The organism is Mycobacterium sp. (assembly GCF_032159765.1).
In the GTDB taxonomy this organism is placed as follows: domain Bacteria; phylum Actinomycetota; class Actinomycetes; order Mycobacteriales; family Mycobacteriaceae; genus Mycobacterium.
On sequence record NZ_JAVHWM010000130.1, the window covers coordinates 1 to 57,347 of the forward strand.

The window sequence follows — 57,347 nt, forward strand, 5'->3', positions numbered from 1 at the left end:
GCGACGCCCGTGGCCTCACCAGCCACGAGGCGTGAGAGGCCCATGCCATATCTTTGGTAGTCTGCACGTCGGCCCGCTAATCCCGGTGGCAGCGCTCTAACGGCTCTGACCAGCGGTTATGGCCGCCAATGGGGTATGGTGTAATTGGCAACACAGCTGATTCTGGTTCAGCCATTCTAGGTTCGAGTCCTGGTACCCCAGCTCAAAAGGCTTATTGCTCTTCGCGCAAGCGCTCATCGGCGCAGATTATGGTCCGCCCTTCGGGGTGGGCTATGCTGGCAAGCCGGATTGTTTCATGGCCCCGTCGTCTAGCGGCCTAGGACGCCGCCCTCTCACGGCGGTAGCGTGGGTTCGAATCCCATCGGGGCTACAAATTCCGGCTTTCGATCTCCCGAATCTCATACGGCGAGAACCAAGCGCCGCTTAGCCACTCGTGCACGTCCCCGTGGCCTCGCAAGGCTTCTTCGCACCCGTCCCCGCGTTGGTGGTGCCGCTGTTGGTGGTGCCGGCGCTGGTGGTGCCGGTGCCGGCGTTGGTGGTGCCCTGGTTGGTGGTTGCGGTGTTGGTGGTGCCGGCGCTGGTGGTGCCGGTGCCGGTGTTGGTGGTGCCCTGGTTGGTGGTTGCGGTGTTGGTGGTGCCCTGGTTGGTGGTTGCGGTGTTGGTGGTGCCTTGATTGGTGGTTGCGGTGTTCGTCGTGCCTGCGTTCGTCGTGCCGGCGGAGGTGGTGCCGCCGGTGCCGCTGCCCGTTCCGCTGCCCGTTCCGCTGCCGGTGCCGCTACCCGTTCCGCTGCCGGTGCCGCTACCCGTTCCGCTGCCAGTCCCGCTACCCGTTCCGCTGCCGGTTCCGCTACCCGAAGTGACGTCACCCGTAGTGGCATCGCCGGTGGTGGGTGCTGTCGTGTCACCCGTGGTGGTCGTGTCGCCGGTGGTCGTGTTGCCGGTCGTGCCATTGGGTGGAACCGGCGCCGCCGTTGACGCCGGCTTGGATGGCGCGGGACCAGTCTTCTGGCTGGTGCCGGTCAGCGAATAGGCGAGTCCGCCGCCGGCCAGTGCCACCGCAACGACCCCAGCAGCTACGAGATATATAGGTGTTCCTCGATACCAGGGTTTGGGCGCTGGTGCGTTGCCCCAGTTGTCGGCACCACCTAAGTACTGGGTAGGCTGCTCGCCCCCGAGATACTGGGTCGGCTGCTCTCCCGTATAGGGGGCATACTCCCCGCCTGTGTACGGGACCGGTTCTCCACCGGACGCCGAGTCTTCCTGGGACCACGCCAACGACTCGCCCTGCCCGGTGGCAAAGTCAGATGCGTCCACCCGTGACGTCATGTCCGCAGCAGCTGCTTGCATTGTCTGGTCCGCAGAATCCTGCACATAGCCAAGTTGGGTCGGATCCTCGGGATTGCCGTCTTGCCTATCGCCAGGCTGATCTTGTGGCCTCGGTCGATCTGTCATTGGCTCTTTCCTTCGATAAGATCCTCGCTGCCTATCGGGTGAAGCCTCGGCGCGAGTGTGAGTAGACCGATCGCGGCTGCCATCATCGCCGTGCGTGCCGATAGCATCTCATGGCTCGCAAGGTGCATGGTCGCGTCCTCCCAACGTGACGGCTGCCCCGACGCTATGAGTCCATCAAACAACGGATTGTCAAGATATGAGGCGTTTCCCCTAACCTAGGGTTGCGTTTGCTCTCACACGACGGCCGCAGGTAGATAAAATGCCGGAAACACGCCCGACGGGGGCAATGACCGCCACCTGGCGGGCCGTCAAGCACAGAGTTCAGGCTCGCGATCTCTCACGGCTCCGTGAGATCGCGATCAGCGCGATGGTCATAGTCATTCTGGCCATCGGCGTGGTGTGCAACTTGCCGGAATCTGCGATCAAACGAACCATGTCGCCCGTGATTTACCCGATCGCGCTGCCCGTGGGGCTTGATCAGAATTGGTCGATGTATGCGCCCGACCCGCCACGCCGGCAGGAAGACGTCGAAGTGCACATCGCGATGGCCGACGGCACCGAGCGGGTGTGGACGCTTCCTCGTCTCAATCCGGTGTTCGGTATTGCGTTCACGCACCGGTGGCGCAAATACAAGGAGAGCCTGCTGCTCGAGGAATCGATCCGGCCGGATTTCGTCCATTGGGTCGTCCGTGAACTGACCGGCCCCGGTGATCGCCCTGTCCATGTCGACATGCTTCTGCGCACAGAGGGCATTCCGCCGCCCGGCGTGAGCGCACCCGGGCAGACAGGCGTGCAAACGCTCTACAGCGAAAATCTGACGCAGAACCGATGAGGAAATTCGCGCGTCCGGTTCGTCGAAGGCTGTCGGCGGTCGGGCGCGCGTGGCGGTTGTTTTGGTTTGAGCCGCAAGCGATGTACCCGCTCGGTCTGGTGCGAATCGCCTTCGGTGCAGTCGCGCTGCTGTGGGCACTGTGGCTCCTGCCGATGCGCAACGGGTTGCTGGACGCCCACGGCGTGACCCCCACGCAGCCGTCGGACGCGCACACGTGGGGAATCTTCCAGATCTGGAATACCAACGCGGCCATGCTGATCGGGATAATCGTTTTGCTCTTGGCGGCTTTCGCACTGATGGTCGGCTGGCACAGCAGGCTTGCCGCCGTCGTCGTCTGCGTCCTGATCTTGTCATTCGAGCGACGGGCTTCGTGGACATTCAACGGCGGGGACGTTCTGATGAGGATCGAGGCGCTCTTCCTCGCCATATCGCCTTGCGGGGCAGCGTTGTCGCTCGACCAGAGGCGCAGAACGGGAAGGTTCTGGTCGGCGCAGACGAGACCGAACTGGCCGATTCGCCTCTTTCAAATTCAACTCTCGCTGACCTACCTCTCTGCGGCGCGCACGAAGTTCGCAGGCGAAACGTGGACGAACGGCACCGCCGTGTCTTACGCGTTGCGGATCGAAGACATGCAACGAGTGCCGCTACCGCACTGGTTCGTCACGAACGCGTTGGCGATGAACGCGATGACGTGGGGCGCGATGGCGATTGAGTTGGCGGTCGGGATCTTGGTGTGGTGGCCGCGGTGTCGGCCGTGGGTGCTATCGGCCGGCGTCCTGATGCACGTGATGATCGACGTGCATATCCAGATCGGCATATTCAGCTATGCAATATTTGTGATGTACCTTGCCTGGATCTCGCCCGAGACGGTGAAGCACCTGCCGGACAAGCTAATCCGTGCGCGACGGCGGCGCCGCAAAGTCGATCGCAACGACGTCCAGGTCGTCAACTCCGAAAACTGCTGACAAACACCGTCTTTCACCAATACACCTTCCTGTGAGCTTGCATAAATTGGCCTGTGAGCACCCATGAGACGGCGCCGCCGGCGCCTCGTTCACAAGCAGTGCCATGGTGACGAGATCGATGATGCTGGCCAGCGTGATCGCGTTTGCGGGCGGAGCGGTTCTCTTCGCTTCGCCGGCCAACGCGGCGAACGGCAATACCGGAGGAATCGCGTATTCGCCTGCCGACAAGGTGTACGGATGGGCAAACCACGCGACCGACAGAGAAGACGCGATCGACAACGCGATCGCCCCGTGTGAAAACAAGGGTGGCAAGAAGTGGTTGCTTTCTGCACGTTACACCGGCCCCGACCAAGGGTGAAGGGCGCTGGGCGAGAAGAAAATCAGAATTGCTGTGGTCCGGCGTCGGCAACTATATAGTCGCGCCAGATACGTCGCCGGACTACCCGTCTAGGGGGACTGATGATCAAGCGAGCAATCACTGTGATGGCCGCGCTGGCGGCATGCATGTCCTTGGCGATGCCACAGCCGCGTGTGGCTGCCGACCCACCGAAAGTCTTCGCGCAGGTCAACGATTCCCTCGTCTACATGCAAATGACCTTCGCAGGCACGGTGCGTATTCCGGCCAAATACATGAAGAGCGGGGAGGAAACGTGGTCGCCGCTGGCGGAAATCCACGGCTCCTGCACGGGATTCATCGTCGACCCGCGGGGATACATCGGCACCGCGGGCCACTGCGTGCAGATTCGTCAGGAGATCAAGGATTACCTGCGTCACGTCGCGTTGAAGACGCTGTCCGACGCCAACCTGCTCGTAGCGGGGCATCCGTCCGTCAGCGACATGGCAGACGTGGCGGCTGAGGAACAATGGCCGGTCCAGGGCCCGGCACCAGAGAGCGACGTCGGTCGCAAGGTCGACATCGTGCAGCCGGAACGACCCAACCGCCAGATCGAGAAATTCGTCGCCGCGCAGGTCGTGGACTACCAAAACTTCGACGCGGGTGACAATGCGCTGCTGAAGGTTTCGGGTTTTCAGGGTCTGAAACCCCTGGAGATAGCGGAGACCACACCCGAGGTCGGTCAACCGATCACGTCGGTGGGTTTCCCCGGCATCGTTGAGCCGCTCGTGGACCCGAAGCGTTTGCAACAGGCGAGTTACAAGTCCGGCACGGTGTCCAGCCATCAGGTTCAAGACAGCGGGATACCGACTCTGGAGATCAGCGCAGACGTGTCTCCGGGGATGAGCGGTGGCCCGACCGTCGACGAGAACGGCCGAGTCGTCGGGGTGAATTCATTCGGGCTCGCCGCGGAAAGCGTGGCTGGGCTCTTCGGTGCGACCGAACCCGGGTTCAATTTCGTCACCGACGTCGAGATGTTGCGACTTCTGTTGCAGAAGAACGGTGTTTCGGTGGCGCATCCCGCGCTGCAAGAGCGATCGTTCCCGTGGTTGTGGATCATTGTCGCCGTCGCCGCCATCATCGTCGCGGTGCTGGCCGCTGGGCTCTTGCAGAAGCCCAGGTGGTTCGGGCTGACGAGGAAGAAGACGACGACGCGGCGTCGGCGGCCGCGCAAACGCGCCAGCACAAAGCCAGCGGACGAACCTGATGAAGAACCGGCAAAGGCGCCGGTACCTGAGCCCACACAGCCGAACGGCGACTCTCCGAGCAAGCGGAACTGACGACCGAGCGGTTGCGTCAGGTCGTGGGCGCCGTCGTGCCGGCCAGCGGCATCGGTGGCATCCCGAGCTTGCGGTGGTCCCAGGATCGGGTCCGGTTGACCACCAGGCGAACCGCGATGCGATTGTTCATCATCATGTCGACCGCGGGCTTGGCCTCTTCGGTGTACGGCCCGGTATAGCGCTCCCACACGCTTACTCCGACGCGGAAGACGGCGTCGGCATCGTCGACGATCTCGGCCGTCCCCTCGAACGACACTCCACGCAGTGTGTCGTACGTGTCGCCGTCCTCGAGGAGGAACGTGATGCGCGGGTCGCGGCCAAGGTTGACTGCCTTCTGCGACTTCGCTTTCGTCTCGAACCAGATCTCGCCGTCGACGACCGCGTACCACATCGCGGTGAGGTGTGGCTGTCCGTCACGACCGATGGTAGCCAGTGTGCCGCCGCGGCTGGAGGTCACGAAGTCGTCGATCTCGGCCTGCGACATGACAATCTGCGCGCGCTGCTTGCTGCCCATGAGGTCAGTGTCTCAGGCGCTCAGAGCCCGCGGGTAAGTGCCTCCGACGCGGCCAGGAGATCTGCGGCCCAGCGCGCGCCGGGACGGCGGCCCATCCGGTCGATGGGGCCGGACACCGAGATGGCCGCGATCACGGTGCCGCCGCTGTCGCGCACGGGTGCGGAGACGCTGGCGACGCCCGGTTCGCGTTCCGCTGCGCTCTGCGCCCAGCCGCGCCGTCGCACCTCGGTCAGCGTCCGTTCTGTGAATGTCGCGATCGGCAGGACGGCCTGCTGTGTCGCCGCATCGCTATAGGCCAGCAGCACCTTGGCGCCGGAGCCCGCCGACATCGGTAGCCGCGTGCCTACCGGAACCGTATCGCGAAGTCCTGCAGGCGGCTCCATCGCGGCGACGCACACGCGCGTGGTGCCCTCCCGCCGGTAGAGCTGCACGCTCTCACCTGTGATCTCGCGCAGCCGGGGCAGCACGGCCGCGCCCGCGGCCAGCAGTGGGTCGTTCACCTGCCGGGCCAGTTCGCTGAGTGCCGGCCCTAGGCGCCAGCGGCCCTGTGCGTCACGGGCAAGCAGCCGGTGCGTCTCAAGGCCCGACGCCAGCCGGTGTGCCGTCGCGCGCGGAAGGCCGGTGCGGTCACACAACTCGGCCAGCCCACACGGGGACTCGGCGACGCTGTGCAGTACGCCCACCGCTTTGTCCAGCACGCCGATGCCGCTATCCTGTCTCATATCGAGATACTAACGTCCCAGAATGTGAGAGGCTAGCGATGAGCCGCTTGCGCGAAGAGCAGAAGGAACCGATGAGCGGAAGTGATCGTCCTCGCACCATGGCGGAAAAGGTGTGGGCGTCCCACGTGGTGGCCCGCGGTGACGAGGCGTCACGCGAACCCGATCTGATCTACATCGATCTGCATTTCATTCACGAGGTCACCAGCCCGCAGGCGTTCGACGGGCTCCGACTCGCCGGGCGTGGCGTCCGGCGGCCCGATCTGACCATCGCTACCGAGGACCACAATGTGCCGACGGTCGACATCGACAAGCCGATCGCCGATCCGGTGTCTCGCATCCAAGTGGAGACGTTGCGCCGCAACTGCGCGGAGTTCGGAATCCGGTTACACCCGATGGGAGATGCCGAGCAGGGCATCGTCCATGTGATCGGGCCTCAGCTGGGCCTCACGCATCCAGGTATGACGATCGTCTGCGGCGACAGCCACACGTCCACCCACGGCGCGTTCGGCGCACTCGCGTTCGGAATCGGCACCTCGGAGGTCGAACACGTCTTGGCGACGCAGGCGTTGTCGTTACGGCCCTTCAAGACAATGGCCGTGAACGTCGACGGCGTGCCGCCGCCCGGCGTGACCTCCAAGGACATCATCCTGGCCGTGATAGCGAAGATAGGCACGGCCGGGGGACAGGGTCATGTCATCGAATACCGCGGCAGCGCCATCGAATCGCTGTCGATGGAAGGCCGCATGACGATCTGCAACATGAGCATCGAGGCGGGCGCGCGGGCAGGCATGGTCGCTCCCGACGAGACGACCTATGAATACCTCCGTGGCCGCCCGCATGCGCCCTCGGGCGCCCAGTGGGAGATCGCGGTCGCCGAATGGGACGGGTTGCGCACCGACGACGGCGCGGAATTCGACACCGAGGTGTACATCGACGCCGCCTCACTGAGTCCGTTCGTCACGTGGGGAACGAATCCGGGGCAGGGCGTGCCGTTGTCAGAGTCCGTGCCAGACCCGGAGCTGATCGTCGACGAGGGGAAGCGCCACGATGCGGAAAAGGCGTTGACCTACATGGACCTTCGCCCTGGCACCCCGATGCGTGACATCAGCGTCGACAACGTATTCGTAGGCTCGTGCACCAACGGGCGCATCGAAGACCTTCGGGTAGTTGCCGAGGTGCTGCGCGGCCGCACGGTCGCGCCCGGGGTTCGGATGATGATCGTGCCCGGATCGATGCGGGTGCGCGCACAAGCTGAATCCGAAGGGCTGGGCGAGATTTTCACGGCAGCCGGCGCGCAGTGGCGTCAGGCGGGCTGCTCGATGTGCCTGGGCATGAACCCAGATCAGCTGTCGCCCGGGCAGAGGTGCGCCTCGACCTCCAACCGCAATTTCGAGGGCCGGCAGGGCAAAGGCGCCCGGACACATCTCGTCTCGCCCGCGGTAGCGGCGGCGACCGCGGTGCGCGGCACATTGTCAGCCCCTGTGGATCTGAAATAGGAGAGTCGACAATGGAAGCATTCCGTACACACACCGGGATCGGCGTGCCGCTGCGGCGGTCGAATGTCGACACGGATCAAATCATCCCCGCCGTCTATCTGAAGCGGGTTACTCGAACGGGATTCGACGACGGCCTGTTCGCCGCGTGGCGGTCGGATCCCCATTTCATTCTGAATCTCCCGCCTTTCGACCGAGGTTCGGTGTTGGTCGCCGGGCCTGATTTCGGAACGGGGTCGTCGCGGGAGCACGCGGTCTGGGCGTTGATGGACTATGGCTTCCGGGTGGTCATCTCGTCCCGTTTCGCCGACATCTTCCGCGGCAATTCGGGCAAGTCGGGGCTTCTCGCTGCCGAAGTCGCACAAACCGATGTGGAACTGCTGTGGAAGCTGCTTGAGCAGAGTCCAGGACTGGAAATCACTGTCAATCTTCAAGATCGGACGGTGTCGGCGGGAACAGTGGTGGTGCCGTTCGCGATTGACGACTACACCGCCTGGCGACTGCTCGAAGGACTCGACGATATAGGCCTCACGCTGCGGAAACTCGATCAGATCGAGGATTTCGAAGCAGCCAGGCCGGAGTGGAAACCGAGCACCTTGCCCGCTGTCTGACGGATCAAGATCACCGAAATGCGGGGTTTGCAGACCCGTTTCGGCACCCGCCTGCCACCGCCCAAGGGCGACAATCAGATTGCCGAAATGTTTGCCGAATTTGAGTGAAATTGCGCGTGGCTCTTGGAAATCAGCACGTGGAGGGTTTACCGTGTCCTCTAGTCGGTCCAGAGAGGACCACCGGCTCGGAGGATTTGAATGAACAAGGCAGAGCTCATCGACGAACTCACGAAGAAATTGCAGACTGATCGTCGACAGGCTACGGCAGCGGTTGAGAACGTTGTCGACACCATCGTGCGCGCGGTGCACAAGGGCGAAAGCGTGACGATCACCGGCTTTGGAGTTTTCGAGCAGCGCCGCCGCGCCGCTCGCGTCGCGCGTAATCCGCGCACCGGCGAAACAGTGAAAGTGAAGCCGACATCCGTGCCCGCATTTCGGCCGGGCGCTCAGTTCAAGGCCGTTGTGTCTGGCGCACAGCGCCTTCCGTCGGAAGGACCCGCGGTGAAACGAGGATCAGGTTCAGGCACGGCCCGCAAAGCTACGGTTCGCAAAGCCGCCAAGAAGGCTGTCAAGCGCGCCGCGGTGAAGAAGGCCGTGAAGAAGGCCGTGAAGAAGGCACCGGCCAAGAAGGCGCCGGCTAAGAAGACAGCGGCCAAGAAGACCGCGAAGAAGGCACCGGCCAAGAAGACAGCGGCCAAGAAGACAGCGGCCAAGAAGGCCGTGAAGAAGTCGGCCGCCAAGAAGGCTCCCGCCAAGAAGTCGACCGCGAAGAAGGCGCCCGCCCGCAAGGCGCCCGCCAAGCGCGGCCGCAGGTAAGCACGCCGACATCTCACCGCCGTGGGTCAATTGGCCCGCGGCGGTGAGATCGTTGTGGGGGCCGGTTATTCCGGCGGCAGTGGACTGGCGATGTGGTCCGCTGCGATCAGCTTTCCGTCGTGCAGCGACAGCACCCATGTGCTGCCCTTGCCGTTACGCGACTTGGCGGGCCGCACCTTTTCGCGCTCACTCCACCACTGGATCAGGTCAGGGATCACCTTGCCCTGGGTGCTAATCACCGGAACGCCGGGGTCTTTGGCGATCGCCATCACTCGCTGACGCGCCTTCTTGCGGTTGTCCCAGTACGCCTCTTCGGTCAGCAACGGCTCGGCCGCGATGGACAGGCGAAGCTCGTCGGCAAGAGGTTCGATCGTCTGGGCGCACCTCAGCCGATCGGCGGCGTACAGCGTGGTGGGCCCGAAAGCCATCAACTGGCCGACCAGGAGTTCTGCCTGGGCTATACCGTGCTTGTCCAGAGGTCGATTTCGGTCGTCGCCTTTATAGCGCTTCTTCCTGCCCGCGGTGCCGTGGCGGACGATCAGCACCGTCTGCGTGGCGGCGGGCAGACTTGCGAACCGCCGCAGCACCTTCCGTTCGTGCGCGTAGGACAGCTTGTCGATCGCGTCGGTGACCGGCAACCACACGATTTGATCGACCTCGTGGTTGGGGGTGAAGTCGCCGCCGAGGGATCGCGCCGCCCAGTAACGCACCCGTTTGGGGCCCTCCTCCACGCGATAGTGCGCTGTGGCGAGCGCGCGGCCCAGATGCGCGCGACAGCCCGTCTCCTCGAAGATCTCGCGTACCGCGGCGGCTGGTTCCGTCTCGCTGGGATCGACTTTGCCTTTCGGTAGCGACCAGTCGTCATACCGCGGACGGTGAATGATCGCGACCGCGATCTCCGGGCCGTCGGTCTGGCGCCATAGCGCACCGCCGGCGGCGAGGATGGGTTTGGCCATCAGGGCTGCCGATGCCGCTCCATCAGCGACACCTGGTGGTCGCGGACTGTATGGCCTGCCTGCGGGGCGGCCGTCCACGCGGCGTCCTCGCCGAGTTCCCAACAGCGAGTGGACGGATCCAGCGCCGACACGAAGATGTCGTTGAGCTGGGCGGTCAATTTCGGATCTTTGACTTGGGCCATCACCTCGACGCGCCGGTCGAGGTTGCGGTGCATCATGTCAGCGCTGCCGATCCAGAACTCGTTGATCGCGTGGAAATGGATGATTCGCGAATGCTCGAGAAAGCGGCCGAGAATCGAACGCACCGTGATGTTCTCCGAATAGCCCTCGACGCCGGGCCGCAACGCGCAGATGCCCCGGACCACCACCTCCACCCGCACTCCGGCCTGCGAGGCGCGGTAGAGCGCGTCGATCACCTGTTCGTCGACGAGCGCGTTGGCCTTCAGCCGGATGCGCCCGTCGGCACCCTGGCGGGTGGCCTCGATCTCGCGATCGATGCGTTCGATGATTCCCCGCCGGACACCGTGCGGTGCCACAAGCAGGTTGCGGTAATCGTCTTTGCGCGAGTAGCCGGTCAGGGAGTTGAAGAGGTCGGTGAGGTCGGCGCCGATGTCAGGGTCGGCGGTCAGTAGGCCGACATCTTCATACAGACGAGCGGTTTTCGGGTTGTAGTTGCCGGTGCCGACGTGGCAATAGCGGCGGATCGCTGAGCCCTCGCGGCGCACCACCAGACATGTCTTGCAGTGGGTCTTCAGGCCGATCAGCCCGTACACGACGTGCACACCCGCCTGTTCCAGAGCGCGGGCCCACTTGATGTTTGCCTGCTCATCGAATCGCGCCTTCAGTTCGACCAGCGCGACCACTTGCTTGCCGGCCTCCGCGGCGTCGATCAGCGCGTTGACGATCGGCGAGTCGCCGGAGGTGCGATACAGAGTCTGCTTGATCGCCAACACATTTGGGTCGGCGGCGGCCTGCTCGATAAAGCGCTGCACGCTGGTCGAGAACGAGTCGTAGGGATGGTGCACCAGCACATCGCCGTCGCGCAGAGTGGCGAAGATGCTCTTGGGTGTCTCGCGCTCGCCGAACGCGGGATGCGTCGCCGGCACGAACGGCGGGTCTTTCAAGTCCGGCCGATCTACGCCGTAGACCTGCCACAGCGACGACAGATCCAGCAATCCCGGCACCTCGATGACGTCCCCGGGATCAACGTCGAGTTCGCGCAACAGCAATTCGAGCGTGGTCTCGCTCATGTCGTCGGAGATCTCCAGGCGCACCGGAGAACCGAATCGCCGCCGGGCAAGCTCGCGCTCAAGCGCCTGGAGCAGATCCTCGTCGCGGTCTTCGTCGACTTCCATGTCGGCGTTGCGGGTAATGCGGAAAGCGTGGTGCTCGACGATCTCCAATCCGGGGAACAACACCGGCAGGAACGCGGCGATCAGCATTTCCATCGGCAGAAATCGCACGACGCCGTCGAGATCCTCACGTGCGTCGAGTTCTACGAACCGGTCGACATTGTCCGGAACCTTGACACGCGCGAAATGAAGGCCGCCTTCCTCGGGCTGCCTCACCGTGATCGCCAGATTCAGGCTCAACCCGCTGACGAACGGGAACGGGTGGGCCGGGTCGACCGCGAGCGGCGTCAGCACCGGGAAGACTTGCTCGTGGAAATACGTCGAGAGCTTCGCGCGCTCGTCGTCGTCAAGGTCGTCCCACGTGACGATCAGGATGCGCTCGTCGGCAAGCGCTGGCCGCACCGAGTCGAGGAACACCCTGGCGTGCCTGCTGGCGATCTGCTGCGTGCGTTCGCCGATGCGACGGAGTTGTTCGCGTGGCGTCAGACCGTCGGCGGACCGGACCGACAAGCCCATCTCGTCGCGGCGTTTGAGGCCGGCGACGCGAACCATGTAGAACTCGTCGAGATTCGACGCGAAGATCGCGAGGAATTTCGCGCGTTCAAGTAGCGGCAACGAGGTATCGGCGGCCAGCGCCAGCACCCTGGCGTTGAAGTCCAGCCACGACAATTCGCGATTGAGGTAGCGGTCCTCAGGCATCGCATCGATGACCGCTTCCGCAGTGGCGGCCGGTGGCGCCTCCGGAGTGGCATCGCCGCCGGTCGATTCGGTGCCGTCCGTCGTAGACGGCCACGTGGTGTCGCCCGCGGTGATGTCGGCTTCAGTCTCGGTCACCTTGTCGATCATTCCCCATCGGCCCCGCGCCAAGCTAGCTAGTGCCCAGAAAACCCAATACGACAACCGATATTTACGCGATATATATGTCCGTTCACCCACCTCGGGCCACCACCCGCGCGGTCGCGGCGCCGACTCCGAGTGCGCGAGCTACTCGCAGATCGTCGGGAGTGTCTATGTCGCATCGCATTCCCGGCCACGGGCCCGTCAACTCAATGGCACCTGAATGCCGATGTCGCTGAGCCGAATCCGGTCCGAAGGCGGGCTGCACACGCTCGCCGAACGCGAACAGCGCGACTGTCCCGCTGCCGTGCCTGTCGGCCACGAAGCTGCGCGGGTATGCGCGTGCTGCGGCGATGGCCTCTGTCAACTCGTGGGTCTGCATCGCGGGCAAATCGCCTTGCAGGACAACGATATTCGGCGGCGCCTGCGGTGCCGAAGCGACCGCTGATTCGGCTGACGCGACCGCGTGGTTGAGCGGGTCGGGGTGGTCTTCGGGAGTGGGATCGGCGAGCACGTCGGCACCCAGCGCACGCGCGGCTTCGGCCGCGACGTCGTCGGGCGTGACGACGGTGATGCTATGCAGGGCGGGCGTTTTAGCCGCCGCAGTCATGGTGTCGATGAGCATCGCAAGGACCACACGTTCTCGGGTGGGCGCGGAGAACACGGGGGCCAGCCGTGTCTTGGCGGCGGCCAACCGCTTGACGGCGATGATCAGCCCCACGTCGCCGGTCATGATTGTCATCCTGCCAGCCGCAGCGCGGCGGCTAGGGTGAAGCCCGTGTCAGACACGGAGCGAGGCTCGTCCGAGCGACCATCCGACGTGGCGGTGATGGGAGCAGGGTCGTGGGGCACCGCGCTCGCGCAGGTGCTCGCTGACGCAGGCAACTCCGTGACTCTGTGGGCCCGCCGACCCGAGATCGCTGACGAAATCAATGCCGATCACCGCAACCGCCGCTACACCGGCAACACCGTGCTGCCGTCGCAGGTGCGTGCCACCTCCGATGCGGCCGAGGCGCTCACCGGCGTGACGACCGTTCTATTCGCGGTGCCGTCGCAGGTGATGCGCGCGAACATCACCGCGTGGACCGATCTCATCGATCGCGATGCGACGCTGATCAGCCTCGCGAAAGGGATCGAGATCGACACGCTGATGCGGATGAGCCAAGTAGTCGTCCAGGTCACCGGCGTCGACTCCGCCCGCGTCGCGGTCCTTTCAGGACCGAACCTCGCCAGCGAGATCGTCGCGCGCCAACCCGCCGCAACCGTGATCGCGTGCTCGGACTCGGGGCGCGCCGTCGCGGTGCAGCGGATGCTGAGCGCCGGCTATTTCCGGCCATACACCAACGCTGATGTGATCGGTGTCGAAGTGGGCGGCGCATGCAAGAACGTGATCGCGCTTGCCTGCGGTATGGCGGTGGGAGTTGGGCTCGGCGAGAACACGTTAGCGGCCATCATCACCCGCGGCCTCGCCGAGATCATGAGGCTGGGGATCGCGCTGGGGGCGAAGCCGGCCACGCTGGCGGGCCTAGCGGGAGTCGGAGATCTGGTGGCCACCTGCACGTCGCCGCATTCGCGCAATCGCACGTTCGGCGAACGGCTGGGCCGCGGCGGCACAATCGACTCGGCACTCGAAGCCGCCGCCGGCCACGTCGCCGAAGGCGTGACGTCGTGCCAATCAGTGCTCGCGCTGGCGTCCAGCTACGACGTCGAGATGCCGTTGACGGAGGCGGTCAACCGGGTGTGCCATCAAGGGCTGTCTGTGCAGGAAGCGATGTTGCTGCTGCTCGGGCGAAGTACCAAACCGGAGTGACCGGTAGCCTCTCTAGCTTGTGAAGCCACCTCGCGTCCGCGTCGCCGTGATCTACGGCGGCCGCAGCAGCGAACACGCGATCTCCTGCGTGTCGGCGGGCAGCATCCTGCGCAACCTCGACCCGGAGCGGTTCGATGTGGTCCCGATAGGCATCACCCCCGAGGGCTCCTGGGTGCTGACCGGCACCGATCCCGAGCGCCTGGCGATCAGGGCCGGGGAGTTGCCCCGCGTGACCGCCACCCCGGGCATGGAGCTCGCCTTACCGGCCGACCCGCAGCGCCGCGGTGAGCTGATGTTCTTCAGGAGCGGTCTGGCTCATGCGCTGGCGGCAGTCGACGTGGCTTTTCCGGTGCTGCACGGTCCCTACGGTGAGGACGGCACGATCCAGGGCTTGCTCGAGTTGGCCGGTGTGCCCTACGTCGGGGCGGGTGTGCTGGCAAGTGCCGCGGGCATGGACAAGGAGTTCACCAAGAAGCTGCTGGTCGCTGACGGATTGCCGGTGGGCGACCACGCGGTGCTGCGACCCGGTCAGGCTTCGCTGACCGACGAGGACCGCGACCGCCTCGGGCTGCCGGTGTTCGTCAAGCCCGCTCGGGCAGGGTCGTCGATCGGGGTGAGCCGGGTGGCGACATGGGACGAGCTGGCCGCCGCGATATCCGAAGCCCGGCGACACGATCCGAAAGTCTTGGTGGAAAAGGCAATCCGCGGGCGCGAGCTGGAATGCGGTGTGCTCGAACTGCCCGACGGATCGGTGTCTGCGAGCACGGTCGGGGAGATCCGGGTCGATGGGGTGGGCGGTCGCGAGGACGTCTTCTATGACTTCGCCACGAAATACCTCGACGAGGGAGCCGAACTCGACGTGCCGGCCAAGATCGACGACGAGGTCGCCGACGAGGTTCGCGCACTTGCCATCCGGGCATTTCGGGCCATCGACTGCCAGGGCTTGGCGCGCGTCGACTTCTTCCTCACCGAGGAGGGTCCGCTGGTCAACGAGATCAACACGATGCCGGGCTTCACGACGATCTCCATGTACCCCCGCATGTGGGCGGCCAGCGGCGTCGACTACCCCACGCTGGTCAGCGCAATGGTCGAGACCGCGCTGGCTCGCGGAGTGGGTCTGCGCTGAGCTCCTACCGCGGCGGTCCGGGGCGGATCGGCACCGCGGGCAGCTTGGCGGCGACGACTTCGGCGATCTGCTGCAGCGGTGTGCCGCCCATGCCTTTCGGCAGCGTCAGCGCGACATACACGGGCCGATCCACGGCGAACCAGGTGCTGCGCCCAGTGTTCTGCTCTTCCACCGAAAACCATTGCACGCCGCCGATCTCGCGCAGCGCGGCGCCGACAACGAAATCCGCGGGCTGCCCCACGCCGCAGCGCAGAAGAATGGGCTGATCGTCGGGTCCCTTCCGCCAGGCCGCGGTGCCCGGCGGCACCGGGTTTTGGATCTGTGCCCGCTCGTCATCGCCCAGCTTCTGCGGCAGCCCCGCCATCAGCGCCTCGCATTCGGCGCTGTCGGCCTGGGGAACGGGCACCGCCGGCACCACGAGTGGACGCTTCGGTGGCGACTCTGCCCGCTTGTCCAGCCACGCGATCACCAGGACCGCCAGCACAGCGGATACGGCGACACCGATCGCGGCGATCAGTAGCCCTCGCGGCGGACCGTCCTTCAGTGCTGTCTCCTAGGCCGTCTCGTCGCAATACACTGGCCGATGCATCCGGCCGGCACAGGTCAAGGTACCGCAGGCGCATAGGACAGACAGGTGGTTGAGGAACCGGCAGTGAACAAGCCAACATTGTCGGATCTGGGGGAGTTCGCCGTTATCGAGCGCATCCTCGCCGGGCGCCCGAGCGGGGCGCTGGTGGGTCCCGGCGACGACGCAGCCGTTCTGGCGGCACCCGATGGCCGGATCGTCGTGTCGACCGACATGCTCGTCGAATACCGGCATTTCCGCCTGGATTGGTCGACCCCGCGTGAGGTCGGTCGAAAAGCCATCGCGCAGAATGCCGCCGACATCGAGGCGATGGGAGCTACTGCCATAGGCTTTCTGGTCGCATTCGGCGCGCCCGCTGACACACCGGTGTCGATGGTCGACGATCTCGCCGACGGCATGTGGGAGGAGGCCGCCAGCGCGGGCGGCGCCGAGATCGTCGGCGGCGACTTGGTGAGCTGCCCCCAGTGGGTGCTCGGGATCACCGCATTCGGCGATCTGGCGGGACGCGCGCCGATCACCCTCGGTGGTGCGCGGGCCGGGTCGCAGATCGCAGCATGTGGACAACTCGGACGGTCAGCGGCCGGATATGCCTTGTGGGACAGCAACATCGACGGCTTCGACGAGCTGCGTGCTTCTCACTTGGTGCCGACGCCGCCGTACGGTCAGGGTGTGGCTGCGGCACATGCGGGCGCCATCGCGATGACCGACGTCTCCGACGGGCTCGTCGCCGACCTGCGCCACATCGCCGACGCATCCGGTGTCGGTATCGATGTGTCGACGACGGCGTTGGCCGTCGACCACGACGGCTTGGCGGCCGCGGCTGAGGCGCTGGGTGTGGACGCCTGGACCTGGGTGCTGGGCGGCGGCGAGGACCACTGTCTGGTCGCGGCGTTCGATGGTCGTGTGCCCGAGGGATGGCGGGTGATCGGCACTGTCGTCGGCGGACCGCCGCGGGTGCTCGTCGACGGCGCTGTACCGAAGGGCTCCAGGGGTTGGCAGTCGTTCGACTGACATCATCACTGCTGGCGTAGGTTGTCGGTCGTGACGGCACGCCCGCTAAAGGAACTTGTGGACGACGGCTGGGCACATGCGCTGGAGCCGGTCGCAGACAACGTCACAGCGATGGGGGAGTTCCTGCGTGCCGAGATCGCAGCGGGGCAACACTATCTCCCTGCGGGCTCGAACGTGCTGCGCGCCTTCACGTTTCCGTTCGAGAACGTACGCGTGCTGATCGTCGGCCAGGATCCGTATCCGACGCCGGGACACGCTGTGGGACTGAGCTTTTCGGTAGCGCCCGAGGTGAGACCGTTGCCACGCAGCCTGGACAACATTTTCTCCGAGTACGCCTCCGATCTCGGCCATCCCGCACCGGCGACCGGCGATCTGACGCCCTGGGCGCAGCAAGGCGTGATGCTGCTCAACAGGGTGCTGACGGTACGCCCGGGCAATCCGGCGTCACACCGCGGCAAGGGCTGGGAAGCGGTGACCGAGTGTGCGATACGGGCGCTCGCGGCACGTCAGCAGCCGCTAGTGGCCATCCTGTGGGGACGCGATGCCGCGACGCTGAAACCAATGCTCACACAAGGAAGTTCGGGTGTGGCGACCATCGAGTCCGTGCACCCGTCTCCGCTGTCAGCGCAGCGCGGGTTCTTCGGATCCCGGCCGTTCAGCCGTGCCAACGCGTTTCTGGCCGATCAAGGTGCCGACCCGGTGGACTGGCGCTTGCCCTGAGGGGTTTCTCAGCCGCGGGCGACCTTGCCCGCCTTCAGGCACGAGGTGCAGACCTTGAGGCGCTGCTTGTTACCGCCGGGCCGGGCTACGGTCCGGACGGTCTGGATGTTCGGGTCCCAGCGTCGGCTGGTCCGCCGGTGCGAGTGCGACACCGACTTGCCGAAGCCCGGGCGCTTCCCGCAGATATCGCAGACGGCGGCCATAGCGAAAACTCCATTCGGATCTATCAGTAGGGGGCCAGCAACCGAAACTCGGGTGACCCGACAACTGAACCAGGATACCGGCCCTGTGGATGAACGCCAAAATCACCCGCCGGGCGTGACCTCGGCTGTCAGGTCTACTGGCTAGGCTCGCATCGGGTGCGCCGGGCGAGGAGGGGTGCGATGTCGGGTCGGCGGTTGGATTCCTCCGGCCTGCTGGACTGGGCACACGCCGCGGTCGGCGGCCTGGTAGTGCACGCCGAGGAGATCAACCGGCTGAACGTCTTCCCCGTCGCGGACGCCGACACCGGCACAAACATGCTGTTCACGATGCGTGCCGCCCTCACCGAGGGGCAGCAGAGCTCCACGGATTCCCATGATGTGTCGGCGGTGGCGGCGGCGCTGGCCCGCGGCGCCCTGCACGGCGCCCGTGGCAACTCCGGCGTCATCCTGTCACAGATCCTTCGGGGGCTCGCCGATGCGACGGCCGCCGCCGACGGCGTGGAAACCCTCGACGCGGCGCTGTTCGCCGAGGTATTGCGCCGCGCGGTCGTCCTGGTCCTGGGCTCTGTGGGTAGGGAGGTGCCTGGCACCATCGTGTCGGTCTTGCAGGCTGCCGCCGCCGAGGCCGAGCACTGCGCCGCCGACGGCGACACCCTTTCCGGCACGATTCTGGCCGCCGCCGACGCGGCCGTCGTCGCGCTGGAGAAGACGCCGGACCAACTCGGCGTGCTGGCCGAATCGGGAGTCGTCGACGCTGGCGGACGCGGACTGCTGGTGCTGCTTGACGCGCTGGCCGCCACGATCACCGGCCACGCCCCTGTGCGCAATGAGTATGTTCCGTCGCCGCCCGCCCACGACACCGTCGAACCGGCCGATGAACGCTCGCCGCACTACGAGGTGATGTACCAGATCAGCGCCCCCGACGACCAGATCGAAACCCTGCGGACGCGCCTCGGAGAGCTCGGCAACTCGATAACGATCGCCGGCGCCGCCGACCGGTACTCGGTGCACGTGCACGCCGACGACGCTGGTGCCGCGGTTGAGGCGGGGTTGAGTGTTGGCACGCCGAGCAACATCCAGATCTCGACACTTCGAGGCGGCACCGCTCCCGGCCGCTGGACGCGCAGACGGACTGTGCTCGCCGTCATCGACGGCAACGGTGCCGAGCAGCTGTTCGCCGGAGCCGGCGCGCACGTGCTGCGGTGTGCACCGCCGACCTCGGTCAGCGCCAGGGAGCTGCTGCGCGCTGTCGTCGACACCGGTGCAGGCCAGATCACGGTGCTGCCCAATGGCTTTGTCGCCGCCGAGGAACTCGCCGCCGGGTGCACGGCGGCTTCCGGCTGGGGGCTCGACGTCATGCCGGTGTTCACCGGGTCGATGGTGCAGGGGCTGGCGGCGCTGGCCGTCCACGATCCGGCGCGCGCCGCCGTCGACGACGGCTACGCGATGGCGCAGGCCGCGGGGGCCACCCGGCACGGCTCTGTGCGCGTCGCCACCGACCAGGCATTGACATGGGCGGGGCAGTGCGAAGCAGGCGACGGCCTCGGCATGGTGGGCGACGAAGTGCTGGTGGTGCACCCCGACCTCGGCACCACCGGGTGCGGGCTGATCGACCTGCTGCTCAGCGTCGGCGGCGAGATGGTGACCGTGCTGGTCGGTGCCGGTGTCTCCGATGGCATCGCCGAAGAGCTCGAAGCGCACGTGCACAGGTATCACCCCGGCACCGAGTTGCTGACGTACCAGACCGGCCAGCGCGGCGACGCGCTGCTGATCGGGGTCGAGTAGCCGATGGCCACGCTCGCCGACAAGCTCGACCACGTCCTCGGCCGCAGAACGGCGGACAAGCTTCAGGAGCACTTCGGCTTTCGCACTGTCAACGACCTGTTGCGCCACTACCCCCGCAAGTACAGCGAGGGCATGACGGTCCGCGGGGACGAGGACCGCACGTTCGAAGAGGGCGAACACGTGACGTTCGTCGACGAGATCACCCTGGCAAAGGTCGGCAGAATGAAGCCGCGCCCTGGCACCAAGCAGCCCAACCCCGAGTATCTGACGATCACGCTGGGCAGCCACCGCCCGCGAGTGATGGCCACTTTCTTCAACGCCAACTACCTCAAGAAGTCACTCGTCGAAGGCGCCCGAATCATGCTGTCCGGTGAGGTCGAGTTCAAGGGCGGCATCAAGCTGAGCCACCCGGCATTTCTCGTCCTGTCATCACCGAAAGGCAAGACGGCGGGCACCCGGTCGCTGAAGGCAATCGCCGAGGCCGCCGGGGCAAGCGGCGAAGCAGAACTCCTGGCGGCCTTCGAGCGGGACTTCTTCCCCATCTATCCGGCCACCGCCAAGGTACAGAGCTGGGACGTGTATGCGTGTGTGCGCCAAGTGCTCGCCGTGCTCGACCCGGTCGCTGACCCGTTGCCGGATTCGATTCTGCGACAACGTAATCTGATCTCAGAAGATAAAGCGCTGCGTGCCATTCACCTCGCCGACGACGCAAGGGAACGTGATGAGGCCCGTGACCGTCTGACGTTCGATGAGGCCGTTGGGCTGCAGTGGGGGCTCGTGACGCGGCGCTACAGCGAGATCGGCGAATCCGGTCCGCCCGTGCCGCGCCGCGACGACGGTCTGGCCGCTGCCCTGCTGCGCCAACTGCCGTTCGAGCTGACCACGGGCCAGCGCGACGTACTCGACACGCTGGCAGGCGAACTGGCCCGCAGTCGGCCGATGAACCGGATGCTGCAGGGAGAGGTCGGGTCAGGAAAGACGATTGTGTCGGTGCTCGCGATGCTGCAGATGGTCGACTCCGGTTACCAGTGTGCGCTGCTCGCGCCGACGGAAGTGCTTGCCGCCCAACACGCCCGGTCCATCCGCGACATCCTGGGCCCCCTCGCGATGGCGGGTCAGCTCGGCGGTGCGGACTGCGCGACGGGGATTGCGCTGCTGACCGGATCGATGTCGCCGCAACAGAAGCGAGAGGTGCGCGACGACGTCGTTTCGGGCCGGGCCGGCATCGTCATCGGCACTCATGCCCTGCTGCAGGATGCGGTGGAGTTCCAACGGCTCGGGATGGTCGTCGTCGACGAGCAGCACCGGTTCGGGGTGGAGCAGCGAGATCGCTTGCGGGCCAAGGCTCCTGACGGCCTGACCCCTCATCTGCTGGTGATGACGGCCACGCCCATCCCGCGCACCGTCGCACTTACCGTCTATGGCGACCTGGAAACGTCGACGTTGCGTGAGTTGCCCCGCGGCCGTCAACCCATCACCACGAACACGATCTTCCTCAAGGAGAAGCCGCAATGGCTCGACCGTGCCTGGCAGCGGATCACTGAGGAGGTCCAGTCCGGACGCCAGGCCTATGTGGTGGCATCGCGGATCGACGAAGACGAAAAAACAGACTCCAAAGAGGGCGGCCCGCCGGCCACCACGGTCGCACAGCTGTATGACCGCCTGCGGAGCGGGCCGCTTTCGGGACTGCGGATCGGCCTGATGCACGGACGGCTGCCGCCGGACGAGAAGGACGCGGTGATGGCGGCTTTCCGCGGACGTCAGATCGATGTTCTGGTGTGCACCACGGTGATTGAGGTAGGCGTCGACGTTCCCAATGCGACGGTGATGTTCGTGATGGACGCCGACAGGTTCGGCATCAGCCAACTGCATCAGCTGCGCGGGCGCATCGGTCGCGGGGAACATCCGAGCCTGTGTCTGCTGGCGACGAAGCTGCCCGACGGCTCCAACGCCGGAAAGCGGCTGACGGCTGTGGCCGCCACGCTGGACGGTTTCGAGCTCGCCGATCTCGACCTGAAGGAGCGTCACGAGGGAGATGTGTTGGGCCTCAGCCAATCTGGCCGCCCCATCACGCTGAGATTCCTATCGCTGTCCGAACACCTGGAAGTCATCGAAGCGGCCAAGGAATTCTGCGAGTCGGTCTACCGCCGCGAACCCGGCAACCCGGGAATGGCGCTGCTCGCAGCTCAATTCACCGAGACGGATCGCGTCGAATACCTGGAAAAGGCATGAGCCGGCGCACCTGGGTTTGGCTCAGCGCCGCGGTGATGATCGCGCTGCTGGTGGCGTTTCAAGCCGGCATCACCACCTGGCGTCATCACGCGGAAGCATTCACCGCGGCGGCGGACACCCCCACCGTGGCTCCGGGCGCCGACGTCCTCGCCGGCGTCCCGGTGATCCCGGTGCGCGTGCGTGGCAACGACTATCACCGAGCAGCGTTCGGCGACAACTGGACCGACGACAACGATGCTCCGCTCGGGCGCAACGGCTGTGACACCCGAAACGACATTCTGGACCGCGATCTCGTCGACAAGACATTTGTGTCGATCAAGCGGTGCCCGCATGCGGTGGCGACGGGCACGCTGCACGACCCGTACACCAACGCCACGGTCGCGTTCACGCGCGGGGCGCAGGTCGGCGCGGCGGTGCAGATCGACCACATCGTGCCGCTGGCGCTGGCGTGGGACCTGGGCGCGAGGGGCTGGCCGGAAGCCTCGCGGGTCCGGTTCGCCAACGATCCGGCGAATCTCCTTGCAGTACAGGGGCAGGCGAACCAGGACAAGGGCGACAAGGAGCCGTCGTTGTGGATGCCGCCGAACCATGCGTTCTGGTGCCAGTATTCGGTGCAGTTCGCTGAGGTGTTGCGGGGGTACGCACTGCCGATCGACCAGGCGTCGGCCGACGTACTGCATCAGGCGGCGAGCACCTGCCCGACGGGTTGACCCGCCGGTCTCCTAGGTACCGGCGTAGGTCGCCGGGTCCTCACGGAATCGGGTGCCGTCGTTGAGCCCGTTGATCTGAGCCATCTCGTCGTCGGTCAGCTCGAAGTCGAACACGTCGATGTTTTCCTTGATTCGGTCCGGGTTGCCCGACCGTGGGATCACGACGTTGCCCAGTTGCAGGCTCCACCTGATGGCCGCCTGAGCAGGTGACTTGCCGTGCGCCTGGCCGACTGACACGAGCGTCGGGTCCTCGATGAGCTTGCCGACGCCCAGCGGGCTGTACGCCTCCGTGACGATGCCGCGCTCGGCGTCCACGGCCCGAAGCTCGGCCTGGTTCAGCAGCGGATGCAGCTCGATCTGGTTCACCGCAGGGCTGGTGTAGGTGAGATCGAAGATCGTGGCCAGATGCTCCGGGAGGAAGTTGCACACCCCGATCGTGTGCATCAGCCCTTCCTGCACGAGAATCTGCATCGCGCCGTAGGTGTCCATGTACTTGCCGAGTTGTGCTGCGGGCCAATGGATCATGAACATGTCGACGTAGTCGAGGCCCAGACGCTCCAGACTCGCTGGCAGTGCTTCCTTGGCCGCCTTGTAGCCCTGGTCGGCGTTGGCCAGCTTCGTGGTGACGAACAACTCCTCGCGAGGAATACCCGATGCGGCGATCGCGCGGCCCACCGCCGCTTCGTTCCCGTACACCGACGCCGTGTCGACCAGCCGGTAGCCGGCCTCCAGCGCCGCGCTGACCGCGCGTTCGGTGTCGTCGTCTGACAGCTCAGCAACACCCAGCCCGATGACCGGGATTTCGTTGTCGTCGTTGAGCGTGATGGTCGGCGTCATCTCACCTACCCGTGAAGTTGTACGTGCGTGGGTCGGGGCCTAGGCGGGTGCCGTTATCGAGCGAGGAGATCGACGTGACGTCGTCGTCGCTCAGCTCGAAGTCGAACACGTCGAAGTTGCTCACGATCCGCTCAGGGTTCACCGACTTGGGGATGACGATGTTACCGACCTGCATATGCCATCGAATAATCACCTGTGCCGGGGTCTTGTCCCGGGCGTCGGCCACCTCGGTGATCGTCGGATGCTCCAGCAGCCTGCCGCGCCCGAGGGGACTCCACGCCTCGGTGGCAATTCCGAGCTGCGCGTGCACTTCCCGTAGCTCCAGTTGCGTCAGTAGAGGGTGCAATTCGATCTGATTGACCACCGGGACGACGCCCGTCGCGTCGATCAGCGTGTTCAGGTGCTCGGGCGCGAAGTTCGACACCCCGATCGAGCGGATGTGTCCGAGATCGTGCAGCGCGCCGAACGCCCGCCACGTATCGACGAACTGGCTGATCGCCGGCACCGGCCAGTGGATCAGGTACAAGTCGACGTAGTCGCCGAGCCCGAGCCGCTTGGCGCTCTTCTCGAACGCCTTCATCGTGGTGTCATAACCCTGGTCGGCGTTCCAGAGCTTGGTCACCACGAAGACGTCCTCGCGCGGGATCCCCGACTTCTTGACAGCGCGGCCCACCTCGCGCTCGTTGTCGTACGCCGCCGCGGTGTCGATGTGGCGATAGCCCGCCTCCAGTGCGGCTGTGACCGCCTGCTCGGTCGCCTTCGGCGGCGTCTGCCACACGCCAAGACCCACGCTGGGAATGGCACTGCCATCGTTGAGCGGGATCATCGGAGCCGTCATGGCGACCAGTCTGCCAGCGGGATCTGGAAGCGATTACGGTCGACAGACGTGACCAAGAACGCGAACGATCGGCTCACAGAAGCGCGCATCGCGGCGGGCCTGTTCGCCAATCGCGCGGCAAATCCGCTGATGGCGGCGATGCCTGAGGCGGTCAAACGAATGATGGCCCGAGCCGTGACGATCGACGGCAACACACTCGATGCCACCCTTCAGCTCGCGCTGGCCGGCCTGAAACTGACCGGGGAAACCAATCTGACCGCCCGCGACGACGTGGCGTACTCGCGGGAACGGATACGCCGGCTGGCGCTGATGATCGATCGCAGTCCGGTGCCGGTGAGCGAGGTCGTCGAACTGACGCTTCCAGGACCCGCCGGCGACATCGCGGCACGTCACTACGTGCCCGTCGGCGACTTGAACTTCGATGACGACACGGGCCCGCTGCTGATGTACCTGCACGGCGGGGGCTGGGTGATCGGCGACCTGGACACTCACGACAACCTGTGCCGGACTCTCTGCCGAGATGTCGGCATCCACGTGCTGTCGGTGGCCTACCGCCTTGCGCCCGAACATCCCGCTCCGGCCGGCCTCGAGGACGCCTACGCCGCTTACCGCTGGGCACTACGGAACGCCGGTGAACTCGGCGCGCAACCTGGGGTTGTCGCGGTCGGCGGCGACAGCGCGGGCGGCAACCTGGCCGCGGTGATTTCCCGATGGGCTCGCGACGACGGCGTGCCGGCGGCGATGCAGGTGCTGTTGTACCCCGCGATGGACCAGCGCTCCACGACGCGCTCGCGGGTGTTGTTCGAACGCGGATTCTTCCTCACCGGCCATGACATGGACTGGTGTGGACGCCACTACGCCAGGAACTCGGCCCTGGAGGCGACCGACCCGCTGTTGTCCCCGGGGCTGGCGACCGATTTGGCCGGGCTGCCGCCCGCGCTGGTGGTCACCGCCGGATTCGACCCGTTGCGCGACGAGGGCGAGGACTACGCGATGGCGTTGCGCGAGGCCGGTGTGCTGGTCGATCTGCGCCGGATGTCGTCGCTGACCCACGCGTTCTGCAACTTCGCGCCGATCGGCGGCGGCAGCGCGGTCGCGATGGCGGAGATCGCGTCGGCATTGCGCGCCCACCTGCGCTACGTCTGAAAAGCCCGCACCTGTCCCGCCGGTAGTCTTGCCCCGTGGCGACCAAACCCAAGCGTTATGACCTGAAGGCGGCCGACCGTCGACGGAGCCGGCTGATCCAGTTCGGGCTGACCGGGATTGTCATCCTCTTCGCCGTCGGCATGGTCCTGTTGATCATCAAGCCGTGGGAACCCAAGGTGACAGCGCAGGCGATCACCGTCTCGGCGCAGGACAAGCTGATCAAGAACCCCGACGGCAAGCCGAAGGCGGTTCTGACGCTGTACGAGGACTTCCTGTGCCCGATCTGTGGCGGCTTCGAGAAGGAATTTGGGCCGACGGTCGACGACTTGATCACCAGCGGCGCCGTCCAGGCCGATTACTACATGGTGGCCATCCTGGACGCCCAAGGCGGCGGGTATTCGTCGCGGGCAGGCAACGCCGCCTACTGCGTCGCCGCAGCTGACACCACACCGACGAAGGAGAAATTCCGCCGATTCCACGCGATGCTGTACGCCGATCAGCCGGCGGAGGGCAGCGGCAACTATCCGCAGAACGACGCACTGATCGAAAAGGCGCGGATAGCCGGCCTGGCGAGCAGTGACCTCAAGGACTGCATCAACAACGGCAAGTACACGAAAATGGTGAAGGGCCTCGGGGAGGCCGAGGGTGTCAACAGCACGCCGACGATCCGGATCAACGGCAAGCCGTTCAGTCTTGGCAAGACCGGCCCGGACGGGAAGCCGATGATCGGCCCTGACGGCAAACCAGTTCCGAACACCCCGCAAGACCTGATCAAGGCGATCACCGAGATCACGGGTGCTGTCCCGAACTTGACCGCCGAGTCGCAGCCTCCCGGTCAACCCGCACCGACGGGGCCCGCCCCGACAGCGCCATGAGCGTCGCAGCGTCCGCCTCCGCGGCCGCCGCCGACGCGCAACCCGACCCGGCCGACTCCGTCGGCGTGGACGTCCCGCGACCCAGCGCGTGGTGGGTGTTGATCGCCGGGGTGGTCGGGCTGGCGTCCGCGCTAGCCCTCACGATCGAGAAGATCGAGATGCTGGCCAACCCGGCCTACGTGCCGTCGTGCAGTTTCAACCCGGTGCTGTCGTGCGGGTCGGTGATGAGGACGGCGCAGGCGTCGGCGTTCGGGTTCCCCAACCCGCTGATCGGGATCGTCGCATTCACCGTCGTCGTCGTGAGCGGGGTGCTCGCCATCGGACGGGTGCGCCTGCCGCGCTGGTATTGGCTCGGCCTGGCCGGCGGCACCGCGCTGGGCGTGGTGTTCATCCACTGGCTCATTTATCAGAGCCTGTACCGCATCGGCGCGCTGTGCCCGTATTGCATGGCGGTGTGGGCGGTGGCGATCCCGCTGTTCGTCGTCGTGTCATCCATCGCGGCGCAACCCCTGATCGAATCGAACGCCGTCGCCCGGGTGCTGCATCAGTGGCGCTGGTCGCTGGTGACGCTGTGGTTCGTCGGGTTGATTCTGCTGATCCTCGTGCAGTTTTGGGCGTACTGGTCGACGCTGATCTAGTGGCGTCCAAAGTCATCTCGAAGGTCCTCGTCGCCAACCGCGGCGAAATCGCGATCCGTGCGTTTCGGGCGGCGTACGAACTCGGCATCACCACCGTGGCGATCTATCCGTACGAGGACCGCAACTCGGTGCACCGGCTCAAGGCCGACGAGTCGTACCAGATCGGTGAGAAGGGCCACCCGGTCCGGGCCTATTTGAACGTCGACGAGATCGTGGCAACCGCCCAACAGTGCGGAGCCGACGCGATTTACCCCGGATACGGCTTCCTGTCGGAGAACCCGGAATTGGCGGCCGCGTGCGCGGCGGCAGGCATCACGTTCATCGGCCCGGGCGCCGAGATCCTGGAGCTCACGGGCAACAAGGCCAGAGCGATCGAGGCGGCACGCGCCGCCGGCTTGCCGGTGCTGAATTCGTCGGCGCCGTCGACATCCGTCGACGAGCTCGTGTCCGCCACCATGGACAATGTCGCCGGCTCTGCGGCTCCGGCGGCGTTGCAGTTCCCGTTGTTCGTCAAAGCGGTGTCTGGAGGCGGTGGCCGGGGGATGCGGAGGGTCAGCGATCCGGCCGCCCTGCCCGAAGCCATCGAAGCCGCCAGCCGCGAAGCGGAGTCGGCGTTCGGTGACCCGGCCGTGTACCTCGAACAGGCCGTTCTCAATCCGCGGCACATCGAGGTGCAGATCCTCGCCGACACCTACGGCAACGTGATGCATCTGTTCGAGCGGGACTGCAGTCTGCAGCGCCGCCACCAGAAGGTCATCGAGCTCGCACCGGCGCCGAATCTGCCCGAAGAGCTGCGGGACCGTATGTGTGCCGATGCCGTCGCCTTCGCCCGGCAGATCGGCTACAGCTACGCGGGCACGGTCGAGTTCTTGCTCGACGAGCGCGGCAACCACGTGTTCATCGAGATGAACCCGCGCATCCAGGTGGAGCACACCGTCACCGAGGAGATCACCGATGTCGACCTGGTGGCCAGTCAGATGCGCATTGCCGACGGCGAATCGCTGGAAGACCTTGGGCTGCAACAAGAATCGTTGACCGTACGCGGTGCTGCCTTGCAATGCCGGATCACCACGGAGGATCCCGCCAACGGGTTCCGACCGGACACCGGCCGCATCACGGGCTACCGCACACCCGGCGGCGCGGGTATTCGGCTGGACGGGGGCACCACCCTGGGTGCCGAGATCACTGCGCATTTCGACTCGATGCTGGTAAAACTCACCTGCCGTGGTCGCGATTTCGGTGCGGCGATCGCCCGGGCCCGGCGTGCTCTTGCCGAATTTCGGATCAGGGGCGTGTCGACCAACATCCCGTTCTTGATGGCTGTGGTCAACGATCCCGACTTCCGGACCGGGCGGATCACGACGTCATTCATCGACCAGCGGCCCTACCTGCTCACAGCGCGAACGCCAGCGGACCGCGGCACCAAGATCCTGAACTACCTCGCCGAGGTCACCGTGAACCAGCCGCACGGACCACGACCGTCCACCGTGTACCCGCACACCAAGCTGCCGTCGGTGGACCTTGCCGTCCCCCCTCCGCCGGGCTCCAAGCAGCGCCTGTCCCAGCTGGGTCCCGAAGGATTTGCGCGGTGGCTGAAAGACTCAGCGGCCGTTGGTGTTACCGATACGACGTTCCGCGACGCACACCAGTCGCTGCTGGCGACGAGGCTGCGCTCCACCGGCCTGCTGGCGGTGTCGCCGTACATCGCGCGGATGACACCGCAGCTGCTCTCGATCGAATGCTGGGGCGGCGCGACTTACGATGTGGCGCTTCGGTTCTTGAAGGAGGACCCGTGGGAGCGGCTGGCGGCGATCCGCGAGGCGGTGCCCAACATCTGCCTGCAGATGCTCCTCCGGGGCCGAAACACGGTGGGCTACACCCCGTATCCGGAGTCCGTCACCACTGCATTCGTCGAAGAGGCCACGGCAACCGGGATCGACATCTACCGGATCTTCGACGCGTTGAACAACGTCGAATCGATGCGGCCCGCGGTCGACGCCGTTCGGGAAACCGGCACGGCCATCGCCGAAGTCGCGATGAGCTACACGGGCGATCTGTCCAACCCGGGCGAGAACCTGTACACGCTGGACTACTACTTGAAGCTCGCCGAGCAGATCGTCGACGCCGGCGCTCACGTGCTCGCGATCAAGGACATGGCGGGGCTGTTGAGGCCGCAGGCCGCGACGGCCTTGGTCAGAGCGCTGTGTGATCGGTTCGACCTGCCGGTGCACGTGCACACCCATGACACCCCCGGCGGCCAGCTTGCGACGTATGTCGCGGCGTGGCAAGCGGGTGCGAACGCCGTCGACGGCGCGGCCGCTCCGCTCGCGGGCACCACCAGCCAGCCCCCGCTGTCGGCCATCGTGGCGGCCGCCGCGCATACCGAGTACGACACCGGCGTGTCGCTGTCGGCGGTCTGTGAGCTCGAGCCCTACTGGGAGGCGCTGCGAAAGGTGTACGCCCCATTCGATGTTGCGGCATCCGGTCCTTCTCATCCCACCGGGCGGGTCTACAGCCACGAGATTCCCGGTGGGCAGCTGTCGAATCTGCGTCAGCAGGCGATCGCGCTCGGACTGGGTGACCGGTTCGAGGACATCGAAACCAGTTACGCCGGGGCCGACCGAGTGCTGGGCCGGCTGGTCAAGGTCACCCCGTCGTCGAAGGTGGTCGGCGACCTTGCGCTGGCACTCGTCGGCGCGGGTGTCACCGCCGACGAATTCGCCACCGATCCGGCGCGATTCGATATCCCAGACTCGGTGATCGGGTTCCTGCGAGGCGAGCTCGGCGATCCGCCGGGGGGCTGGCCGGAACCGTTGCGAACGAAAGCCCTCGCGGGCCGCCCGCCGGCCAAGCCGCAACAAGAGCTGTCCGCCGCAGACGAGGCAGCACTCAAGGTCGGTGGCGCAGAACGACAGGCGACGCTCAATCGGCTGCTGTTCCCCGGTCCCACAAAGGAATTCGAGGAGCATCGGGAGGTGTACGGCGACATCTCGCGGCTGTCGGCCAACCAGTTCTTCTACGGCTTGCGCCGCGGCGACGAGCACCGTGTGGAACTTGAACGCGGCGTCCAGCTGCTGATCGGGCTGGAGGCGATCTCCGAACCCGACGAGCGGGGCATGCGCACAGTGATGTGCTTGCTCAACGGCCAGCTGCGCCCGATTCTGGTGCGCGACTGCAGCATTGCCAGCACCGTGCCCGCCGCGGAGAAGGCCGACCGGACCAACCCGGACCACATCGCGGCGCCGTTCGCGGGAGTGGTCACCGTCGCGGTTTCCGAGGGTGACGACGTGACCGCGGGCCAGACGGTCGGCACCATCGAGGCGATGAAGATGGAAGCGGCAATCACCGCACCCAAGGCGGGTTCTGTACGCCGCGTGGCGGTTTCGGCTACTGCGCAAGTCGAGGGCGGCGATCTGCTGATGGTGGTCAGCTGACCCGCATCATCGCGGGCCGCGCGGGCGGACGCCGGATCGCTGTGCCGCAGAAGGGCACCCGGCCAACCAGCGACCGCGTCCGCGAAGCGCTCTTCAACGTGCTCGCCGCGCGGCTGGACTTCACGGGCATCGCCGTGCTCGACCTGTACGCCGGATCGGGCGCGCTGGGCCTCGAGGCATTGTCGAGGGGGGCCAGGACGGCGACGTTCGTCGAGGTTGATCCGCGCAACGCCAAGGTCATCGAAGCCAACATCGCGGCACTGCAGTTGACCGGCGCGACGGTGTTCGCGCGCCCGGTGGCAACAGTACTGGCTTCCGGCGCCGGCTCGTCGTTCGATCTCGTCATGGCCGACCCGCCGTACGACACACCGGTCGGCGACGTCGACGCGATGCTGCAGGCGCTGGTCGCCGGAATGTGGGTTACCAGGGGCACGGTGGTCGCCGTGGAGCGGCGCGCATCGTCGCCGTCGCTCACCTGGTCGGACGGTTGGGAGAGGTGGCCCCAGCGCCGTTACGGCGACACCAGGCTCGAGATCGCGGAGAGAACGTCCGGAGGGTAGGAGCGAAGCGACTGGGGAATCGAAGTAGGCCTGCTGATACGGTCGTGTGCCATGAGCGGCGCGGTGTGCCCCGGGTCATTCGACCCCGTGACGCGCGGGCACATCGACGTGTTCGAGCGCGCTGCGGCCCACTTCGAGCAAGTCATCGTCGCGGTGCTGGTCAACCCCAGCAAGGCAGGCATGTTCACCGTCGACGAACGGATCGCGATGATCGAGGAGGCCACCGCCCATCTGCCGAACCTGCGGGTCGAGTCCGGGCAGGGTCTCGTCGTCGATTTCGTGAAATCCCGCGGACTGAACGCGATCGTCAAGGGACTGCGCACCGGCACCGATTTCGAATACGAACTGCAGATGGCGCAGATGAACAAGCACATCGCCGGCGTCGACACGTTTTTCGTGGCGACCACGCCCGAGTTCTCGTTCGTGTCCTCCTCGCTGGCCAAAGAGGTGGCCCTTCTTGGCGGTGATGTCTCCGCGCTGCTGCCCGATGCGGTCAACCGGCGCCTGGCGGCCAAGCTGCACTGAGCGGGAGCTCGAGTCGTTTCACCCGAAGACATTTCGGGTATTACCTTGCCGTTGGCGCTCAGCCCATCGCGCCATTCACTTTTCCCTTTCAATGGAGGTAGTCGAACCATGGCCGATGTGAATTCGACCGAGGACGTCGTGGAGTTCTTGAAAGCACAGCACAACCTGATCAAGGATCTGTTCGACGAAGTGTTCTTCGCCTCGGACGTGAAGGCCCGAGAGCGAGCATTCATCGATCTCCGGCAGCTGCTGGCGGTGCACGAAACCGCCGAGGAAATGGTGGTCCACCCACGGGCGCGCCACGAAATGGATGCCGGTGACGACATCGTCGACGCGCGACTCGCCGAGGAGCATGAAGCCAAGATCAAGCTGCAGAAACTCGAAAGCATGGACGTGGGCTCGCAAGAATTTCTCGACGCGCTGCGCGACTTCCGCACCGACGTCATCGAGCATGCCGAGCACGAAGAGAACGAGGAATTCAGCAAGTTGCAGCGGGTCCTCGAGAAGGACGATCTGGCCCGCATGGCCGGTGCTGTGCGTGCCGCCGAGGCCATTGCGCCGACACGGCCGCACGCGGGTGTCGAGTCGGCAAAGGCGAATTTCGTGGCCGGTCCATTCGCTTCGATGATCGACCGGGCCCGCGACGCCATCCACAGCGCACTGCGCTAGGCGACACACCGGGGCGAGATCCCTGGTCACATGCGCCACACCAGGCACACTGGTCACAACGACGAGGCTCTGGAGGTTGCGCCGTGTACCGAGTTTTTGAAGCGCTCGACGAACTGGGCGGGATTGTCGAAGAGGCGCGCGGGCTGCCGATGACCGCAGGATGTGTGGTGCCGCGCGGCGACGTCCTGGAATTGATCGACGACATCAGGGATGCGATCCCCGGCGAGCTCGACGATGCCCAAGACGTCCTTGACGCGCGCGACACGATGCTGCGGGAGGCCAAAGACCATTCGGACTCGATGGTGTCGACGGCAACCGCCGAGGCCGATTCGGTTCTCCAGCACGCCCGCACCGAGGCGGACAGGATGCTCTCGGAGGCCAAAACGCAGGCCGATCGGATGGTGGGCGAGGCGCGCGCACATTGCGAGCAGATGGTTGGCTCCGCCCACGACGAGGCGACCCGCATCAGTGCCACGGCCAAGCGCGAGTACGAGGTTGTCACGTCGCGCGCCAAGAGCGAGGCCGACCGCTTGATCGAAAACGGCAACATCTCGTACGAAAAGGCCGTGCAGGAGGGCATCAAGGAGCAGCAGCGACTGGTGTCGCAGACCGAAGTCGTGCAGTCGGCGAGGGCCGAGGCCACGCGGATGGTCGATTCGGCGCACGCCGAAGCGGACCGGTTGCGGGGCGAATGCGACATCTACGTCGACAGCAAGCTCGCCGAGTTCGAGGATTTCCTCAACAGCACAATGCGTTCGATCGGCCGGGGACGTCACCAGCTGCGAACCGCCGCCGGCACCCACGACTACGTGCAGCACGTCTGAACCCGTCACTAGACGCCGCACCGCACCGGTGGGGATGATGAGCCGATGGTTCTCAGCCCCGACGCGGCCAAAGGCGACAGCAAGGCGCGAAATCCGTTCCCGCCGATAGCCGACTACGGCTTCTTGTCCGACTGCGAGACCAATTGCCTGGTTTCGTCGAGCGGATCCGTCGAGTGGATGTGCATTCCCCGTCCTGACTCACCCAGCGTGTTCGGTGCGATTCTGGACCGGTCCGCCGGCCACTTCCGGCTGGCTCCCTACGGCATGTCCGTGCCGACATCGCGACGCTATCTGCCCGGCAGCCTGATCCTGGAGACCACCTGGCAGACCCACACCGGATGGATCATTGTGCGGGACGCGCTGGTAATGGGTCCGTGGGAGGACTTCGGGATGCGGTCGCGAACCCACCGCCGCACACCGATGGACTGGGAACCGGAGCACATGCTGCTGCGTACGGCGCGATGCGTAAGCGGCACCATCGAATTGGTGATGAGTTGCGCGCCGTCGTTCGACTATCACCGTGTGCCTGCAACGTGGGAATACAGCGGCACGACGTATGGCCACGCCGTGGCGCAAGCCAACGCGGATCCGGATCTGCACCCCAAGCTCACCCTCACCACTGATCTGCGAATCGGGTTGGAGGGCAGAGAGGCTCGGGCCCGCACCCGGATGTCGGAAGGCGACGAGGTGTTCGTCGCGTTGAGCTGGTCGCGATACGTCCCGCCGCAGAACTACAGCGAGGCGGCCGCGAAGATGTGGAATACCACGGAGTTCTGGCGGCAGTGGATCAACATCGGTGATTTCCCGGATCACCCGTGGCGGTCCTACATCCAGCGCAGCGCACTCACTTTGAAGGGCCTGACGTATGCGCCGACGGGCGCGCTGTTGGCGGCCGCCACCACTTCGCTTCCGGAAACAGCTGGGGGAGAGCGCAATTGGGACTACCGTTACGCGTGGGTGCGTGACGCGACGTTCGCGCTGTGGGGGCTTTACACCCTTGGGCTGAACCGGGAGGCCGACGACTTCTTCTCGTTCATCGCCGAGGTATCCGGCGCCAACGACGGGCAACGCCAGCCGCTGCAGGCGATGTACGGGGTCGGCGGCGAGCGGATGCTCGATGAACACGAGCTGAATCACTTGTCTGGTTACGATTTTTCGCGACCGGTGCGTATCGGCAATGACACGTACAAGCAAGTGCAGCACGACATCTGGGGGGCCATGCTGGATTCGGTCTACCTCCATGCCAAGTCGCGCGACCAGATCTCGGATGCACTGTGGCCGGTATTGAAAAACCAAGTGGAAGAGGCGATCAAGCATTGGCGTGAGCCCGACCACAGTATCTGGGAGATGCGCGGCGAACCGCGCCATTACACCTCGTCGAAGCTGATGTGCTGGGTGGCACTCGACCGCGGCGCAAAACTCGCGGAGTTGGAAGGCGAACACGAGAGTGCGGAGCAATGGCGCACGATTGCCGAGGACATCAGGTCGGACATCCTTGCCAATGGGGTGAATTCGCGCGGTGTGTTCACGCAGGCCTACGGGTCCAACGCGCTGGATGCATCGCTGCTGATGGTCGTGCTGAACCGTTTCCTGCCATCGGACGACCCGCGTGTGCGCAACACCGTAATGGCGATCGCCGACGATCTGACGCGCGACGGCCTCGTGCTGCGTTATCGGGTTGACGAGACCGACGACGGATTGTCCGGTGAGGAAGGTGCATTCACGATCTGCTCGTTCTGGCTGGTATCCGCACTCGTCGAGATCGGCGAGCTGACGCGGGCAAAGCGTCTGTGCGAGAGACTGCTCTCGCTGGCCAGTCCGCTGCATCTGTACGCCGAGGAAATCGATCCGCGAACCGGCCGGCAACTGGGCAACTTCCCGGAGGCGTTCACTCACCTGGCCCTGATCAACGCTGTCGTGCATGTGATCCGGGCCGAAGAGCAGTCGGACAGCACCGGCGGTTTCCTGCCCGCCAACGCCCCGAGGTAGCCGATCAGGGCTGCGTTTGCTGGCTGAGGTCGTAGACCGTCGTGCCGCCCACATCCAGTGAGGTGAAGTGCTGCTGCACCCACGCGGTGATGTCGCGTGCGCTTTCCGAGCGGCCGCCGCCCGGGCCACGGGTACCTGCAAGGAAGTAGTGGATCTGGTGGTCGGCGACGTACTGCTGGAACTGCTGCAGCGTCGGTGACGGATCGCCGCCGGTGAAGCCCCCGATCGCCATGATCGACGGGCCGGTGGCCAGCTCGAGGCTGCTCGCCGGCATCGAGCCGATAGACGCTGCGGCCCAACGGCTGCCGCTGGCGCTCGTGAGAAGATCCTTCAGCGCTGCGTTGTCGGCGCCCATGTTTCTCTGGCCACCGGGTCCGCCCGGTCCACCGGGACCTCCAGGCCCGCCGGGGCCGAACGATTGGGTCACCGGGCCAGCCGATGGCATCGGCCCGCCGTGCGTGCGGCCGACGGTCGCGATCGAGTATGCGGCTGGCGCGCAGACTCCCAGCAGCAATGCCGCAGCGGCGACGGCCGCCGTTGCCCTGCCCAGTCGGTGAGCGCCGACGGCGATCACGGACGCTACGACGACCGACCCGACAAGGATGATCCAGCGCAGTGCGGGTAGCCAATCCGGGGTGCGGTCGAGCAGGATGAACGACCAAACCCCGGTCCCTGCCGACATCAGCGTCAACACCGCACGGCTGCGCCAGAATTCGCGCCCGCGCCACAGTTCGCGTACCGAGATGCCGATCAACGCGGCAATGGCAGGTGCGAGTGCGACTGTGTAATAGGGGTGGATGATGCCGTGCATGAAGGAGAACACGGCGCCGCTCGCCAAGAGCCAACCGCCCCACAGCAGCAGGTGCATCCGGAGTTTGTCGGTGCGCGGTTCGCGCGCGGTGAACCACACGCCGGCCAGAAGGCCGATCAACGCAGCGGGCAGCAGCCACGAGATCTCCGTGCCCATCGAATCGCCGAACAGCCTGCCGATCCCCGCGCCGCCACCGAAGAACGCGCCGCCACCACCAGGCATTCCTTCGCCACCCGCGACCCGCTGTAACCCGTTGTATCCCAACGCCAACTGCAGCAGGCTGTTGTCGGTTGACCCCGCGATGTAAGGCCGCGACGCGGCAGGCCAGAGTTGCACCAGCAGTACGAACCAGCCCCCTGAGACCACCATCGCCAGCGCGCCGATCAGCAACTGCCACAGCCGCTTCCACAAGCTTCTTCCTGGGGCGGCCAGCAGGAACACCAACGCGAATCCCGGAACCACCAGGGCGGCCTGCAGCATCTTGGTAAGGAACGCCAGTCCAATCACCGCCCCGACCAGAACCATCCACCGCGTCGCGCCGGACTCGATCGCGCGGACCATGAAGTAGGCGGCCACGGCGAGAAGCAAGACGAGCATGGCGTCCGGGTTGTTGTACCGGAACATCGCCGCGGCCACGGGCGTGAGCGCCATGACGGTGCCTGCGATCAGTCCGGCGGCCGCACCGTTGCAGCGCTTCACGGTTGCGTACACCAGCGCGACGGTGCCGACGCCCATCAGCGCCTCCGGGACCAGCATGGACCACGTGCTGAATCCGAAGATCCGTCCCGACAACACCATTACCCACAAAGACGCCGGTGGCTTGTCGACAGTGATGGCGTTGCCGGCATCGAAAGATCCAAAAAGCCATGCCTTCATGTCCTGGGTTCCAGCTTGGACTGCGGCTGCGTAGTAGTCGTTCGCCCAGCCCGACGACCCGAGCCCCCAGAGGTACAGCACGGCGGTGCCCGCGAGGAGCGCGAACAGCGCCAGGCGCTCCCATGGCACCCTGCGGTTCGGCGTCGGTTGCGGCGCAACCGGAGCCACTCGTTCAGCAAGCACGGTCATGCGGTGGCCTCCGCGACTCTGCGAGGGTGAAACACCCAGCCGCGCAACAGAACGAAGCGGATTGCGGTCGCGACAAGATTAGCGCCTACCAACACCGCGAGCTCCACTCCGCGGTGTGGCTGTCCGGCCATGAAATGCAGCAATGCCAGCGCACCGCTGGTGACTGCGAGGGCGATCCCGAAGACTGCAAGGGCCTCGATGTGGTGCCGCGCCACCCGCGCCGCGCCGCGCACCCCGAAGGTGAATCGGCGGTTGGCCGCGGTGTTCGCGACCGCCGTGAGCAGCAGCGCAATAAGGTTGGCGACCTGGGCCCCGGCGATGTGGTGCATGGCGAGGAAGAGCAGGAGGTATGCGAGGGTGCTCGCGATGCCGATCGCTGTGAACCGGACCGCTTGGCGCAGAAGCGATCGCGGCGCCGCTGACCGCGCCGAGCCCAGCTGGGCCGCCACCGTTTGCACCGGGATCGTTCCGGCCGCAAAGCCTTTCAGCAGCCGGGCGATGCCTTTGAGATCGGCGGCGGCGGTCGCGATGATGTCGACGCGGCTGTCCGGGTCGTCGACCCAGTCCACCGGGACCTCATGGATGCGCAGGCCACTGCGTTGGGCCAGCACGAGCAGCTCGGTGTCGAAGAACCACCCGGTGTCCACGACGTGGGGAAGAAGCCGTTCGGCGACGTCGGCGCGGATGGCTTTGAAGCCGCATTGGGCGTCCGAGAAGCCAGCGGCCAAGGTCGATTTCAGCAAAAAGTTGTAGCACCGCGAGATGACTTCGCGTTTGGCGCCGCGCACCACCCGCGAGCCGCGCGCGAGGCGCGTGCCGATCGCCAGGTCGGAATGCCCAGATATCAACGGAGCGACGAGTGGTGCCAGCGCCGCCAGATCGGTGGACAGGTCGACGTCCATGTACGCGAGCACCGGCGCATCCGACGTCGACCACACAGTGTGCAGCGCGCGGCCGCGGCCTTTCTGCTCGAGGCGGACGACCCGTACGTCGGGCAGTTCGCGCGCCAATCGCGCTGCGATTTGTGGTGTTTCGTCGGTGCTTGCGTTGTCGGCGATCGTGATTCGCGCGGCGAACGGAAAGTTCTGTGCGAGATGGTGATGCAACCGGTACACCGAGCTGGCCAGGTCGGCTTCCTCGTTGTACACCGGCACGACGACGTCGAGAACGGGAACGCCACGCGCGCTCGCGAGGGCGGCGGCATTGGGCCGGGGGTGGAAGAGATCAGACCGGCCGATGTCGGCACGCTCAGCGGTGACTGTCATGCATTCAGGATCACAACGCCGCGTGGGTCCACCGTTGGTGGAAGCTATGCGTCAGCTATGAACCGTCGGCGCTCAGAACGGTGGCGGGTCGTCGTCGTGGGAGGCTGGTGTGCGCGCTCCGAAACAGATGTCGTCCCAGTCTGTTCGGCGCGCTTGGCGGATCTTGAGGTTTTGGGCGCGTTCCGCAGCAATCCGCCGGGCTCGGTCCTGGTCTCGGGTCGTTTTGCGGCGCGGCATCATCGCGGTCGGATCGGCGCAGCGTTCGGGGTTGCTCGCGCGTGTCGGCGGTGGCAGCTCGGCGGTGGGCGCACACAGGCTGGGGTAGACCAGCGCGCTGCCGGGCAGCGTGACGTGGGTCTGGTTGCCGGGCAGGTTCCAGATGACGGTGCCGTCGGGCTGTTGTTGGTCTTTCCAGCCCCAGAAGGTTTTCAGGATGTGGTGCAGCCGGCATAGGCATTTCAGGTTGGACGCGTGGGTGGGGCCGCCGTCGGCGTGGGGCACGGTGTGGTCGATGTCGCATTGGACCGCGGGCCGGTCGCAGTGCGGGGCCCGGCAGGTCAGGTCGCGGGCGCGGACAAAGTCGGCGAGTTTGCGCGACGGGGTGTAGCCGGCTTCGTGCGCGGCGTCGCCGGGATGGACCAGCGGGCGCACCGTGGCTTCGCGGGCCAGCTCGGCCACTTGGTCGGCGGGGATCAGCTCACCGGTCTGCTGGTGGTAGCCCGGTGTATCGGAGGTACCGTCGAGGGTGGCCTGCTCGGCGACGATATGAATGGTGACCGGTGCCGGGCTGGGCAGCCGCCCACCGGCCGGGCAGGTTTCTTGTTCGCAGCGGCACGAGAGGCGGTCCTGCCCGGCGCCCAATGCCCCTAGGGCGTCGGCGAGGCGCACTTCGCGCCCGCGTGGGTCGGCGTCGCACACACTGTCTGCCAGCGCCTCCAGCCGCGTCTCCAACCCGGCCGCATCGTCTAAGAGCATCGTGGCCGACATTCCTGACAGGCCATCGCTGCAGGTCCAGAACTCTACGCCGCGTTTGTCGGCCTCTTCGCGCTTGCGCCGTACCGCTGCGGGATCGACTTTGCACACCTGCCGGTCAATGGCCGTGGCGAGGCGGCTTTTGCTCAGCGAGCCCCACCCCCGGGCGCGGGCGGCCAGTTGGCGGTCCACGTCGGCCATTGCGGTGTCCTCGGCGACCAGTTCGGTGCGGTAGCAGATCGTCTGGAAGGTGCGGAAATCGATGTCGCCAGCACAGAAGACCGTGGCCACCGCGGGCAGCCGATCGGTCATCGCCCGCGCGTAGTACAGGTAGCTGCCGGCCATCGCGATCGTGCACCCCAGCGCCGCCGACACCTCAGCGCCGACCTCGGTCCAGGTATCGACCGCCCAGTCCCTGGTTTCGCCGTTCTCGCGGCGGCGCAAGGTGAACAGCTCGCCGATCTTGGTCAGCCGCGCGGCAATCGCTTGGTTCTCCACGCGCGCGTCGTCGCGCATGCCCGCCAGCAGGATCTCTGACTTGGCGTACGGCGACCGATACTCATCGAACACATGTTCGGGTATAGGTGTTGCTACCGACAATCCCAGGCGCCGGCCGAGACATCGAGCTCGCGCATCGACAGAGCCCGCAGTTCCTCCAACGCTCTCTCGGAGTCGCTGCCAGGTTCGGCGTGATAGATCAGCAGATGCTGCCCCACGGCGTGCGGGGCGTGCGGAACGTTGAGCTGATTCCGGCACACATAGATATCGCCGACGCGGGGATGATTCAGATGCATGATCCCCAACGGATATCCCACATCCGCGCCCGCCCAGAGTGCACGGAAACGTGGGATATGTCCCGGCGAGTTCCCGTAAGCCGCTCACCGCGTTATCGGTAGCCGTGTCCCAGTCCACGTAGAGCTGCCGGGCAGCGGGGTCTTACAGCATCGCTTGCGCGCTTGTCTGGGCTGTGATTCTGGCTCTGGTGGCGGTTTGGTATCCCGACCACCTGCAGATTTTTCTTCTGGTGGGCTTTGGCTGGCTGATCGGCTGGATCTCGGCAACGATTGCCAGGTCGGTTTATCCGCCACCGAACGGCACAGGCCGCTAAACCGACGCTGACTATTCGGATCCCGACGTGAGGTCGTAAAGGGTGACGCCGTCGACGTCCCGGGGCGGGAACGTGGCGGTCACCCATGACGCGATGTCGGCGGCCTCGTGGCTACCGCTGGATGCGCCGCCCCGCGGACCGCGCATCCTGCCTCCAATGAAGAAGTGAATCTTCTTGTCAGTCACCAGTTTCTGGAACTGGTCGAGTGTCGGTGCAGGGTCGGTGCCGTTGAAGCCACCGACAGCCATCACCGGAAAGCCGGTCGCTAACTGATACCCCGCGGCGTTGGCGGAGGTGACGGTCGCCGCCGCCCACGTGTACTGAGCGGCGTCAGCGCTCAGTACGGCAACGAGTGCGGAGGACGGCTCAGCGGAGTCGAGGAAGCCGAACCCGCCGCCGCCCCGTGACGTCGGGGAGATGTTGACGCCCGGGATCGCGCCGCGGTGCGGGGTCAGCGCCGTCCCGACTGAATATGCGGCGGGCCCGGCCAGACACGCTGCCAGCGCGACGACGGCGGCCCCGCGGGCCACCCCGCGAGGCAGCCGTCCGCTGACGAGGAGCAGCACGGCAGCGCCGACGCCCCCGACGGCGATGGCCGCCCGCAGCCACGACGGCGCAGCCGAGTCGCGGCCGAGCAGCACGCAGGCCAGTGCGGTGGTCAGAATAACCGCGCCGGACAGCGCGGTGGCGGCGCGGACGTCGTCTCGCCGGCGCCACAGCAGCGGTGCGCCGAGGCCGACGCCCGCGGCCACCGCAGGCGCCAATGCCACCGTGTAGTAGGGGTGAATGATCCCGCTCGAGTAGGACAGCACGGCCCCGGTCACGAGAAGCCAGCTGCCCCACAGGATGCCGGCGCCGCGAACGGCGTCGGTGCGCGGCGCCCGTCGCGTGATGACGAACGCGGCGCCGATGTTGATCAGTGCGGCAGGGATGAGCCACGCGATCGAACTTCCCATTCCGCTGCCGAAGAGCCGTCCCCATCCGACATCGAAATTCATATTGCCCAGGCCGCCGGTCTCGTTGCCGGTTAGTCGGCCGAAACCGTTGTAGCCCAATGCCAATTCGATGATGCTGTTGTGCTGCGAGCCGCCGATGAACGGCCGCCGGTCCGCAGGCCAGACGGTGGCCAGCAACAGATACCAGCCAGCCGACACCACGAGCGCAACAGTGCCTGCTGCCATTCGTGCCACCCGCGTCCGCACCGGCGCGTGCGCCGTCAGCAGGTACGTCAACGCGAAACCGGGTGCCACCAGAAGGGCCTGGCCCATCTTGGCCAGGAATGCGAAGCCGATCGCGAACCCAGCAAGGGGCAGCCACCAACGGCCACTGTCCTTTTCGCACGCGCGCTGCACGCAGTACGCCGCGCCGACGAGGAGCAGCACGAGCAGTGCGTCGGGATTGTTGAAGCGGAACATCAGTGCGGCAACCGGTGTCAGCGCCAAGACTGATCCCGCCAACAACCCGGCACCCGGTCCGTTGATGCGACGTACTGCTAGGTAAACCAGTGCGACTGCGGCCACTCCCTCGAGTGCCTGCGGTGCCAGCACGCTCCAGGAGTTCAATCCGAACAGCCTGACGGACAGACCTGTGACCCACAGCGCGCCGGGGGTCTTGTCGACCGTGATCGCGTTGGCCGCATCGCTGGATCCGAACAGAAAGGCGGTCCAATTCTGCGAACCGGCCTGCGCCGCAGCCGAATAGAACGCGTTGGCCCATCCGCTCGCGGCCAGGTTCCACAGGTACAGCACTGCGGTGGCGGCCAGCAGCCCGACGAGCGCCACACGATGGAGAGTCACTCTTGGGCGCTTCGACGCCTGCAGCGGTGCGGCGACAACAGGTTGCGGCGCAGTCAGCGTCATGACTCGATCGTCGTGTAGCTGGCTAGGCGCCGGATTTGTCATCGCTGTGCGGCGGCTGTGAGCGGGGAAGCTGGACGACGAACGCCGTGTCACCGGGAGCGCTGTGCACGTCGATAGTCCCGTGATGGGCCTTGATCACGGCGTAGACGATCGCGAGCCCAAGGCCGGTGCTGCCTTCTCGTCGCGACCGCGAGCTGTCGCCACGGGCGAAGCGCTCAAAGATCTCCGGCTGCAGTGATTCTGGGATTCCCGGTCCGTTGTCGGTGACCGTCAACACCGCCATGCCGTTGCCGTCGCTGGCGAGCGAGGTCTTGACCCTGGTGCCGGCGGGGGTATGCGTGCGGGCGTTGGCAAGCAGATTGACCAGCACCTGTTGTAGCCGTGGCGCGTCGCCGGTGACGACCACCGGCTCCTCAGGCAGCTCCAACGACCAGTTGTGATCGGGCCCGGCGACATGTGCGTCGGCGACGGCGTCGATGACCAGCTGAGACAGATCGACGGGATCGCACTCCAGCGGCCGCCCGTTGTCTAGCCGGGCCAACAGGAGCAGGTCCTCGACCAGATGGGTCATCCGTACCGCCTCGGATTCCACTCGCCCCATCGCGTGGGCAACCTCGGCGGGCACGTCGTCGCGGCGACGTTGAGCCAGTTCGGTGTAGCCCCGGATCGCCGTGAGGGGGGTCCGCAGTTCATGGCTGGCGTCGGCGACGAACTGACGCACGCGCATTTCGCTTGCGTGTCGCACGGCCAGCGCGGCCGAGATCCGTTGGAGCATACGGTTTACCGCTGTTGCAAGCTGTCCGACCTCGGTGTGCGCCGCGGCCGGATCGACGGCGACCATCGGCGCGAGTCTGACTTCTCCGCGCTCGAGTTCGAGGTTAGCGACCTCCAGCGCAGCCGCTGAGACCCGCGACACCGGGGCCAGCTGGCGGCGGATGATCACGATTCCGACCGCGATTGCCGCGACGAGCGCGATACCGGCGACGATGGCGAAGATCGCGCCGACCGTGAGCAGCGTGTTGTCGACGGGCGCCATCGGGAGGCCGGACACGATCGTCTTGCCCGTGCGCGAAAACCGGGCGACAACCCGGTATCTCCCAAGCCCGTCGAGGTTCCTGGTCACGGGGCGGCCGTCGGGGGCGATTCTGGCCAGCTCGGTGGCAGCAGCCGCGCTGATGTTCTCTCTGGTTCCGTTCTGGCTGATGACGCCCGCGCGGAGCACCTGTCCGCCGATGGCGATCGCTCCGACGGTCCCGGTTGCCTGACCCGGCGCGCCGAGAAACGGAGGGCCCGGCCCGTTTTCGGGATCGAGGATCGGTGGCCGCCGCGGGTAGCCGGGCGGGGGAGGTGGCGGCGGTCCAAGGTCGGTGATCACCGCCGAGCGATGGCCGGCGTCGATTACCTGCTCGTCGAGCTGGCCCATCAAGAACCGGTGCAGAGCAAGTTCCGTGCCGACGCCGATGCCTACGCACACCACGGCCAGCAGACTGACCACTGCCACCAGCAGCCTCGTGCGCAGCGACCACGTGCTTGGCGGCCGCAGGCGCCAGCCGCCTCGCCGTGCCTCAGTCGGCGGGTTTGAGGACATAGCCCGACCCGCGCAGTGTGTGAATCATGGGTGCGCGGCCGCTGTCGATCTTCTTACGCAGGTAGGACACATACAGCTCGACGATATTGGAGCGGCCGCCGAAGTCGTAACTCCAGACCCTGTCAAGGATCTGGGCTTTGCTCAAGACCCTCTTGGCGTTGCGCATCATGAATCGCAGTAATTCGAATTCCGTTGTAGTCAAAGCGATTTCGACCCCTGCGCGGGTCACTTCGTGGCTGTCCTCGTCGAGCACGAGATCGCCCACGACGATCCTGGCGGCACCGGGTTCTGCGGCCACGCCGGTGCGGCGCAGGAGCGCGCGCAGACGCAGAATCACCTCCTCGAGGCTGAACGGCTTGGTGACGTAGTCGTCGCCACCGGCGGTCAGACCGGCGATGCGGTCCTCCAGCGCGTCTTTGGCGGTCAGCAGCAACAACGGCAGACCGGGGATCTGTTCACGAAGTTTGCGAAGCACGTCAAGCCCACTCATGTCGGGCAGCATGACGTCGAGCACCACGACGTCGGGCGCCTCTTTGCGGGCCGACGCGATCGCCGAGATGCCGTCGCTGGCCGTCGACACGGTCCAGCCTTCGTATCGCAGGGCCATCGTCATCAGCTCAGCCAGGACGGGTTCGTCGTCGACGACCAGCACGTGGATGGGGCTGCCGTCGGCGCGTTGCATGGCGGGAGCGTTGGACACGTCAGCGATTATCAGTGCTTGGAGTGAGCCTGCACTGTGCCGGGCCTATGTCCCCGCTGTGAATGGCCTGCATAAGAGACGCTGAACCGACGCACAGCTGACTCCCATATTCGGGCGACACGCTTGCGGCATGGAGTCAGATTCGCCAGCACAGCAGCCCACCAACGCGTGGGGATCGCCGCAAAGTTCGCGGTGGTCCAAACGGCAGACACTGGCCGCGGTCGGAATAGCAGTAGTGATCGGGGGTCTCGGCGGCGCCGCGATCTTCGCGGCCACCGGTGGCGACGCCCGTGCGGCGGGCCCGGGACGGCATGCCGGCCAGTGGGGACCAGGTGCTCCGGGCGGCGGCCCAGGCGGCCCAGGCGGACCCGGTGGCGGTTGGCAATCGGGCGGGCCGGGTGGTCCGGGACGTGCCGCGCCGCTTCACGGCGAGTTCGTCGTCTTCGATGAGGACGCCGGCTACATCACAGAGATGACGCAGACCGGCGTCGTCACGTCCGTCTCGGACACGTCGCTCACCGCCAAGAGCGCGGACGGATTCACGCAGACCTACGTGCTGGCCTCCGGCGCCACGAAAGGGCAAGTGGAGGTCAACGACACGGTCAGCATCCGCGCGACGAAGGCTGACGGGCAGGCGACTGCCACGTTTGTGGCCGAGGGCGACGGTCCCGGCGGCCCGGGCGGTCCGCCGCCGCTGGGGCCGGGCGGTCCGCCGCCGCGTTAACGGCCTCCTACCATGGAGGCATGGCCACGCAGTCGCGCGCGTCAATCCCCAATCTTCCAGGGTCGCCGCTCACCTTTGACGTCTTGAGGCTTCCCCGTCGTCCCGGCTCCATGCATGCCGTTCAGCTCACCGTGCCGAGTCCGTCGCGCATCGGCCTGGACCTCATCGGGATAGCGAAGGGTGCTCCGCTGGAGCTCGACCTGCGGTTCGAGTCGGTGTCGGAGGGGGTGCTGGTCACCGGAACGGTGTCGGCACCGACCGTCGGGGAGTGCGCACGATGCCTGACGCCGACCACAGGCGAGATCGAGATCCATCTCATCGAGCTGTTCGCATACCCGGACAGCACCACCGAAGCGACCACGGAGTCCGACGAGGTCGGGCACATCGTCGACGACACGATCGATTTGGAGCAGCCGCTGATCGACGCGGTCGGGCTGGAGTTGCCGCTATCGCCGATCTGCAGCGACGACTGTGCCGGCCTGTGCCCGGAGTGCGGTATGCGGCTGGACGACGCCGAACCGGGGCACCACCATGACCAGATCGATCCGCGGTGGGCGAAACTGTCGGGGATGTTCGATCAAACACCTGACGGCTCGTGAGCGAGTCACGGCAGGCGCTGATCACGGCACTGGGGGTGGAGCTGCCCGAAGACCTGCTGACGCTTGCGCTGACACACCGCAGTTATGCCTACGAGCACGGCGGCCTTCCGACCAACGAGCGCCTCGAGTTCCTCGGGGACGCGGTGCTGGGGCTGACGATCACCGACGAGTTGTTCCACCGCCACCCGGAGCGCTCGGAGGGTGATCTGGCCAAGCTGCGGGCCAGCATCGTCAACACCCAGGCACTGGCCGACGTCGCCCGCGGCCTCACCGACGACGGGCTCGGGGCATACCTGCTCCTCGGCCGCGGTGAGGAGAACACCGGCGGCTCGGACAAGTCGAGCATCCTGGCCGACACCACGGAGTCGCTGCTGGGCGCGGTGTACCTGCACCACGGCATCGTCATCGCCCGCGATGTGATCCTCCGGCTGTTCGCCGGGTTGCTCGACACGGCGCCGACGCTGGGCGCGGGCCTCGATTGGAAGACCAGTCTTCAGGAGCTCACCGCAGCTCGGGGGCTCGGTGTCCCGGTGTATCTCGTCACCTCGACCGGGCCCGACCACGACAAGCAATTCACGGCGACCGTCGTCGTCGTGGACACCGAGTACGGCGAAGGGGTTGGGCGGTCCAAGAAGGAGGCCGAGCAGAAGGCGGCGGCCGCGGCGTGGACCGCACTCGACAGTGCCTGAGCTTCCCGAAGTCGAAACCGTCCGCCGCGGGTTGGCCGCCCATGTCACGAACCGGGAGATCACCGCGGTGCGTGTGCATCACCCGCGCGCGGTGCGCAGGCACGAAGCCGGCGCCGCAGACCTGACCGCCCGGTTGCTCGGGCAGCGCATCGTCGGCACCGGCAGGCGGGGAAAGTACTTGTGGCTCACCATGTCTGACGGCTCGGCGCTGGTGGTGCACCTCGGCATGAGCGGGCAGATGCTGCTGGGTCAGGTGCCGCGCTCCGACCATGTGCGCATTGCCGCGCTGCTCGACGACGGCACCGCGCTGAGCTTCGTCGACCAACGGACGTTCGGGGGGTGGATGCTCGCGGAGATGGTCGAAGCCGACGGCACCGTCGTGCCGACGCCGGTAGCCCATCTCGGACGGGACCCGCTCGATCCGCTGTTCGACGCCGAGGGCGTCGTTAAGGTGTTGCGGGGCAAGCACTCTGAGCTCAAACGCCAGCTTCTGGACCAGACGGTGGTGTCGGGCATCGGCAACATCTACGCCGATGAGGCGCTGTGGCGGGCGAAACTCAACGGCGCGCGGATTGCGTCCTCGCTGAGCCGCGCGAAGTTGCGGAGCGTGCTCGACGCGGCCGCAGAGGTGATGGGTGACGCCCTCGATCAGGGCGGCACGTCGTTCGATTCTCTTTATGTCAACGTCAACGGCGAATCCGGGTACTTCGACAGGTCACTCGACGCCTACGGGCGCGAGGGCATGCCCTGTCGGCGCTGCGGTGCGGTGATCCGCCGCGAGAAGTTCATGAACCGCTCGTCGTTCTACTGCCCGCGCTGCCAACCTCGCCCCCGACCGAAAGGCTGAAATGACGGAATTGTGGGTCCAACGCACGGGCGTGCGCCGCTATACCGGCCGCAGCTCCCGCGGCGCCCAAGTGCTGGTGGGCAGCGAGGACGTCGAGGGCGTCTTCACCCCCGGTGAGCTGATGAAGATCGCATTGGCAGCGTGCAGCGGCATGAGCAGCGACCAGCCCCTGCGGCGGCGCCTCGGCGACGACTACGCGGCCACGATCCGGGTATCCGGCGACGCGGACCGGGACAACGAGGTCTACCCGCTGCTCGAGGAATCTCTCGAGGTCGACCTCTCAGGCCTCTTGGACGACGAAGTGGAACGGCTCGTCACCGTCGTCACCCGGGCCGTTGACCAGGTCTGCACCGTAGGCCGGACCCTGAAGGCTGGGACGACGGTGACGTTCGAGGTCAAGCGTGACTGAGGACGCCCGGCTCACCGCCTGGGTGCGCGGCCATGTGCAGGGTGTTGGCTTCCGCTGGTGGACCCGCTCCCGCGCGCTCGAGCTCGGGCTGACGGGCTATGCGGCCAATAAGGCCGACGGCCGGGTCTTGGTGGTGGCGCAGGGCCCGCGCGAAAAATGCCAGCGTCTGCTCGACCTTTTGCAGGCCGGCAACACGCCGGGAACCGTCGACAACGTGCTCGCGGACTTCTCTGAGCGCACGGAAGCCATCTCCGGGTTCTCGGAGCGCTAGTCTCACACCTCGTGCACCTCAAGAGTCTGACGCTGAAGGGCTTCAAGTCCTTCGCCTCACCGACGACTCTTCGTTTCGAACCGGGCATCACCTGCGTCGTCGGCCCCAACGGGGCGGGCAAGAGCAACGTCGTCGACGCCCTGTCGTGGGTGATGGGCGAGCAGGGTGCCAAGTCGCTGCGGGGCGGCAAGATGGAGGACGTCATCTTCGCGGGCACGTCGTCGCGCGCGCCGCTGGGCCGCGCCGAGGTGACCGTCACGATCGACAACACCGACAACGCGCTGCCAATCGACTACACCGAGGTGTCGATCACCCGGCGGATGTTCCGCGACGGTGCCAGCGAGTACGAAATCAACGGCAGCGCTTGCCGTTTGATGGATGTGCAGGAACTCCTATCCGACTCGGGCATCGGCCGCGAGATGCACGTCATCGTCGGCCAGGGCAAGCTCTCCGAGATTCTGGAAGCGCGTCCGGAGGACCGCCGGGCGTTCATCGAGGAAGCCGCCGGGGTGCTCAAGCACCGCAAGCGCAAGGAAAAGGCGGTCCGCAAGCTGGAATCGATGTCGGCCAACCTGGCCCGGCTGACCGACCTCGCCACCGAGCTGCGGCGCCAGCTCAAACCGCTCGGCAGGCAGGCCGAGGTGGCCCGCCGCGCGCAGACGATCCAGGCAGATCTGCGCGACGCCCGGCTGCGGCTGGCGGCCGACGATCTGGTGACCCGCCGCAATGAGTTCGCCGGGGTCGGTGACGCCGAGGCGGCGCTGCGCCGCGAGCACGACGAAGCCGCCGCGCTGCTGGAGGCCGCCACAGCCGAGTACGCCGGTCACGAGGACGCGGTAGCCGCTCTGACCGATCGCGCCGAACACGCACAGCAGACCTGGTTCCGGTTATCGGCGCTGGCCGAGCGAGTAAGCGCCACCGTCCGCATCGCCACAGAACGTGCGCAGCATCTGGACACCGAGCCGGCTCCGACTTCCGGCGTCGACCCCGACATGCTGGATGCCGAAGCCGACGAGGTGGCTGCGACGGAAGGCCGGCTGGTCGCCGATCTGGGCGAGGCCCAGGCCCATCTCGAGGGTGCGCGTACTCAGATGGCGGAGGCCGAGCGCGTCGCCGCTGAAGCGGAGAAGGCCCACCTGGCTGCCGTGCGGGCCGAAGCCGACCGGCGCGAAGGCCTGGCGCGGCTGGCCGGCCAGGTCGACACGATGCGCACCCGCGTGGATTCGACCGACGAGGCGGTCGGCAGGCTCACCGATGCCATCGACGAGGCGGCGTCACGCGCGCAGCAGTCGCAGGCCGAATTCGAGACCGTGCGGGCCAAGGTCGGTGCGCTCGACGAGGGGGAGAGCCGCCTCGACGAGCACCACGATCGGTCCGTTGCTGCCCTGCGCCTGGCCGACGAGCGGCTCGCGGAGCTGCAGGCCGCCGAGCGCAGCGCAGAACGTGAGGTCGCGTCGCTGCAGGCCCGCATCGAGGCACTCTCCGTCGGACTCGATCGTAAGGACGGGGCAGCGTGGTTAGCTGAAAACCTCGTTGACGCAGGTTTTTTCGGATCGCTCGCGAAGCACGTCAACGTGCGCACCGGCTATGAAGCAGCGGTTGCGGCTGTCCTTGGTGCGGCCGCCGACGCGATCGCCGTGGAAGACGCCGCGGTCGCCCGTTCCGCGGTTGCGGCGCTCAAGCAGTCTGACGGCGGCAGGGCGGCGATCGTGCTCGGCGATTGGCCGGCGCCCGCCGATCCGCGCCCGGTCGCGCTGCCCGCTGGCGCGGTGTGGGCCGTCGACCTCGTCGAGGCATCCGAGAAGCTTCGGCACGCGGTCGCAGCGATGCTGTCGGGCGTCGTAGTGGTCACCGACCTGCACGCCGCGCTGGATCTCGTCACCGCGCACCCGCAGCTGCGCGCCGTCACGCCCGACGGCGACCTCGTCGGCGCCGGCTGGGTCAGCGGAGGCTCTGACCGGCGCCCCAGCACCTTGGAGATCACCTCAGAGATCGGCAACGCGCGCAATGAGCTGTCGGCAGCCGAGACGCGGCAGCGTGAGCTCGCCGCAGCGCTGGCCGGGGCGCTGGCTGAGCAGAACGACCGCCAGGACGCTGCCGAGCAGGCGCTGGCGGCCCTCAACGAGTCGGACGCGAGGATCGCCTCGGCCTACGAGCAGTTGGGGCGTCTCGGCCAGGATGCGCGCACCGCCGACGAGGAGTGGCGCCGTCTGACCGAACAGCGCGAGGAGCTGGAGGCCACGCGTGCGCGGACCGTCGAGGAACTGACGGACCTCGAACAGCGGCTCGCCAACGCCCAGCATGCGCAGGACCCGGTTGCTGACGACTCCGCCGAGCGCCAGGCGAGCATGGCTGCCGCCGAGGCCGCGAGGACCAACGAGATCGAGGCGCGGCTGGCGGTTAGAACTGCCGAGGAACGCGTGAATGCTGTTCGGGGACGGGCGGATTCGCTGCGACGGGCGGCCGCCGCCGAACGAGAGGCGCGGGTTCGGGCCGAGCGGGCCAAACAGGCGCGACGCCATGCTGCTGCGGTCGCAGCCGCGGTCGCCGAGGCGGGCCAGCAGGTGGCGTTGCAACTTTCGCAGGCCGTCGCTGCCGCGTCGCTGACCCGCGACGGCTTGGCGGCCGAACGCACACAGCGCGCCGCAGCGCTTTCCGCGATCCGCTCGACGGTGGCCACGCTGAACACCAAGATCAGCGCCCTGACCGAGGCCCTGCATCGCGACGAGGTGGTCAAGGCGCAGGCGGCGCTGCGGATCGAACAGCTCGAGGAGCATGTTCTCGAACAGTTCGGCATGGCCTCTGCCGACTTGATTGCCGAGTACGGGCCCGATGTGCCGTTGCCGCCACCGGAACTCGAGGTTGCCGAATACGAGCAAGCCCGCGAGCGCGGCGAGCAGGTGACCGCGCCGGCGCCGATGGCCTACGACAGGCCCACCCAGGAACGCCGGGCCAAGCGCACCGAACGCGAACTCGCCGAGCTGGGCCGGGTCAACCCGCTGGCCCTCGAGGAGTTCGCCGCGCTCGAGGAGCGCTACAACTTCCTGTCGACGCAGCTGGAAGACGTGAAAGCCGCACGCAAGGACCTGCTCGGCGTGGTGGCCGACGTCGACGCGCGGATCGTGGCGGTGTTCACCGAGGCCTACATCGACGTCGAACGCGAGTTCCGGGCGGTGTTCGAGGCGCTGTTTCCCGGTGGTGAGGGCAGGCTGTTGCTGACCGATCCCGATGACATGCTGACCACCGGCATCGAAGTCGAGGCACGCCCGCCCGGCAAGAAGATCAAGAGGCTCTCGCTGTTGTCCGGCGGCGAGAAATCGCTCGCCGCGATCGCGATGCTGGTGGCGATCTTCCGTGCCCGCCCATCGCCGTTCTACGTGATGGACGAGGTCGAGGCCGCGTTGGACGACGCGAACCTGCGCCGGCTGCTGTTGCTGTTCGCCGAGTTGCGCGCCCAGTCGCAGCTGCTCGTGATCACACACCAAAAGCCGACCATGGAGGTCGCCGACGCGTTGTACGGCGTCACGATGCGCGACGACGGCATCACGACCGTGATCTCGCAGCGGATGCGCGGCCAGGAACTGGTGGGCACGGGCTAGCGCTGACTTGGCTCGTGTTTGCAGATCTACGTATTTCGCCCGCGGGTCTGTGTCATCGTTCAGGTTATGAGCAGCAAGTTCACAGGGTGGGCGAGAGCGATCATCGCTGTGTGCCTATCCGCGGGAATGCTTGCCGGTGCGGGCCCATCCTGGGCACGCCCGCCATATCCGCTCGCTCCGGTGTGCACGAACTGGCTCTTCAATGGATTCACCCAGCTGACCCGCAGTGATGGTTGGGTCATGTGGTTCATCTCAGACAACGCAGGGGTGCCCGAGACTGCAAGGTTCAACAAACCACTCCCAGACGGAGGGTTTTCGAACGGCCCACTAGTGGGCGGTATCCAGGGAACGGCCATGAACATCAGGGAGCAGGTAACCGGAGACCCAGTTTGGACGCTGTGGGCGGGCAACATTGATCAGGCCGGTAACGCGTCCGGCATAATCGAGAACTCCAGCACGTCAGGAGTCACCTGGCACACAAATGCGCCCTTGAGGTGCCAGTCGGCGCCACCATCCCTTCAGGGCCCGACTGTTTCGTGGGACTACTGGCCTGGGGGCGTCACCGCCCATATCACGGACCGCAGTGGGATCGATGCCCAATGTACTTACACCGCCGACTGGTACGACCGCAGCTTTTTCCTGCCCGCCAACTCCACATACGACCTAGTGATCTGGCCGGCTATACCGGAACACCGGAATTGGCACATCACGATCGCCTGTGACAACGGCACAAGGACAGAAACCACGACGTTCTTCTGAGTGGACCGCGCCGCAGCTAGGCGATCTGCGTCAGTCCGATTGCCCGCAGCGCCGCCAAATCGCCTGCACCGCAACCATGTAGGCATATCTGCAGTTCCTCGATGAAGTTGTGCAGCCAGTCGGACACCGCGGACGCCGACGCGATCGCGGGCGCGAGTAACGGCCGTGCGATCGCGACCACATCGGCACCCAGCGCGATCGCCTTGGCGGCATCCATGCCAGTGCGGATGCCCCCGGACGCGACCAGCGCAACGTCGGGCAGCGCAGTTCGCACCTCGACGATCGCTTGTGCGGTCGGCACACCCCAGTCGGCCAGTTCGGGGTGGCGGAGCTCGCCGTAGCGCACGAATTGCTCCACCCGCGACCATGACGTGCCGCCTGCGCCGGCCACGTCGAGCGCTGCCACCGGCAGCTCACCCGGGATGCGGATCAGCTCGGCCACCGCGGCCGCGCCGAGGCCGTGTCCGACCTCCTTGAGCAGGATCGGATAGCCGAGCGAGGAAGCGACATCGCGCAACCGCGTGATCGACCCCGAGAAGTCGGTGTCACCGCCGCTCTGCATGGCTTCCTGGAGCGGATTGGTGTGCACGGCCAGCGCATCCGCGCCGACGCGGTCGAGCGCCCTGACGAGGTCAGGCAGCGCCGACTTGGTCAATTGAGACAACCCGATGTTGCCAACGAGCAGGACATCGGGCGCGACGTCGCGGACCGCGAAACTGGCGGCAGCGCGTTCGCCCAGAGCGCTGTCGAGCATGATCCGCTGCGAGCCGAGCATCATCCCGACGCCCAGCTCGTGCGCGGCGGCCGCCAGGTTGCGGTTGATCGTGCCGGACAGCTCCGCCCCGCCCGTCATCGCTCCGACGAGCACCGGCGCGCGCAGCCCTACGCCGAGGAAGCCGGCGGAGAGGTCGATCTCGTCGAGGCTGGTCTGGGTCAGCGCGTTGTAGGGCAGCGCATAGCGCTCCAAACCCGTGGTCAACGAGCCATTGTCGACGTCCTCGGTCAGGCAGACGTCGATATGCCTGCGCTTGCGCCCGGCCAGCGAGCCGAGCGAGGCTTGTCCGAGCGACCGTCCTGCACTGGGGCCGATCGTCATCGCCTGACGCCCTTGGGAGAATGGCGGCGTGGGAGAAAGTCTGTGGGTCGCACTCGCTGTCGTCGCCGTTCTGCTCGTAGCCGCGCTCGTCGTTGGCCTGGTGTTGTTCCGGCGGCGGCGCATCAGCCTCGCAAAGACAGACACCACCACTCGTGAGGATCGCTCCGGCGGGTACACCGCCTCGAACACCATAACGTTCAAGGAGTCGTCTCCCACGGCGACAGCCGACGAGGTCGACACCACTGGTCTGCCTGGAGTCGGGGACGACGCCGCGATTCCGCGCGATTCCGTCACGCGGCCGATCTCCGATGTGCAGCTTCCGCAGGCCGATACCGAGGCGCCGGCGGTCGAGGAGATCGCGCCCCCGGACGGCCGGCTCGAGCGCCTGCGCGGTCGACTCTCGAAGTCGCAGAACGCAATTGGCCGCAGCATGCTGGGTCTCCTCGGCGGCGGCGACCTGGACGAGGACTCGTGGCAGGACGTCGAGGACACGCTGCTGGTCGCCGATCTCGGGCCGACCGCAACCGATTCGGTGGTGTCAGCGTTGCGGTCGCGGCTTGCCAGCTCGACCGTGCGCACCGAGGCCGACGCACGCGCGGTGTTGCACGAGGTTCTGGTCCGTGAACTGCAGCCGGACCTGGATCGTTCGATCAAGGCCGTGCCACATGCGGGCGCACCCTCGGTGCTGCTGGTAGTGGGGGTCAACGGCACCGGAAAGACGACGACAGTCGGCAAACTCGCCCGCGTGCTGGTGGCTGACGGCAGGCGCGTCGTCCTCGGTGCCGCCGACACGTTCCGTGCCGCGGCTGCTGATCAGCTGCAGACCTGGGCGTCGCGGGTGGGCGCGCACGTGGTCCGCGGAGCCGAGGGCGCTGACCCCGCGTCGGTCGCATTCGACGCCGTGAGCACCGGCATCGAGGACGGCGCCGACGTCGTCGTCATCGACACCGCCGGGCGCTTGCACACCAAGGCCGGCCTGATGGACGAGCTCGGCAAGGTCAAACGGGTCGTCAGCAAGCGCGCCGCAGTGGATGAGGTGTTGCTGGTGCTCGACGCGACGATCGGCCAGAACGGCCTCGCGCAGGCGCGGGTGTTCGCTGACGTCGTGGAGATCACGGGGGTGGTGTTGACGAAGCTCGACGGCACCGCCAAGGGCGGCATCGTGTTCCGCGTGCAGCAGGAACTCGGCGTGCCGGTCAAGCTCGTCGGGCTCGGCGAGGGACCCGACGATCTCGCGCCGTTCGAGCCTGCCGCCTTCGTTGACGCTTTGCTCGGCTGACAGCAGAGAAGCGCCGTAACACCGTCGAAACGCTTGCCCGGCATCCGTTCACACGAGCGAAACACCGCAGCGTCTTAGACGAAACAACCACTCAGCATTGTCTTACCCCAGGTCAACGGACGAACTTCCGATGGCCATGACTCTGCTGCTAAGGAGAAACCGCGAGTGGCCGATTTTCCGACATGGGGTATTCCCAATACCGGTGATACCGCCTGGATGTTGACGAGCTCTGCGCTCGTCTTGCTGATGACGCCGGGCCTGGCCTTCTTTTACGGAGGTATGGTGCGCGCCAAGGGCGTGCTGAACATGCTGATGATGAGCATCAGCGCCATGGGGGTGGTGGGCATCCTCTGGGTGCTCTACGGCTACTCGATGGCGTTCGGCAATGACATCCTCGGCACGGACTATGGGGGCCTGCTCGGTGATCCCACTCAGTATTGGGGGCTCAAGGGCCTGTTCGGTGGGGTCTACACGCAGCTGACGCCGGATGCACCAGCGGTGAACGTGGCACTGGCAGGCACCATTCCGGCGACAGTGTTCGTCGCCTTCCAGGCGATGTTCGCGATCATCACCGTGGCCCTGATTTCGGGCGCGGTGGCCGACCGTCTTCGCTTTGGTCCGTGGCTACTGTTCGCGGCTTTGTGGGCGACGATCGTGTACTTCCCGGTCGCTCACTGGGTGTTCCACTTCAGGGCCGATCTCGGCGGTATCACTGCCGAAAAGGGCGGTTGGATCGCCAACAACTTGCACGTGATCGACTTCGCAGGTGGTACGGCGGTGCACATCAACTCCGGTGCTGCAGGCCTAGCGCTGTGCATCGTGCTTGGACGCCGACGAGGTTGGCCGAAGACTCCGATGAGACCGCACAACCTTCCGTTCACGATGCTGGGCGCGGGTCTGCTGTGGTTCGGGTGGTTTGGCTTCAACGCCGGATCGGCGGTGGCGTCCAACGGCGTCGCCGGGGCCACGTTTATCACGACGTTCACGGCGACAGCCACAGCGATGTTCGGTTGGCTGCTAGTGGAAAAGATCCGCGACGGCAAGCCGACCTCACTGGGTGCCGCGTCGGGCATCGTCGCCGGGCTGGTCGCGATCACGCCGTCGTGTTCGTCGGTGAACATCCTCGGCGCGATCACCATCGGACTGGTGGCGGGCATCATCTGCGCACTTGCGGTGGGTCTGAAATACAAACTGGGCTTTGATGATTCGCTCGACGTCGTCGGTGTGCACATGATCGGCGGCCTTGTCGGCACGCTGATGGTGGGCCTGGTCGGGACCGCCGCGGCACCCGCCGCGGTGAACGGCTTCTTCTATGGTGGCGGTTGGCATCAGCTGGGCATGCAGGCGCTGGGTGCATTCTCGGTGCTGTTCTACTCGTTCACCGTGGCCGCGATCCTCGCCCTCGCCATCAAGTTCACGATCGGACTCCGCGCCACAGCGGAAGACGAAGAACTTGGTATCGATGAGGCCGAACACGCGGAAACCGCTTACGATTTCGCTACTGTCGGAACGGGTACTTCACTGAGCATGGCCAACGCCATCGCCGGCAAGGAGGCAGAAGAATGAAGCTGATCACCGCGATCGTCAAGCCATTCACGCTCGAAGACGTCAAGACCGGCCTGGAGCAAACAGGAATTCTCGGGATGACGGTCAGCGAGGTGCAGGGTTACGGTCGGCAGAAGGGCCACACGGAGGTCTACCGAGGGGCCGAGTACTCGGTGGACTTCGTGCCGAAGGTGCGCGTCGAGGTGCTTGTCGACGACTCCGCGGTCGACAAGGTGGTGGACGTCATCGTGCAGGCGGCGCGTACCGGCAAGATCGGTGACGGCAAGGTGTGGGTGAGCCCGGTCGAGGCCGTCGTGCGGGTGCGCACAGGTGAGCGGGGCGCCGACGCGCTGTGAGGGGATGACGCAGCCGACGCCCGATTCCGCTGCCGGAGCCGATAATCAACACGCTCCGGCAGCGGAATCGCACAGGCCCGCAAAAGATTTGGTGGCAGCCGCCGAGCAGTTGCTGGCCGGCAGCTCCCACCTCGACAGCGCATCACTGCGTGACGCGTTACTCGATCTGCACGAGTTCTGGTTGACCACCAAGGCCACCGAGATTGGTATCACCGACACGAGCGGTTTCGCGATCGTCGCCACCGGCGGTCTCGGCCGCGGGGAATTCGTGCCGTACTCCGACCTCGACCTCATGCTGTTGCATGACGGCATGGCCGACGAGTCGGTCAGTTCGACAGCCGACCAGCTGTGGTATCCCTTGTGGGACGCCAACATTCGCCTCGACCACAGCGTCCGCACCGTGTCCGAGGCCCTGCATGTGGCCGCCGATGACATATCGGCCGGGCTGGCGATGCTGGAGGCGCGGCACATTGCAGGCAACGCCGAGCTGTCCGGTCAGCTCGCCGACGGGGCGCGACGACAGTGGCGCACCGGAATCCGCTCCCGATTTGACGAGCTGGTCGAACACACGCAGGCACGCTGGGAGCGCAGCGGACAGATCGCACACCGCGCCGAACCCGATCTCAAGTGCGGCCGTGGCGGTTTGCGCGACGTACAGCTGCTCAACGCTCTGGCCGTCGCTCAGCTCGCCGATCACTTCTCGAATCGCAGCGCCAGCAATGTGGCGGGTTCGCTGGCCGGGGCGCACTTGGCGCTGCTGAACGTGCGCACCGAACTCCACCGGATTTCGGGTCGCGGTCGAGACATGCTGCTGGCGCAATACGCCGACGAGATCGGCGCCGCGCTGCGCATCGGGGACCGATTCGACCTGGCTCGAATGCTCAGCGATGCCGCCCGCACGATCGGCTACTACGTCGACGCCGGGCTGCGCACCGCCGGAAATGCCCTGCCTCGTCGTGGGTTGGCCGCGCTGCGCCGGCCCATTAGGCGTCCACTCGACGAAGGCGTGGTCGAGTCCGGGGGTGAAGTGATCCTTGCCCGCGACGCGCGACCAGAACGCGATC

At 66.2% G+C, this 57,347-nt stretch carries 52 protein-coding genes and 2 tRNA genes (1 of these 54 running past the window's edge); 36 read left to right on the top strand and 18 right to left on the bottom strand.

Translation table 11 applies throughout. The annotated features are described in order from the left end of the window. Positions 1-129: 129 nt before the first annotated feature. A tRNA-Gln gene (locus QOH60_RS14200) sits at positions 130-201 on the top strand. A 96-nt stretch (positions 202-297) separates the two neighbouring features. Continuing rightward, positions 298-370: transfer RNA gene (locus tag QOH60_RS14205), tRNA-Glu, on the top strand. Positions 371-423: 53 nt separating this feature from the next. Here the strand turns inward: QOH60_RS14205 and QOH60_RS14210 are convergent. Beyond that, the gene (locus QOH60_RS14210; protein WP_526421343.1) at positions 424-1,452 is read right to left on the bottom strand and encodes a hypothetical protein; all 1,029 of its coding nucleotides are present in this window, start codon (positions 1,450-1,452) and stop codon (positions 424-426) included. Between the two features lie 259 nt (positions 1,453-1,711). On the opposite strand from QOH60_RS14210, the gene QOH60_RS14215 reads away from it, so the two are divergent. The 4 genes from QOH60_RS14215 to QOH60_RS14230 all read left to right on the top strand — a co-directional run bounded on the left by QOH60_RS14215 (position 1,712) and on the right by QOH60_RS14230 (position 4,923). Further along, positions 1,712-2,284 carry a hypothetical protein gene (locus tag QOH60_RS14215; RefSeq protein ID WP_526421345.1) on the top strand — a complete coding sequence of 191 codons (573 nt, stop codon included), beginning with the start codon at positions 1,712-1,714 and terminating at the stop codon, positions 2,282-2,284. Continuing rightward, positions 2,281-3,249, top strand: a complete 969-nt coding sequence (locus QOH60_RS14220; RefSeq protein WP_526421347.1) for an HTTM domain-containing protein — start codon at positions 2,281-2,283, stop codon at positions 3,247-3,249. The genes QOH60_RS14215 and QOH60_RS14220 overlap by 4 nt, the downstream gene beginning before the upstream one ends. A gap of 103 nt (positions 3,250-3,352) precedes the next feature. Continuing rightward, positions 3,353-3,607, top strand: coding sequence for a hypothetical protein (locus QOH60_RS14225; protein ID WP_526421349.1), 255 nt, complete (start codon positions 3,353-3,355; stop codon positions 3,605-3,607). Positions 3,608-3,708: 101 nt separating this feature from the next. Next, a complete protein-coding gene (locus tag QOH60_RS14230; protein ID WP_526421351.1) occupies positions 3,709-4,923 on the top strand; it encodes a trypsin-like peptidase domain-containing protein in 1,215 nt (404 codons plus the stop codon). Positions 4,924-4,939: 16 nt separating this feature from the next. Here the strand turns inward: QOH60_RS14230 and QOH60_RS14235 are convergent, their stop codons facing one another. Then, the gene (locus QOH60_RS14235) at positions 4,940-5,437 is read right to left on the bottom strand and encodes a PPOX class F420-dependent oxidoreductase (protein WP_526421353.1); all 498 of its coding nucleotides are present in this window, start codon (positions 5,435-5,437) and stop codon (positions 4,940-4,942) included. 20 nt (positions 5,438-5,457) lie between these two features. Further along, entirely contained in the window at positions 5,458-6,159 is a 702-nt protein-coding gene (locus tag QOH60_RS14240; protein ID WP_526421355.1) for an IclR family transcriptional regulator, read from the bottom strand. A 71-nt stretch (positions 6,160-6,230) separates the two neighbouring features. Here QOH60_RS14240 and leuC point away from each other — a divergent pair, with 71 nt between their 5' ends. The 3 genes from leuC to QOH60_RS14255 all read left to right on the top strand — a co-directional run bounded on the left by leuC (position 6,231) and on the right by QOH60_RS14255 (position 9,079). Next, positions 6,231-7,655, top strand: coding sequence for a 3-isopropylmalate dehydratase large subunit (gene leuC, locus QOH60_RS14245; RefSeq protein WP_526421495.1), 1,425 nt, complete (start codon positions 6,231-6,233; stop codon positions 7,653-7,655). Between the two features lie 11 nt (positions 7,656-7,666). Beyond that, complete coding sequence (gene leuD, locus QOH60_RS14250) at positions 7,667-8,263, top strand: 3-isopropylmalate dehydratase small subunit (RefSeq protein ID WP_526421357.1); 597 nt, start codon at positions 7,667-7,669, stop codon at positions 8,261-8,263. Positions 8,264-8,461: 198 nt separating this feature from the next. Beyond that, positions 8,462-9,079 (top strand): HU family DNA-binding protein, encoded by a 618-nt coding sequence (locus QOH60_RS14255; protein ID WP_526421359.1) that lies wholly within the window; start codon positions 8,462-8,464, stop codon positions 9,077-9,079. 65 nt (positions 9,080-9,144) lie between these two features. Here the strand turns inward: QOH60_RS14255 and mutT1 are convergent, their stop codons facing one another. The 3 genes from mutT1 to cofC all read right to left on the bottom strand — a co-directional run bounded on the left by mutT1 (position 9,145) and on the right by cofC (position 12,957). Beyond that, a complete protein-coding gene (gene mutT1 / locus QOH60_RS14260) occupies positions 9,145-10,035 on the bottom strand; it encodes an 8-oxo-(d)GTP phosphatase MutT1 (protein WP_526421361.1) in 891 nt (296 codons plus the stop codon). After that, a complete protein-coding gene (locus QOH60_RS14265) occupies positions 10,035-12,233 on the bottom strand; it encodes an RNA degradosome polyphosphate kinase (protein WP_526421363.1) in 2,199 nt (732 codons plus the stop codon). The genes mutT1 and QOH60_RS14265 overlap by 1 nt, the downstream gene beginning before the upstream one ends. Before the next feature lie 82 nt (positions 12,234-12,315). After that, positions 12,316-12,957 (bottom strand): 2-phospho-L-lactate guanylyltransferase, encoded by a 642-nt coding sequence (cofC, locus tag QOH60_RS14270; protein WP_526421365.1) that lies wholly within the window; start codon positions 12,955-12,957, stop codon positions 12,316-12,318. A gap of 96 nt (positions 12,958-13,053) precedes the next feature. Between cofC and QOH60_RS14275 the strand changes: the two genes are divergently transcribed. Together QOH60_RS14275 and QOH60_RS14280 are read left to right on the top strand one after the other, a co-directional pair. Next, on the top strand, positions 13,054-14,034 hold the full coding sequence (locus QOH60_RS14275) for an NAD(P)H-dependent glycerol-3-phosphate dehydrogenase (RefSeq protein WP_526421497.1): 981 nt from the start codon (positions 13,054-13,056) through the stop codon (positions 14,032-14,034). A 19-nt stretch (positions 14,035-14,053) separates the two neighbouring features. Next, positions 14,054-15,160, top strand: coding sequence for a D-alanine--D-alanine ligase family protein (locus QOH60_RS14280; protein WP_526421367.1), 1,107 nt, complete (start codon positions 14,054-14,056; stop codon positions 15,158-15,160). Between the two features lie 4 nt (positions 15,161-15,164). On the opposite strand, the gene QOH60_RS14285 is transcribed toward QOH60_RS14280, so the two are convergent. Continuing rightward, a complete protein-coding gene (locus QOH60_RS14285) occupies positions 15,165-15,704 on the bottom strand; it encodes a DUF3515 family protein (protein WP_526421499.1) in 540 nt (179 codons plus the stop codon). 90 nt (positions 15,705-15,794) lie between these two features. Between QOH60_RS14285 and QOH60_RS14290 the strand changes: the two genes are divergently transcribed. Then, a complete protein-coding gene (locus QOH60_RS14290) occupies positions 15,795-16,757 on the top strand; it encodes a thiamine-phosphate kinase (protein WP_526421369.1) in 963 nt (320 codons plus the stop codon). A 30-nt stretch (positions 16,758-16,787) separates the two neighbouring features. Beyond that, positions 16,788-17,477: a uracil-DNA glycosylase gene (locus QOH60_RS14295; protein WP_526421371.1), complete on the top strand. Its 690-nt coding sequence runs from the start codon at positions 16,788-16,790 to the stop codon at positions 17,475-17,477. Between the two features lie 8 nt (positions 17,478-17,485). Here the strand turns inward: QOH60_RS14295 and rpmB are convergent, their stop codons facing one another. Continuing rightward, entirely contained in the window at positions 17,486-17,680 is a 195-nt protein-coding gene (gene rpmB / locus QOH60_RS14300; protein WP_526421373.1) for a 50S ribosomal protein L28, read from the bottom strand. A 180-nt stretch (positions 17,681-17,860) separates the two neighbouring features. Here rpmB and fakA point away from each other — a divergent pair, with 180 nt between their 5' ends. From fakA to QOH60_RS14315, 3 genes are read left to right on the top strand one after another with little or no spacing between them, the layout of a single operon-like run. Further along, positions 17,861-19,465 (top strand): fatty acid kinase ATP-binding subunit FakA, encoded by a 1,605-nt coding sequence (gene fakA, locus QOH60_RS14305; protein ID WP_526421375.1) that lies wholly within the window; start codon positions 17,861-17,863, stop codon positions 19,463-19,465. A gap of 3 nt (positions 19,466-19,468) precedes the next feature. Next, complete coding sequence (recG, locus tag QOH60_RS14310; protein ID WP_526421377.1) at positions 19,469-21,697, top strand: ATP-dependent DNA helicase RecG; 2,229 nt, start codon at positions 19,469-19,471, stop codon at positions 21,695-21,697. Beyond that, positions 21,694-22,407: a GmrSD restriction endonuclease domain-containing protein gene (locus tag QOH60_RS14315; RefSeq protein WP_526421379.1), complete on the top strand. Its 714-nt coding sequence runs from the start codon at positions 21,694-21,696 to the stop codon at positions 22,405-22,407. Before recG ends, QOH60_RS14315 begins: the two co-directional genes overlap by 4 nt. 12 nt (positions 22,408-22,419) lie before the next feature. Here the strand turns inward: QOH60_RS14315 and QOH60_RS14320 are convergent, their stop codons facing one another. Together QOH60_RS14320 and QOH60_RS14325 are read right to left on the bottom strand one after the other, a co-directional pair. Further along, positions 22,420-23,244: an aldo/keto reductase gene (locus QOH60_RS14320; protein WP_526421381.1), complete on the bottom strand. Its 825-nt coding sequence runs from the start codon at positions 23,242-23,244 to the stop codon at positions 22,420-22,422. 1 nt (position 23,245) lies between these two features. Continuing rightward, positions 23,246-24,082 carry an aldo/keto reductase gene (locus tag QOH60_RS14325; RefSeq protein ID WP_526421383.1) on the bottom strand — a complete coding sequence of 279 codons (837 nt, stop codon included), beginning with the start codon at positions 24,080-24,082 and terminating at the stop codon, positions 23,246-23,248. Positions 24,083-24,130: 48 nt separating this feature from the next. On the opposite strand from QOH60_RS14325, the gene QOH60_RS14330 reads away from it, so the two are divergent. The 9 genes from QOH60_RS14330 to QOH60_RS14370 all read left to right on the top strand — a co-directional run bounded on the left by QOH60_RS14330 (position 24,131) and on the right by QOH60_RS14370 (position 34,742). Continuing rightward, complete coding sequence (locus QOH60_RS14330; protein WP_526421385.1) at positions 24,131-25,228, top strand: alpha/beta hydrolase; 1,098 nt, start codon at positions 24,131-24,133, stop codon at positions 25,226-25,228. Between the two features lie 35 nt (positions 25,229-25,263). Next, complete coding sequence (locus tag QOH60_RS14335; protein WP_526421387.1) at positions 25,264-26,103, top strand: DsbA family protein; 840 nt, start codon at positions 25,264-25,266, stop codon at positions 26,101-26,103. Next, positions 26,100-26,741, top strand: coding sequence for a vitamin K epoxide reductase family protein (locus QOH60_RS14340; RefSeq protein ID WP_526421389.1), 642 nt, complete (start codon positions 26,100-26,102; stop codon positions 26,739-26,741). The genes QOH60_RS14335 and QOH60_RS14340 overlap by 4 nt, the downstream gene beginning before the upstream one ends. After that, entirely contained in the window at positions 26,741-30,175 is a 3,435-nt protein-coding gene (locus QOH60_RS14345) for a pyruvate carboxylase (protein WP_526421391.1), read from the top strand. Before QOH60_RS14340 ends, QOH60_RS14345 begins: the two co-directional genes overlap by 1 nt. Next, entirely contained in the window at positions 30,172-30,735 is a 564-nt protein-coding gene (gene rsmD / locus QOH60_RS14350; protein WP_526421501.1) for a 16S rRNA (guanine(966)-N(2))-methyltransferase RsmD, read from the top strand. The genes QOH60_RS14345 and rsmD overlap by 4 nt, the downstream gene beginning before the upstream one ends. Positions 30,736-30,786: 51 nt before the next feature. After that, positions 30,787-31,260 carry a pantetheine-phosphate adenylyltransferase gene (coaD, locus tag QOH60_RS14355; protein ID WP_526421393.1) on the top strand — a complete coding sequence of 158 codons (474 nt, stop codon included), beginning with the start codon at positions 30,787-30,789 and terminating at the stop codon, positions 31,258-31,260. A 108-nt stretch (positions 31,261-31,368) separates the two neighbouring features. Beyond that, on the top strand, positions 31,369-31,929 hold the full coding sequence (locus QOH60_RS14360; RefSeq protein ID WP_526421395.1) for a hemerythrin domain-containing protein: 561 nt from the start codon (positions 31,369-31,371) through the stop codon (positions 31,927-31,929). A gap of 83 nt (positions 31,930-32,012) precedes the next feature. Then, complete coding sequence (gene sepIVA / locus QOH60_RS14365; protein ID WP_526421398.1) at positions 32,013-32,753, top strand: cell division protein SepIVA; 741 nt, start codon at positions 32,013-32,015, stop codon at positions 32,751-32,753. 45 nt (positions 32,754-32,798) lie between these two features. Next, positions 32,799-34,742 (top strand): glycoside hydrolase family 15 protein, encoded by a 1,944-nt coding sequence (locus QOH60_RS14370; RefSeq protein ID WP_526421400.1) that lies wholly within the window; start codon positions 32,799-32,801, stop codon positions 34,740-34,742. A gap of 4 nt (positions 34,743-34,746) precedes the next feature. On the opposite strand, the gene QOH60_RS14375 is transcribed toward QOH60_RS14370, so the two are convergent. The 7 genes from QOH60_RS14375 to QOH60_RS14405 all read right to left on the bottom strand — a co-directional run bounded on the left by QOH60_RS14375 (position 34,747) and on the right by QOH60_RS14405 (position 44,092). Beyond that, positions 34,747-36,618, bottom strand: coding sequence for an ArnT family glycosyltransferase (locus QOH60_RS14375; protein WP_526421402.1), 1,872 nt, complete (start codon positions 36,616-36,618; stop codon positions 34,747-34,749). Beyond that, positions 36,615-37,883: a bifunctional glycosyltransferase family 2/GtrA family protein gene (locus tag QOH60_RS14380; RefSeq protein ID WP_526421404.1), complete on the bottom strand. Its 1,269-nt coding sequence runs from the start codon at positions 37,881-37,883 to the stop codon at positions 36,615-36,617. The genes QOH60_RS14375 and QOH60_RS14380 overlap by 4 nt, the downstream gene beginning before the upstream one ends. A 72-nt stretch (positions 37,884-37,955) precedes the next feature. Beyond that, a complete protein-coding gene (locus tag QOH60_RS14385; protein ID WP_526421406.1) occupies positions 37,956-39,425 on the bottom strand; it encodes an HNH endonuclease signature motif containing protein in 1,470 nt (489 codons plus the stop codon). A gap of 20 nt (positions 39,426-39,445) precedes the next feature. Continuing rightward, entirely contained in the window at positions 39,446-39,670 is a 225-nt protein-coding gene (locus QOH60_RS14390) for an MmyB family transcriptional regulator (RefSeq protein ID WP_526421408.1), read from the bottom strand. A gap of 304 nt (positions 39,671-39,974) precedes the next feature. Continuing rightward, complete coding sequence (locus QOH60_RS14395) at positions 39,975-41,822, bottom strand: ArnT family glycosyltransferase (protein WP_526421410.1); 1,848 nt, start codon at positions 41,820-41,822, stop codon at positions 39,975-39,977. Between the two features lie 22 nt (positions 41,823-41,844). Next, positions 41,845-43,410: a sensor histidine kinase gene (locus QOH60_RS14400; RefSeq protein WP_526421412.1), complete on the bottom strand. Its 1,566-nt coding sequence runs from the start codon at positions 43,408-43,410 to the stop codon at positions 41,845-41,847. Continuing rightward, positions 43,388-44,092: a response regulator transcription factor gene (locus QOH60_RS14405; protein ID WP_526421503.1), complete on the bottom strand. Its 705-nt coding sequence runs from the start codon at positions 44,090-44,092 to the stop codon at positions 43,388-43,390. Before QOH60_RS14405 ends, QOH60_RS14400 begins: the two co-directional genes overlap by 23 nt. Before the next feature lie 148 nt (positions 44,093-44,240). Between QOH60_RS14405 and QOH60_RS14410 the strand changes: the two genes are divergently transcribed. Genes QOH60_RS14410 through smc form a run of 7 tightly spaced genes read left to right on the top strand, consistent with a single transcriptional unit; the run spans position 44,241 to position 51,248 of the window. Continuing rightward, entirely contained in the window at positions 44,241-44,834 is a 594-nt protein-coding gene (locus QOH60_RS14410; RefSeq protein ID WP_526421414.1) for a hypothetical protein, read from the top strand. 20 nt (positions 44,835-44,854) lie between these two features. After that, positions 44,855-45,433, top strand: a complete 579-nt coding sequence (locus QOH60_RS14415) for a YceD family protein (protein WP_526421416.1) — start codon at positions 44,855-44,857, stop codon at positions 45,431-45,433. Further along, positions 45,430-46,122 (top strand): ribonuclease III, encoded by a 693-nt coding sequence (gene rnc, locus QOH60_RS14420; protein ID WP_526421418.1) that lies wholly within the window; start codon positions 45,430-45,432, stop codon positions 46,120-46,122. Before QOH60_RS14415 ends, rnc begins: the two co-directional genes overlap by 4 nt. Further along, a complete protein-coding gene (gene mutM / locus QOH60_RS14425; RefSeq protein ID WP_526421421.1) occupies positions 46,115-46,969 on the top strand; it encodes a DNA-formamidopyrimidine glycosylase in 855 nt (284 codons plus the stop codon). Before rnc ends, mutM begins: the two co-directional genes overlap by 8 nt. Before the next feature lies 1 nt (position 46,970). Next, positions 46,971-47,378 (top strand): OsmC family protein, encoded by a 408-nt coding sequence (locus tag QOH60_RS14430; RefSeq protein ID WP_526421423.1) that lies wholly within the window; start codon positions 46,971-46,973, stop codon positions 47,376-47,378. Next, entirely contained in the window at positions 47,371-47,649 is a 279-nt protein-coding gene (locus QOH60_RS14435) for an acylphosphatase (RefSeq protein WP_526421425.1), read from the top strand. Before QOH60_RS14430 ends, QOH60_RS14435 begins: the two co-directional genes overlap by 8 nt. 11 nt (positions 47,650-47,660) lie before the next feature. Continuing rightward, entirely contained in the window at positions 47,661-51,248 is a 3,588-nt protein-coding gene (gene smc / locus QOH60_RS14440) for a chromosome segregation protein SMC (protein ID WP_526421427.1), read from the top strand. A gap of 775 nt (positions 51,249-52,023) precedes the next feature. Here the strand turns inward: smc and fni are convergent. Beyond that, positions 52,024-53,103, bottom strand: coding sequence for a type 2 isopentenyl-diphosphate Delta-isomerase (fni, locus tag QOH60_RS14445; protein ID WP_526421429.1), 1,080 nt, complete (start codon positions 53,101-53,103; stop codon positions 52,024-52,026). Between the two features lie 28 nt (positions 53,104-53,131). On the opposite strand from fni, the gene ftsY reads away from it, so the two are divergent. From ftsY to QOH60_RS14465, 4 genes are all read left to right on the top strand, one after another. Further along, positions 53,132-54,382 carry a signal recognition particle-docking protein FtsY gene (ftsY, locus tag QOH60_RS14450; RefSeq protein WP_526421431.1) on the top strand — a complete coding sequence of 417 codons (1,251 nt, stop codon included), beginning with the start codon at positions 53,132-53,134 and terminating at the stop codon, positions 54,380-54,382. A gap of 216 nt (positions 54,383-54,598) precedes the next feature. Beyond that, positions 54,599-55,948: an ammonium transporter gene (locus QOH60_RS14455; RefSeq protein ID WP_526421505.1), complete on the top strand. Its 1,350-nt coding sequence runs from the start codon at positions 54,599-54,601 to the stop codon at positions 55,946-55,948. Further along, positions 55,945-56,283, top strand: a complete 339-nt coding sequence (locus tag QOH60_RS14460) for a P-II family nitrogen regulator (RefSeq protein WP_526319244.1) — start codon at positions 55,945-55,947, stop codon at positions 56,281-56,283. The genes QOH60_RS14455 and QOH60_RS14460 overlap by 4 nt, the downstream gene beginning before the upstream one ends. A gap of 4 nt (positions 56,284-56,287) precedes the next feature. Beyond that, positions 56,288-57,347, top strand: partial view of a [protein-PII] uridylyltransferase gene (locus QOH60_RS14465; RefSeq protein ID WP_526421433.1) — the 5' end (the start) only. It continues 1,403 nt past the right edge of the window; 1,060 of the gene's 2,463 nt are visible here — the first part of the coding sequence; it begins with the start codon at positions 56,288-56,290; its stop codon lies off the right edge, out of view.

Coding starts and splice junctions, on each gene's coding strand:
- QOH60_RS14210 (WP_526421343.1), bottom strand. CDS start 1,452: ATGACAGATCGACCGAGGCCACAAGATCAGCCTGGCGATAGGCAAGAC.
- QOH60_RS14215 (WP_526421345.1), top strand. CDS start 1,712: ATGCCGGAAACACGCCCGACGGGGGCAATGACCGCCACCTGGCGGGCC.
- QOH60_RS14220 (WP_526421347.1), top strand. CDS start 2,281: ATGAGGAAATTCGCGCGTCCGGTTCGTCGAAGGCTGTCGGCGGTCGGG.
- QOH60_RS14225 (WP_526421349.1), top strand. CDS start 3,353: ATGGTGACGAGATCGATGATGCTGGCCAGCGTGATCGCGTTTGCGGGC.
- QOH60_RS14230 (WP_526421351.1), top strand. CDS start 3,709: ATGATCAAGCGAGCAATCACTGTGATGGCCGCGCTGGCGGCATGCATG.
- QOH60_RS14235 (WP_526421353.1), bottom strand. CDS start 5,437: ATGGGCAGCAAGCAGCGCGCGCAGATTGTCATGTCGCAGGCCGAGATC.
- QOH60_RS14240 (WP_526421355.1), bottom strand. CDS start 6,159: ATGAGACAGGATAGCGGCATCGGCGTGCTGGACAAAGCGGTGGGCGTA.
- leuC (WP_526421495.1), top strand. CDS start 6,231: ATGAGCGGAAGTGATCGTCCTCGCACCATGGCGGAAAAGGTGTGGGCG.
- leuD (WP_526421357.1), top strand. CDS start 7,667: ATGGAAGCATTCCGTACACACACCGGGATCGGCGTGCCGCTGCGGCGG.
- QOH60_RS14255 (WP_526421359.1), top strand. CDS start 8,462: ATGAACAAGGCAGAGCTCATCGACGAACTCACGAAGAAATTGCAGACT.
- mutT1 (WP_526421361.1), bottom strand. CDS start 10,035: ATGGCCAAACCCATCCTCGCCGCCGGCGGTGCGCTATGGCGCCAGACC.
- QOH60_RS14265 (WP_526421363.1), bottom strand. CDS start 12,233: ATGATCGACAAGGTGACCGAGACTGAAGCCGACATCACCGCGGGCGAC.
- cofC (WP_526421365.1), bottom strand. CDS start 12,957: ATGACCGGCGACGTGGGGCTGATCATCGCCGTCAAGCGGTTGGCCGCC.
- QOH60_RS14275 (WP_526421497.1), top strand. CDS start 13,054: ATGGGAGCAGGGTCGTGGGGCACCGCGCTCGCGCAGGTGCTCGCTGAC.
- rpmB (WP_526421373.1), bottom strand. CDS start 17,680: ATGGCCGCCGTCTGCGATATCTGCGGGAAGCGCCCGGGCTTCGGCAAG.
- fakA (WP_526421375.1), top strand. CDS start 17,861: ATGTCGGGTCGGCGGTTGGATTCCTCCGGCCTGCTGGACTGGGCACAC.
- recG (WP_526421377.1), top strand. CDS start 19,469: ATGGCCACGCTCGCCGACAAGCTCGACCACGTCCTCGGCCGCAGAACG.
- QOH60_RS14315 (WP_526421379.1), top strand. CDS start 21,694: ATGAGCCGGCGCACCTGGGTTTGGCTCAGCGCCGCGGTGATGATCGCG.
- QOH60_RS14320 (WP_526421381.1), bottom strand. CDS start 23,244: ATGACGCCGACCATCACGCTCAACGACGACAACGAAATCCCGGTCATC.
- QOH60_RS14325 (WP_526421383.1), bottom strand. CDS start 24,082: ATGACGGCTCCGATGATCCCGCTCAACGATGGCAGTGCCATTCCCAGC.
- QOH60_RS14340 (WP_526421389.1), top strand. CDS start 26,100: ATGAGCGTCGCAGCGTCCGCCTCCGCGGCCGCCGCCGACGCGCAACCC.
- coaD (WP_526421393.1), top strand. CDS start 30,787: ATGAGCGGCGCGGTGTGCCCCGGGTCATTCGACCCCGTGACGCGCGGG.
- QOH60_RS14360 (WP_526421395.1), top strand. CDS start 31,369: ATGGCCGATGTGAATTCGACCGAGGACGTCGTGGAGTTCTTGAAAGCA.
- QOH60_RS14370 (WP_526421400.1), top strand. CDS start 32,799: ATGGTTCTCAGCCCCGACGCGGCCAAAGGCGACAGCAAGGCGCGAAAT.
- QOH60_RS14375 (WP_526421402.1), bottom strand. CDS start 36,618: ATGACCGTGCTTGCTGAACGAGTGGCTCCGGTTGCGCCGCAACCGACG.
- QOH60_RS14380 (WP_526421404.1), bottom strand. CDS start 37,883: ATGACAGTCACCGCTGAGCGTGCCGACATCGGCCGGTCTGATCTCTTC.
- QOH60_RS14395 (WP_526421410.1), bottom strand. CDS start 41,822: ATGACGCTGACTGCGCCGCAACCTGTTGTCGCCGCACCGCTGCAGGCG.
- QOH60_RS14400 (WP_526421412.1), bottom strand. CDS start 43,410: ATGTCCTCAAACCCGCCGACTGAGGCACGGCGAGGCGGCTGGCGCCTG.
- QOH60_RS14405 (WP_526421503.1), bottom strand. CDS start 44,092: ATGCAACGCGCCGACGGCAGCCCCATCCACGTGCTGGTCGTCGACGAC.
- QOH60_RS14410 (WP_526421414.1), top strand. CDS start 44,241: ATGGAGTCAGATTCGCCAGCACAGCAGCCCACCAACGCGTGGGGATCG.
- QOH60_RS14415 (WP_526421416.1), top strand. CDS start 44,855: ATGGCCACGCAGTCGCGCGCGTCAATCCCCAATCTTCCAGGGTCGCCG.
- QOH60_RS14430 (WP_526421423.1), top strand. CDS start 46,971: ATGACGGAATTGTGGGTCCAACGCACGGGCGTGCGCCGCTATACCGGC.
- fni (WP_526421429.1), bottom strand. CDS start 53,103: ATGACGATCGGCCCCAGTGCAGGACGGTCGCTCGGACAAGCCTCGCTC.
- QOH60_RS14455 (WP_526421505.1), top strand. CDS start 54,599: ATGTTGACGAGCTCTGCGCTCGTCTTGCTGATGACGCCGGGCCTGGCC.
- QOH60_RS14460 (WP_526319244.1), top strand. CDS start 55,945: ATGAAGCTGATCACCGCGATCGTCAAGCCATTCACGCTCGAAGACGTC.